Genomic DNA, 55517 nt, shown 5'->3' on the forward strand with positions numbered 1-55517 from the left:
CGAACGCCTCGTGCACGACGAACGCGCTCGCGCCGCTCGCTGCCGTGCTGGACGACCTCGCCGGGATCGAAGGCGGCTTCATGACGACGATCCATGCGTACACGCAGGAACAGAACCTGCAGGACGGCCCGCATCGCGACCCGCGACGCGCCCGCGCGGCAGCGCTCAACATCGCGCCGACCACGACCGGCGCCGCGAAGGCGATCGGCAAGGTGCTGCCACGCCTGGACGGACGCCTCGACGGATACTCGGTGCGTGTCCCCGTCCCGGTGGGATCCCTTGTCGAGCTGAACGTGACGGTGGAGCGCGATGTGACGGTCGATTCGGTGAACGAGGCGTACCGGGCGGCAGCAGAGGGCCGGTACGCGGGCATCCTCGAGCACTCCACCGATCCGCTCGTCTCCACGGACATCACCGGCAACCCGGCCTCGTCCATCTTCGACGTGGGGCTGACCATGGTGCGCGACCGTCACGTGAAGGTGGCGTCCTGGTACGACAACGAGTGGGGCTTCTCCAACCGCGTCATCGACACCCTAGGTCTTCTCGCCGCCTGAGGGCAAAAACCATCTCCATGAATGTATCCGGCCGTGAAGATGGTTGCCAGAAACCCTTGACACCCATCCGAGGGCAGGGCCAAGGTCGAAAGCGTGCCCGCAGCGTTGCGGCGCAGTGAGGAGTGAGCATGATTCCCGCATCATCCGAATCCGATGGACCGGACGCAGCCGCAGCCGCGCCCGGACTCCACGGCGGCACGTTCGTCCGCTCGGCTCGCGGTCGCGGAATGTCCAGACGTACCGTGCTTGCCGCGGGCGTGGGCGCAGTGGCCGGCGTCGCGCTCGCCGGAGCAGGCATCGCAGCGGGCGCTGCGCCGTCCATGGCGGCACCGCCGTGGTGGGCCAAGCTGACACCACGCCAGCAGGCCGGTCAGCGTGTGATCTTCTCGTATCCGGGCGCCACCCCGCCGCAGTCGCTGCTCGACGGCATCACCGCCGGTGAAGTGGGCGGAGTCATCTTCTTCGGGGAGAACATCCTCAGTCTCACGCAGATCGCGGATGTCGTCGCCCAGCTTCGTGCAGCTCAGGCCGCCTCGCCGATCAAGGAGCCCCTCCTCCTGATGACCGACCAGGAGGGTGGAGTCGTGCGCCGGCTTCGTGGGCAGGAGCCCGTTCTCTCCGAGAAGCAGATCGGCCTGCAGGCCGACCCGGATGCCGCGGCGACGGCGGCCGGCGCGGGTGCGGCCGCGGCACTCCGTGCCGTTGGCATGAACCTCAACCTGGCACCGGTGCTCGACGTGTTCCGTGTGCCAGGGAACTTCGATGACCAGTTCGGGCGGTCGTACAGCTCGGATCCGGTGCTCGCCGGGCGCCTGGGAGCCGAGATGGTGACAGCGCAGCAGGGCGCAGGCGTCGCCGCGACGGCCAAGCACTTCCCGGGACTCGGCGCGGCGACGGTTGATGAGAACACCGACCTCGGACCGGTCACGCTGACTCAGCCGTTGGCCGAGATCCGCGGCGTCGACGAGTCTGCGTTCACGCCGGCGATCGCCGCGGGAGTGCAACTCGTGATGACGTCGTGGGCGACCTATCCGGCGCTGGATGCCGTGTATCCGGCCGGCCTGTCGACCACGATCGTGCAGGGTGAACTGCGCGGCCGTCTCGGCTTCGACGGAGTCACCATCACGGATGCTCTCGAGGCCGGTGCGATCGATGCGTTCGGCGACACGGGCCAGCGATCGCTGCAAGCGGCGCAGGCCGGAATGGATCTGCTGCTCTGCTCCGCACGCGACATGCAGCAGGGCACGGATGCGCTCGACGCGATCACGTCGGCAGTGCAGCACAAGACCCTGAACCCTGGACACTTCAAGCAGTCCCTCGCCAGGGTCCAGTCGCTGCGTGCGGGACTCTTCTGATCCGCTCATCGTGATCGAGGCACGCTGACCCCCGAGACACGCGGCACCCGCTCGTGGTGCGGCCTGACTCGGGGGTCAGCTCCCCGCCGACGGGTCCAGTTGTCTGCGCGGGTGACCGGCCCCGCCGCGGGAAGCGTCCCGCGGAACCATCACCCCGCGATTCCGGCACCGGATGCCGCCGGCAACGTGGTCGCTCGACGTGCGGCGTCAGCATCTCTAAGGTGATCCCATGCCTTGGCTGTCCATCGTCTTTCTGATCCTTTTGCTGGTCGCGCTCATCGACGCGATCCGGCTCGATGACAGTCGCATCAAGTTCCTGCCCAAGGTGGCGTGGGTGCTGCTGATCATCTTCTTGCCGCTCATCGGCTCGGTGCTCTGGTTCGCGCTGGGCCGCTCATACGAGACGACGTCGCGTCCCATCCGGATGCCCCGCCGCACCAGCGCGGGGACCGCAGCCGGTCGCATGCCGATGGGAACGGCGAACGTGACGGTGCATCCCGTGCCGTCCCGCGACGGCCGGTCGACGGAGGAGCAGCTCGCGGATCTCGAGCGCGAGATCGAGGAGGACAAGCGCCGCCGGGCGGCGCTGGAGCAGCGCAAGCCGGGCGACGCCTCGAACTGATCGCGCCGACGGGTTCAGTCTGTCGCGCTCCCGCGGCGCGAGTCTGCCGAGGGTCCCGTGCTCCGACAGGGGCGCGAACTCACGTGACAGCTGCGCGGGGCCTCAGACAGCTGGCTATTCGGGCTCAACCGGCAGCTGGAGAGTCTGTTTCGACGAGCTCGAGCAGCGGCAGAGCGGACCTCAACGAGCGGATGCGGACCGGATCAGTCGGCGCCGAGGTCGAAGGCCGCGCCCTCGTTCGCGGCATCCAGTTCGACCTGCTCCGTGGTCTCCGGCTGGCCGGCAGCGATCTCTCCTGCGTCGCCGGTGTCCAGCTTGCCGACGAGCTGAGCTGTCGCCCCGCCGATCACGCCGGCTGCCGAGTACTGCTCGAGGCGGGCGCGCGAGTCGGCGATGTCGAGGTTGCGCATGGTCAGCTGGCCGATGCGGTCCTCGGGCTCGAACGCGGCATCCCCGACTCGCTCCATTGACAGCTTGTCGGGGTGGTAGCTGAGCGCCGGCCCCTGCGTGTCGAGGATCGAGTAGTCGTCGCCACGACGCAGTCGCAGCGTGACCTCACCGGTGACGGCGGATCCGACCCAGCGCTGGATGCTCTCCCGCAGCATGAGCGACTGCGGGTCGAACCAGCGGCCCTCGTACATGAGGCGTCCGAGCCGGCGACCCTCGTTGTGGTAGTTCGCAACGGTGTCCTCGTTGTGGATGGCGTTCAGCAGGCGCTCGTACGTGATATGCAGCAGCGCCATGGCCGGAGCCTCGTAGATGCCGCGGCTCTTCGCCTCGATGATGCGATTCTCGATCTGGTCGCTCATGCCAAGGCCGTGGCGTCCGCCGATCGCGTTCGCCTCGAGCACCAGTGCCACCGGGTCGTCGTACTCGACGCCGTTGATGGCGACGGGACGTCCCTGCTCGTAGCGCACCGTGACATCCTCGGATGCGATCTCGACGTCCTCGCGCCAGAACGGAACGCCCATGATGGGCTCGACGATGGTCATCGGGGTGTCGAGCTGCTCCAGCAGCTTCGCCTCGTGCGTTGCGCCCCAGATGTTCGCGTCAGTGGAATAAGCCTTCTCGACGGATGCCCGGTACGGCAGGTCGCGCGCCTGCAGCCACTCGCTCATCTCCTTGCGTCCGCCGAGCTCGGAGACGAAGTCGCGATCGAGCCACGGCTTGTAGATGCGCAGCCGCGGGTTGGCCATCAGGCCGTAGCGGTAGAACCGCTCGATGTCGTTGCCCTTGTACGTGGATCCGTCGCCCCAGATCTCCACGCCGTCCTCGAGCATGGCGCGCACGAGCAGTGTGCCCGTCACTGCGCGTCCGAGCGGTGTCGTGTTGAAGTACGTCTTGCCCCCGGAGCGGATGTGGAACGCACCGCACTGCAGCGCGACGAGTCCCTCTTCCACAAGCGGCAGCTTGCAGTCGACGAGCCGCGAGAGCTCGGCGCCGTACTGGCCTGCGCGGCCGGGGATGGCATCCACATCGGGCTCGTCCGGCTGGCCGAGATCGGCCGTGTACGTGCAGGGCACGGCGCCCTTCTCGCGCATCCACGCGACCGCAACGGAGGTGTCGAGGCCTCCGGAGAAGGCGATGCCGACACGTTCGCCGACGGGAAGGGATGCGAGCACTTTGGACATGCGTAAAAGCCTACGGGCGATTGAGGCTAGGGAAGAACGAGCTCGCTCGTCCTTCCCTAGCCGATTGAGTCCGTGAGGGCCGCAGGCCCGATACGGGCGATTGAGGGGTGCGAAGAACGAGCCTGCATGGTCCGCCTGGTTGTCGCGAGCCCATCCACTGCCGGGCTCCCGCACTTCCTCTAAGGAGTTGCGCGCCGCGAAGTCAGCTTCGCCTCCGCCGCCTCCAGCCGCGGTGCCGGGATGCCGAGGCGCCGCGCTTCGGTGAGGGTGTCACGGCAGACGGCGTGGGGCTCGCGCGCGTCGGGGTCGGCGTGTGCTCTCAATGAGCGGCTGAGTCCGGGGATGTGCGCGGTCGCCCAGGCGAGTGCGGTTGATGTCAGCGTTGCAGGCGCCCGGTAGAGCAGCAGTCCGCGACGGTGTCGTCGAAGGTCGATGCCGCGGGCCTCGAGAAGGGGGATGAGCTCGCGTGTGGTCAGCAGGGCTTCGCGGAGGCCAGCCCTGGATCCGACCAGCTTCGACAGGGTCCCGGCCAACAGCCCTTGGGAATGCATGCCCGCGTCTGCGATGAAGTGGAGCCAAAGCCAGCCGCGGAAGTCCGGCACTTCTCTGATCCGAAGTCCGGCATCGCGGAAGGCCTGACGCACGTCGTGCTCGCGCCGGCTGGGCGCCCCGTCGAGCGTTCCGAAGAGCACCGACGGAAGCAGCATTGCCGTGAGGGTGCCGCTGCCGTCGAAGCCGCCGCCGGCCTGCGGAAAGCCCCAGGCGAGCCGATCGGCGGGCAGGGGAGCAACCGCGTCGAGTGGCTCGGACCAGATGTTCCCGAAGACGAGCACCGTGGCACGGCCGAGGCGCGGGGCGAGGAACTGGGCGGCATCCGTCAGCTGGCTGTGGGCCACGCTCAGCAGGATGAGGTCGAAGTCGTGCCCGGGTTCCAGCTCTTCGCGATACCGCACGGGCCATGTCTCGACGACGGGCCGTTCGCGCAGTCCCTGTCGGCCGTCGACCAGATCGAGGCCCACCGTTGGTCCATAGCTCGCGGCGCGGCCGGGACGGACGTAGAACTCGACGTCATGGCCGGCTTGCTCGAGTGCCCACCCGTAGATGGTGGCGATCACGCCCCGGCCGAACATCAGAATCCGCATCTCGGGCGCCCTTTCGTTGCGGTGTACGAAACCGTATCGTACCCTAGTTCCATGTCACCTGATCCGCCTCGCTCTCGGATGTCTCCCGAGCGGCTCGCGGAGCTGTTCGCCGCAGTCCACGAGCTCCTGCTGGAAGTGGGTTACGAGCGGCTGACGTTGGACGGAGTCGCTGCCCGCGCACACGCGAGCAAGGCGACCCTGTATCGGCAGTGGGGCAGCAAATCCGGCCTCGTCATGGCGGCGCTGACCTTCGCGGGCGCCCAACACCGCCCTCTGCTCGGAGATGCAGGCGCCGCGTCGCTCGATGAGGCGTTCGCGCAGATGCCTGGAGCCGAGCTCGTCTCCGACGGGGACCTCAGGATGGGCTTCATGCTGCTCCAGGCGGCGTCGAGCGACCCGGAGTTCGCAACTGCCTTGCGCAACGACATCATCGCGCCGCGGGTAAGCGAGCTGGCTGAAATCTTCGAGGCTGCCGCCGACCGTGGTGAGATCGTCAGGGACTCGCCGCTGTTCCAGCGACTGGCGTATCTCGTCCTCACCGATCTCGCGTTCTTCCCCCTGCTCAACGGCCAGAGCGACGACCAGGCGGCCAGCGGGGACCTGTTCCGTCGGATCATCCGCCCGGCGCTCACTTTCACCGACTCCCGCGACGGAGACTGACCCTGCGGCACACTCGCGTTCACGCGCTCACAGCCCGCGTGGCCGCGCGATGCCACCTCATCCGGGGTGAGGAGCATGCGTCGGTGAAGACAATCGCCGGCACCTTACGTCGGCGAGGCTGACCGGAACCGAGGAGGACGAATCGGGCGCTACTCGACGTCGTTGAGGCGCTGGAACAGCAGGTGATCCTGCCACATACCGGCGATCTTCAGGTATCGCGGAGCCAGCCCATACCGTTCGAATCCCGCACGAACAAGGACCTTCTGCGACGCCGTGTTCGCTGCCAGGGTTTCTGCCTGGACGCGATGCAGTTCGAGTTCCTCGAACGCCCACTCGACCGCGGCCTGCACTGCCTGAGTTGCGAGGCCCTTGCCGGTCTGATGCTCCGAGAGCCAGTACCCCATGCTGCAGGACTGGAAGGCGCCCCGAACAATTCCGCTGAGGGTCAGCCGACCGGCGATCTCGCCCTCGTCGTCAAGCACCACAAGGGGCAGCGCCTCGCCATGCTGATGTCGCTCCAATGCTGCTGCGATGCCAGCGCGCTGACCGTCTACCGTGAAGTACTCGGCGGGTCGCACCGGATCCCATGGTGCGAGGAACTCGCGGTTGCGCGCGACCAGCCGTGACAATGCCACGTCGTCGGTCGGGTCGATGAGTCGAATGCGTGCCGCCACGCAGTCAAGGGTTCCACGGCAAGGTCAGGGAAGGGTGAATCCAACCGTCTGAAGCGCGCACAATCGGCTCCATCGCCTGGCAGGGGTCGCGCCGCAATGCTCTATATGGTTGCGATCATGACTGTCGACTCGCGGGATCTCACTTGGCGTCCGATGGCCGTGTCCGACGGTGCGGCGATGGCCGACCTCCTGAACGCGATCGATGTGGAGGACCACGTCTGGGGGCAGTACACCATAGAGGATGCGACCGAGGAGCTGGACTCACCGGTCGACGACCTCGGGACATCCACTCTGGCGGTGTTCGACGGCGCGACAATGCTCGGCTTCTCGGCGGTCCACTACAAGCCGATTGCCCAGACCGTCCACCGGGTGCAGGCAGCCGGCGCCGTCCGCCCCACCCATCGGCGCCAGGGACTCGGGACGAAGCTCATGCAGCACGGGCTGGCGACCGCCGAGGCGCTGCACGCGCTGCATCACCCCACGCTCCAGCTGGTCGTCGAATCCATCTATGGCGAGCATGTTCGCGGGGCAGTCGCCCTCTACCGTGCTGCAGGCATGACGGCGACGAAATGGAGCCGACACATGAGGCATCCGCTCGGCGCCGCCATTCCGCACGCTCCTCTGCCAGACGGCCTGCGAATCGAGGGCTACACACTCGAGACCGACGAGGAGTTCCGCGCGGTACGCAACGAGGCCGTCGAGCACGACTCGGGCGGGTCGCAGCTCAGCGCCGAGGAGTGGAAGGTGTGGGCCGTGAACGCGAGCTTCCGGCCCGAGCTGAGTTTTCTGCTCCGTGACGTCGAGACGGGAACCGCGGCCGGGATCCTCCTGGTCGTCTCATGGGACGCGGAGACGGCAGCGACCGGAATTCGTGACGCCTACTTCAGGGTCATCGCCACGCGGCCCGCATACGAGGAGAGCGGCGTCACCGAAGCCCTCATCTCACACACCCTTCGCGCCGCGCAGGACCGGGGCTACGGACGGGCCAGCCTTCGTGTCGATGCCGATGGTTCAGGCAAAGAGTTCAGAGCGTACGAGAGCGCCGGGTTCGTCACCAACGACACCCAAGTCCATTACTCCATCGAACTCTGACGCACTCCGGCGTCTCAACCGGACATCGGCGTTGGTCGCCTGAGCGATTTCCACACGGCAAGCCCATCCTCGGCAGCCGGATTGGCTCAGTGCGAATCGGTGCATCCCACCTAGGGTCGAACTCATGACGGATGCCGCTGCCCACCTCACAAGCACCAACGACCGAGCTCTCGCCCTCAAGGCGCTCTACGAAGCCCTGGAGATCGTCCGGGTGGTGAACGTGTGGGATGCCGTGAGCGCCCGCGTCGTCGCCGCACTTCCGCAGACCACGGCCATCGCCACGGCGGGCCACTCGATCGCCGCCAGCTTCGGATATGCCGACGGCACGATGCCCGTCGACCTCGCGCTCCAGGGGGCGCGCACGATCGCGGACGCCGTCGACCTTCCGGTGACGGCCGACCTCGACGACGGATACGACGAGCCGGGCGAGACGATCCGTCGCGCGATCGGATTCGGCATCGTCGGCGCCAATGTCGAGGACCGTCTGCGTCCGTTCGACGAGGCGGTGGCGCGTGTCCAGGCCATCACTCGGGCTGCGGAGGAAGAGGGTGTGGCGTTCCAGTTGAACGCGCGCACCGACGCGATGTTCCTCGGCGGCGAACGGTCGCTCGACGACCGGATCGCGGATGCCATCGCCCGCGGCCGCGCGTTCCTCGACGCGGGTGCAGCGCTGGTCTTCGTGCCGGGCGCGGTGACGGCGGACGTCGTCGAGCGCCTCGTCGAGGGCATCGGCTGGGGGAAGATCTCGGTGATCGGCCTGCCCGGCGCGCTGCCCGCATCCGCATACGAGAAGCTCGGCGTTGCCCGCATCTCATACGGACCGCTGCCGCAGCGCGCGGCACTGAAGGCACTGCAGGACCTCGCGGAGGATCTGTACGGCGAGGGCGTCATCCCGACGGATCTGCCCGCGCTCAACTGACGGCGGGCCTGTCGCCCGCGCCCGCACGCGCGTAGCCTGCCCGGAGGCGTCCGCACAACGACCGGGTGGAGACGATGCGCGCAACGAAGCTGACGGCGAACCTCTCGGTTCCCGACATCGAGACCGCGAAGTCCTTCTATACGGACTTCCTCGGACTGGGAACCGAGGAGTTCAACCTCGGATGGGTCGCGCGGCTCACGGATCCCGAGTCGGGAGCGCACGTCCAGCTCGTGACGCGCGACGCCGACGCACCTGTCGACTCCGTCATCTCCGTGCACACCCCTGACGTGGATGCCGCGTACGAGGAAGCACGCCGGCTCGGCTATGAGATCGTGCTGCCGCTGAAGACGGAGCCCTGGGGTGTTCGGAGGTTCTTCGTGCGCGCACCGGACGGCAACGTGGTCAACATCGTGCAGCACGCGGACTAGGGCATGTCTGACAATTCCCGAAACGTCGGACGCGTCCGGGTGCCCCGACTCGTGCGCGACGGCACACCGCGCCTCCGATCCCCGGCGCGGCTGGCGCGCGTGCGCGAGCCTCACCCGAGCGTGTCGATCTGCTTCTTCGTGATGTCGATCGAGGCCTGCAGGTAGTTCGCGAGGAACTCCAGCTGCTCGACGGTGTACGAGTCGTGCAGGTGCGCGAACGCCTCGCCGATCCCCTGGTACACGTTCGGGCCGGCGGCGAGCGTCTCGAGGTTCGCCGTGACGAGAACGCGGCGGCGGTCGGCGGCATCCGGTGCTCGCCGGGCCATGCCGTGCTTCTCGAGCCGGTCGATGACACCCGTCACGGCGCCCGAGGTGACGCCCAGCGCCTCCGCGAGCTGGCCGGCCGTCTTGCCGCCCTCGCGCATCAGAAGGTCGAGGGCCTTCATGTCCGTGACGCCCACACCGTATCCGGCAGCGGCCTTCTGCTGGAACAGGGCGGTCATCGTCGCGGATTGCGCGCCGAGGTCCGTCAGTCGGGCCATGAGCTCGCGGCGATCCGCATCGGACATACTGCTGCCTCTTCCATTTGTCTGAGATACTAAGTATCTTAGTTACTAAGAGATTATCGGATCACGAAAGGTCGCTCACATGTCCACCATGGAATCCTCCCCCGCCTCGGCATCAGACGGCGCGCGCGACGCCGCATCCCGCCGATCGACGGGCACCAGCCGGTCGGATGCCACGCCTCGCGCCACCCTCTCGGCTCACCTCGTCACCTCTGCCGACGGCACCCCGATCGAGTACTTCACCGTCGGAGCGGGACCGGCGATCGTCGTCGTGCACGGCGCGATGCAGTCGGCAGGGAGCCAGCGAGACCTCGCCGATGCCCTCTCGGACCAGTTCACGGTCCACCTCATCAACCGGCGAGGCCGAGGGCGCAGCGGACAGTACCCGGCGATCGATGCGTACGGAACGGCCACGGATGTCGCCGACGTCGAGGCCGTGCTCGCGGCGACCGGCGCCATCGGGATGCTCGGCATCAGCTCGGGCGCCGTGATCGCCGCAGAGGTGGGGAGGCGTCATCCGCAGCTCCGGGTGGCACTCTTCGAGCCGCCGTTCGTCGTGGACGGATCACTGGACATGGACGGATTCCTGCCGCGCTTCGACCGTGAGGTCGCGGCCGACGATGTGCCGTCGTTCATGATCACGGCCATGCTGGGTGCTCAGATGGGACCGGGTTTCCTGAGGCTCTTCCCGCGACGGATGCTCCGCTCCAGCACCGTGAAGATGCTCGCCGCGGATGATGCGAAGCCGGTCCACGAGGCCGGTGCGCGCCTCAGGGAGCTGGCGGCATCGCTTCCGTACGATTTCGCGATCATCCAGGAGCACGTGGACCGCATCGACGACTTCGCGGGCATGCGCAACCCTCTGCTGCTGATCTCCGGAACGAAGTCGTCGAAGTACCTGCGGCGATCGGTGGCAGAGCTCGAGCGTCGCAATCCGGCAGCCACGGTGCGGGTCCTGCCGGGAGCCGACCACTCCGCGACCCAGAACACGGCGGACCGCGGTCGCCCGACGGCCGTCGCGCCGCTGCTGCGCACGTTCTTCGTCGACCGCTGAGCGACCCGACCGCCGCTTGAGCGTTCCGACCGCCGGTTGAGTCAGCCGCCGCCGGTTGAGCCTCGCCCCGCCCTATGCTCGTTGCATGGCCAAGCTGGTGCTCACCCTGGTCGGTGACGACCGTGCCGGACTAGTACAGACCGTCGCCGAGGTGGTCGGTGCCCACGGCGGCAACTGGGAGACGAGCGAGCTCGCCGAGCTCGCCGGCACGTTCGCGGGCATCGTGCTCGTCTCCGTCCCCGACCGGTCGCTCGACGACCTGAAGGCCGCGCTGCAGAACCTCGACGGCCTGCTCACCGTTGCCGTGCACGGGAGTGCGGATTCCGCCGGCGAGCGATCCGGACGCCGGTTCACGTTCACCGTGCTCGGCAACGACCGGCCGGGAATCGTGCGGGATGTGACGAGCATCCTGAACCGTCACGGCCTCACCATCGACTTGTTCTCCAGCGAGACGCGCGAAGCGCCGATGGCGGGTGGCACGCTGTTCGAGGCGACCGTCACGGCGCGATCGAGCGACGAGGATGCCGTGCAGGCGGCCATCGAGGAGCTCGAACGGCTGGCAGGCGAGATCCAGGTCGACCTCAGCGTGGGCTGAGCCAGACCTCAGCCGGACTCGGTCCGGTACGGCGAGGCTCGCCTCGGGTCGGCTGCTGGCTCATCGCGCCGATCAGACCGTCGAGGCGGCGGCCGTGGCAGTCTTCAGCACCCGGCGTCCCACCACCGTGCACCACGCGCCGACGATGAGGAACACCGGACCGCCGATGATCCCGCACCAGAAGCTGTGAGCGGCGACCGATTCCGGGATGAGGGCGGCGACGATCGCCACCACGACGAGCACGGCGCCCGTGACGTGCAGCACGGTCTGCCTGAAGACCACGGCAAGCGCGAAGAAGTGCGCGCCGACGATGAGCAGGATGTACGGCGCCACGAGCCCCTCGAGACCGACGAGCGGCAGGATGATCCCGCCGGCCGCCGCGATGACGATCTCGCCCCAGAACACCACCAGATACACGCGGAATGCCTTGCTCTTGGGCTCGATCGCGGTGCCGGTGCGCCAATTGCGGATGGCGAGCGGAATGCACAGAGCGGCGAGCCCGAGCCCAAGGATCGAGAGGATCCCGAGCACGATGGACCAGACGAGCGACGGCGGCCCCTCCTGAGCCCATCCTGCCCAGGCCATCGTGGCGACACCGAAGATCGCACCGATCATGACGAGGTCGCGAGGATACCTGAGTGTCAGCACGCGCGTCAGCCTAGGGGAATCCTGTCTGTCTGCCCATGTCCCCGCGGAATCGCGAGACAGTGGCAGCGCCCGCACGTAAGCGCCGAGAATCGGAGGTCCGCCGTGACGCGCCCGGCGCCGACCAGCGATGTGCCGGATGGTCGCGCGGATCTCCGATTCCCAGGCGGTGTCAGAGGCCGACGGCGAACTCTGCCGCCGCGACAGGACGCACGTTGTGGGTTCTGCTGAAGAGGTTCTCTGGGTCGTAAACGCCCTTCACCGCCGCGAGCCGCTCGTATGTCTCTCGCGGATACACCGCGGCGACGTCCGCATCGGAGGCGCCGCTGAGGAAGTTCACGTAGGCGCCGTCGACATACGGGGCGAGCCGTTCCCACATCGCAGCGAAGGCGGGTTCCGCCGCGTCGATGACAGGCTCGGGGCCGGCCATCGTGGTGACGAACATCACCTCGGCGCCGCGGTGGGCGTACGCGGTGGCATCGCCCGACACCCTCGACACCGCCCCGGTGACGCTGCGGACGGAGATGGCGGGTGACCCGGGTGCCGATCCGACAGCGGCGAGCAGCTGCAGCACATCGCCCACCGAACCCTTCGAGACGAACCCGCTGCGCGTGAGGATGCGGAGGCCCGGCGGCAGCATCCCGCCGGCCACGAGCAGTTCCGTCGTGCCCTTGCGCTCGACGTCGTCGGAGATCACGGTGCCGAGGGCGCGGATCGGGTCGAGCGCCGTTGCCGCGAGTTCCTCGTCGTCGCCGTCGAATGCGACGTGCACCTGCACAGGGGCGTCCGGTCCGCCGGCGAACGGATTCGCGAAGTCGACGGTCGACGACAGTTCGTCAGGGGCGATGCGGAGATAGTCCGCCCAGCCCTGGAGTACGGCGGCCGCCTCGTTCGCGGGGAAGGAGACGGTGCCGTGGAAGACGTCCGTCGTGGCGTGCGCGGCGAACTCGAACGTCGTCACGACTCCGAAGTTGCCGCCGCCCCCGCGGAGTGCCCAGAACAGGTCGGGATGCTCGTCGGCGTCCGCTCGAACGACGTCGCCGCTCGCGGTGACCACCTCGGCAGCGACGAGATTGTCCAGAGCCAGACCATGCTTGCGCACCTTCCAGCCGATGCCGCCGCCCAGGGTGAGGCCGCCGACGCCGACGGTCGTTGTGTCGCCTGCCGAGATGGCGAGACCCAACGGTGCGAGAGCGGCGCCCACCTGTCCCCAGGTCGCGCCCCCTCCGATGCGCACGATGTGGCGTTCCGTCTCGAGGAGGGCGACATCCGCGAGCCTGCTCAGGTCGATGACGACCCCGCCGTCGTTGGTGCCGAATCCCGCGAAGCCGTGGCCACCGCCGCGCACGGAGAGGGGGAGTCCCGCTTCTGCGGCGAACGTCACTGCCGTCTGCACGTCGCGGACATCGGCGGGACGCGCGACGATCGCGGGGCTGCCGAATGCCATGACCGTTCGCCGGCCGAGCTCGTATTCGGGCGTGCCCGGTTCGACGAGCTCGCCCTTGAATCCACGACCACGGAGTTCGTGCGCTGAATGGATCGACATGTTCACGTCTCTTTCTCTCGTTGTGCGTGTGTCGACCATCAGACGATCCGGACCGCGGATGTGTGACAGGTCACGTCTGCGCATTGTCACGAAACGGACCTTCCAGGCGTCTCGTGCATGACACGATCGAGGCGAGCAGGCAGGAGCCGGCAATGGGCGAGCGCACAGAAGACACCGAGGATGCTCCGGGCACGGCGGCGGCGATGGACACGGCAGCTGCGGCAGACCGGACGGATTACGCGGGCATCGACGGTGCCGCGAAGACGACGCGGACGGGCGAAGCGACGCCCGCTCGGGGTGTGGATGCGGCGACTCGAGCATTCGTCATCCACCGCAATCTGCTGTTCACCGTCGCCTACGAGATGCTCGGTTCGGCCGCGGATGCCGAGGACGTGCTCCAGGAGACCTGGTTGCGCTGGTCCGGCGTCGACCTGGCCACCGTGCAGAACAGGCGTGCCTACCTCGTGCGGATCACGACGCGACAGGCGCTCGACCGGGTGCGCGCCCTCGCTCGCCGCAAGGAGACGTACGTCGGACCGTGGTTGCCCGAGCCGTTGCTGACAGCGCCCGATGTGGCTGACGACGTGGAGCTCGCCGAGAACGTCTCGATGGCGATGCTCGTCGTGCTCGAGACGCTCACGCCGACCGAGCGGGCGGTGTTCGTGCTGCGCGAGGTCTTCGCCCTCAGCCACGAGGAGATCGCGCAGGCCGTTGACAAGAGCGTTGCCACGGTTCGGCAGATCGCGCACCGGGCGCGCAACCATGTCGAAGCTCGGCGGCCGCGCGAGGTCGTCTCGCCCGCCGAGACCCGTGAGGCGTTGGACGCCTTCCGCCGCGCCTTCCAGACCGGCGAACTGCAGCAGCTGTTCGACATCCTCGCGCCCGATGTCGTGCTTCTCGGTGACGGTGGCGGTGTCGTGCAGGCGGCACTTGCACCGATCGTCGGCGTCGACGATGTCGTGGCACTCTTCAGCAGGGTCGACCGGGCGGCGCTCATCATGCCTGCTCAGATCAACGGCGGTCCTGCCCTCGTGCTCAAGCGCGACGGCCAGGTCGAATCCGTGCTGGCGTTCCGCATCGACAGCGGTCTGATCAGCGGTATCTACGCGGTGCGCAACCCGGAGAAGCTGTCGCGGGTCGAGAGCGCGAATGCGATGAGCCGGTGAGGGCCTGCCGGGAGCGACGCGCGAAGGTCGTGCCTGCACCCGGGCCGGTGCCCGTGCCGGTGTCGCGGGCTCACCGGATGTGCGCCACCCCCACGCGCAGCCGCCGCACCTGATACCGCCACGGCGCCAGCCGCGGCCGATCGAGCGCGAGGCCGGCATCGTCCGCGATCCACTCGACGACCTCGTCGGTCGTGCGTCTGTCGGATTCGACGTGTGTCGCGTAACGCTCCGTCGCCAACGCCGCGACGCACCGCGGGATCTGCCGCACGGCCCACGTCTCCCGGCGCAGTCCGGAGCGGATGAACGCGATCCGCGTGCTCAGCCGCTTCAGCAGTGTCTCCGGGCTGGCGATCAGCGCGTAGTGCCGCACATCGACACCTCGGTCGCGCAGCCCGCCGACGATCTCGTCGAAGTAGTCGTCGCGCACGATCGTCATCGGCACGAGCACCGGTCCGGTGTGGGCGGACTCGGCCTGCTGCAAGGTGTCGACGACGGACGAACGCCACTGCGGGAGGTCTTGGAAGTCGCATCGTGCCGCGGGAGGGAGCATCCGTTGGAAGGCGAAGCCGGGTAGTTCGGGATCGGCGACGTGCGCGTTCGACAGGCGACGCTGCAACTCGAACGCGGTGTGCGTCTTGCCGGCTCCGAACGCTCCGTTGATCCAGATCAGCATGGGGTGGAGCCTACGGCGCCCCGTTCACTCCGCGCCGCCCTTCGGCGCTTCGCTCCGCCGTACGAGCGGCAGGAAGAGCTCGTCGACGATCGACTCGAGCCGGGCGACCGGAACGGGCCCCAGGCCCATGAACAGATCGTTGCGCACCAGATCGAACGGCATCGCGAGCACGGCCGGCGGGATGCTGTCGAGGTCGATCTCGCCTCGGTCGTTGGCCTGCTGATACAGCATCCGGACCCGTGACTCTCGCTGTTCGCCGATGATGCGGTCGCGCGCTTGAAGCGGCGCGAGGCCGGAGTCTCCCAGCAACCCCGAGATGGCGGCGATCCCCGCGATTTCGAAGAAGTCCGCGCTGGTGCGGCCCATGCCCGTCAGCGCGGCGAGCAGATCTCCGCGCAGGGTGCCTGTGTCGGGCACGCCGACCGGATGCAGCCGCCGGTAATGCTCGAGTGCCGAGAGCACGAGCTGGTCCTTGTTGGGCCAGCGGCGGTACAGCACGGGCTCGCTCGTCTGTGCGCGCGCGGCGACCGACCCCATAGTCAGTCGTCCGTAGCCGACCTCGACCAGCTCGTTCCACGCGGCATCGAGCAGCGCGGACTGGAGCTCCTCACCGTGTCGGCGGCGACGGATCTTGGCGGAATCCTGGGAATCCATGTGTTCACCTTAGAAAGGCTTGCCTTTCTCAGCAAGCATCCGTACTGTCCTAAGACAGGAACAACTTTCTTAGTGATGTTCGATGCGAACACGGGATGTGGGTGATGTGATGACAGACACGACGGTGCTGATCGTCGGGGCCGGACCGACCGGGCTGACGCTGGCCTGCGAGCTTGCGGCTCGCGGGGTCCCGTTCCGGTTGGTCGAAACCGCATCGGACCCGCAGGCGGGATCGCGTGGGAAAGGCGTCCAGCCCCGCACGCTCGAGGTGTTCGACGACCTCGGCATCGTCGATCGCGTGCTCGCCAACGGTCGACTGGCGATGCCCGTCCGCTCGACCACGGCCGACGGTCAGGTCACACTGGGCGGTGCTGTGCCGGAGGATCTGCGCAATCGGCCGGACATTCCGTACCCGGCGAGCCTCATCACGCCCCAGTGGCGCGTCGAAGAGGCGCTCCGCCTCCGGCTCACCGAACTCGGCGGCGCGGTCGAGTTCGGAACCTCCCTCACGAGTTTCGACCAGACGGCGGATGCCGTCTCCGCAGTCCTCTCGAAGGGCGGCGCGAACGAGACTGTCACGACGCGCTGGCTGGTGGGTGCGGACGGCGGCCACAGTGTTGTCCGCAAGCAGGCCGGCATCGCCTTTGTCGGTGAGACGCTCGACGAGGTCCGCATGATCGTCGCCGACGTCGAGGTCGACGGCCTCGATCGCGACGCATGGCACATGTGGCGTAGCGGATTCGGTGTGAGCCTGTGCCCGCTGCCCTCCACCGAGGTCTTTCAATACCAGGCTGCCGTTGGCCCCGACGACAGCCCGGACCTCAGCCTGGAGAATCTTCAGTCGATCCTGAACGAGCGCAGCGGTCGCACCGACATCCGTCTGCACGAGCCGACCTGGTCCTCGCTCTGGCGCGCCAACGTCCGACTCGTCGAGCGCTATCGTCACGGTCGTGTGTTCCTCGCCGGCGACGCAGCGCACATCCACTCTCCCGCGGGCGGTCAGGGCATGAACACGGGCATCCAGGACGCCCACAACCTCGGCTGGAAGCTGGCCGCGGTCGAACTCGGCGCCGCGCCGACTCTGCTGGACAGCTACGAGGCGGAGCGCCGCCCGGTCGCCGCTGGCGTGCTCGCGCTCTCCAACGAGCGCCTCGCTCAGGCCATCGCGGAGAAGGGGATCCCCACGCAGCGCTCCATGAGCACCATGCAGCTCGACGTGAACTACCGCGGGGCCACGTCGGTGAGCGACGACCGCGACGACGATGCCACGCTGCGCGCGGGTGATCGGGCCCCGGATGCGACGGAACTCGCGACCACCGAGGGCGCACGCCGACTGTTCGAGCTGACGCGCGGTGGACACTTCACCGCGCTCGACTTCGGGCACGCGCCGGAACTCTCGTCCCCACACGTCGCGCTCAGAACGCTTCGGGTCGTCGATCGGCCGAGCCGCCCCGATGAGGTCGCCGACACGGCGGGTCACCTCGCCGCCGCCTATGCGGCCGGGCCGAAAACCCTCGTGCTCATCCGACCGGACGGCTATGTCGGCCTGATCTCCGACGCCGGCGACGCCACGGTTGCGAAGGACTACCTGGCCGCGATCTGATCCGTCGCCGCCCCATGGCGTGCGCTCGCGCGCAAGGGCAGCTCGTGCTCCCCGTGCTCACTCTCGTCGGTGTTGTGCTGATCAGCCGGCCGGGCGGCGGGATGACCATGGCCGGCCGGGCGCTGAGGGCGAGATCCTCGACATTGGCTCGTCGCCGGTTCCGGTGCGGTGGTGATCGCCCTTGCGGGCGCCGTGATGTCTCTGAGTCGCGTCTCGAGACAGCGGATGTGGAATACTCGACCACTCGATAAAGTTGAGCCATATAGACTCAACTTTGAACAGGCATCCGTTCGGCGTGAAATGGACGAGAACGACATCGTCCGAGGCGTGCGGATGCCGCGCCACCGTGGGGGAAGGACAGGGCACAGATGGCGAACATGCAGGGCGCACCCTCCAGCCAGGAGGAGCAGAAGAGCGCGCTCGAACAGTACGGGATCGACCTCACCGCGCTGGCCAAGGCGGGCAAGCTCGATCCGGTGATCGGCCGTGACTCCGAGATCCGCCGCGTCAGCCAGGTGCTGACCAGGCGCACCAAGAACAACCCGGTGCTCATCGGCGAGCCCGGCGTCGGTAAGACGGCCGTCGTCGAGGGGCTCGCGCAGCGCATCGTCGCCGGCGACGTGGCCGAGTCGCTGAAGAACAAGCGGCTCGTCTCGCTCGACATCTCAGCACTCGTGGCCGGCGCGATGTATCGCGGACAGTTCGAGGAGCGGCTGAAGAGCGTGCTGGGGGAGATCGACGAGTCGAACGGTGAGGTCATCACGTTCGTCGACGAGCTGCATCTGCTGATGGGCGCCGGCGGCGGCGAGGGATCGGTTGCGGCATCCAACATGCTCAAGCCGATGCTGGCCCGTGGCGAGCTGCGTTTGATCGGCGCCACCACACTCGACGAGTACCGCGAATACATCGAGAAGGATGCCGCGCTCGAGCGCCGCTTCCAGCAGGTGTACGTCGGCGAGCCGAGCGTCGAGGACACGATCGCGATCCTGCGCGGCCTCAAGGGTCGATACGAGGCCCACCACGGGGTGACCATTTCGGATGCCGCGCTGGTGGCAGCCGCATCCCTCTCCAATCGCTACATCACGGCGCGTCAACTGCCCGACAAGGCGATCGACCTGATCGACGAGGCGATGAGCCGGCTCAAGATGGAGATCGACTCGTCGCCGGTCGAGATCGACCAGCTGAAGCGCCAGGTCGACCGCATGAAGCTCGAGGAGCTCGCACTCAAGAAGGAGAAGGACGACGCGTCCAAGGAGCGTCTCGCCAAGCTGCGCGAAGAGCTCGTGGAGCGCGAGCGGGAGCTCGCCGAGCTCGAGGCGCGCTGGGAACGCGAGCGCATGGGACTCAACCGCGTCGGCGAGCTGAAGAAGAAGCTCGACGAGGCCGTCACCGAGCGCGATCGCGCGCTGCGCGAGGCGAACTACGCGAAGGCGTCCAAGCTCGAGTACGAGACCATCAAGCAGCTGCAGCGCGACCTCGACGAAGCCGAGAAGGCGGAAGATGCGCCGGATGAGCCGCGCATGGTGAACGAGCAGGTCACCGACGAAGACATCGCGGCCGTGATCGCGGCATGGACGGGCATCCCCGTCGGACGCCTCCTGCAGGGCGAGAGCGAGAAGCTGCTGAACCTCGAGAACGAGCTCGGCAAGCGACTCATCGGCCAGAAGCGTGCCGTACATGCGGTGGCGGATGCCGTCCGTCGTTCCCGCGCGGGCATCAGCGACCCGAACCGGCCGACCGGCTCGTTCCTGTTCCTCGGGCCGACCGGCGTCGGCAAGACGGAGCTGGCGAAGGCGCTCGCCGAGTTCCTGTTCGACGACGAACACGCCATGGTGCGCATCGACATGTCAGAGTACGGCGAGAAGCACACCGTGTCGCGACTGGTCGGTGCCCCTCCCGGCTACGTCGGTTACGAGCAGGGCGGACAGCTCACCGAGGCCGTGCGTCGTCGCCCGTACAGCGTGATCCTGCTCGACGAGGTGGAGAAGGCGCATCCGGAGGTGTTCGACATCCTGCTGCAGGTGCTCGACGACGGACGCCTCACCGACGGCCAGGGGCGCACCGTGGACTTCAGGAACACCATCCTGATCCTCACGTCGAACCTGGGATCGGCCATCCTGATCGACCCGACGCTGCCGTGGACCGAGAAGGAGGACCAGGTGCAGGCGCTCGTGCGCCAGGCGTTCAAGCCCGAGTTCGTCAACAGGCTCGACGACATCGTCGTGTTCTCCGCGCTCAGCGAGGAGGAGCTGGGCGAGATCGTCTCGCTCTACATCGACCGGCTGCAGGCGCGCCTGCACGAGCGTCGACTGGAGCTCGGCGTGACCCCGGATGCCCGTGCCTGGCTCGCCGAGCGCGGCTACGACCCCATCTATGGCGCGCGTCCGTTGCGCCGCCTGATGCAGCACGAGATCGACGACAGGCTGGCGACCGCGCTGCTGGATGGCAGCATCCGCGACGGCAGCACCGTGCGTGTCGACCTCGCCTCCGACGGAGATCACCTGGAGGTCACGCCGGTCGAGTAGCAGAGGGTGACGGTCGTGTCCGCCAGGGTGGACAGGACCGTCACGTGTTCACGCCGGCGGTCGTGCCCTCGTGCGGGAGAGCCATGTACGCTCCCGCGGCACCCTGTCGCGACACGCCGCGATCATCGTGCGACGCGCGCGTGCACCAGCCAGATCGCCGCAGGAACACACCGCGGACCCACGCGTCGAGGTCATCGAGATGCGACCTCGTCGGCCAGACTGCGACCTCGGCGGCCGCCAGTAACCCCGCGGCCGGGCAGCGACCCGTCGGCCGCTCAGCTCCGCGGGTGCGCCTTGAAGAACGCCCAGATGTCCGGAGCGCCGAATCCCTGGGAGGTGGCCCACGGAACCTCGTGAGCCATGCCGTCGATGGTGACGACCTCGACACTGCTGCCGTGGGCGCAGTCCGCGAGCGAGGTGTGGATGCCCCCGTTCTGCGTCACCGTCGGCGGCCCGCAGTCGTCGGCCGTGCGCCAGGGCGCATCAGACGCGGAGTCGAAGGACACATCGATGTCGGCCAGCCCGTGAACGTGCAAGACGGAGGCAGCGGCCGGATGCTTGCACGCACTCTCCAGATCGCCGGACATGGGCGCGATCGCGGCGAACAGATCCGTGTCGCAGCCCAGCCGGTACGCCATCATGGCGCCGTTGGAGAACCCGGTGACGTAGACCCGTTTCGGATCGATCTTCGTCCGCGCCTCGACCTCCTTCACGACGGAGCTGAGGTATGCGACGTCGTTCGTCTCGTTCAGCGCCGCGTCGCCGCAGCAGCCGCCGGCATCCCAGGATCCGTCGCCGACCCCGTCCGGATAGACGGCCACGAACCCATCGGTGTCGACCAGCGGATCGAAGCCGTATCCCATCGCGAGGGCGCCGTTGCCCGGAAACTCGTGCAGCACCAGCACCAGTGGCGCAGGCCCGGCGACATGGGCCGGCACGTGGACGGTCACCAGGCGGTCGGCCTTCATGGTGATGGTGTGGATCCCGGCCGTGAACGGTGTCGGCGTCGCGGCGGGAGCAGAGGCCGAACATCCGGCGAGGACGCCACCGAGGAGCAGAAGCATCAGAGCGGCTGCAACTGCCCGCAGCTTCGCACGCATCACTGAACCGCATTCAGGGGTGTTGGCATGGACACAAGGTACAGCTCCCGTGGACGGCGTCCCACCGGTTTCAACCGCTGGTGAGGCCCCGACCGGACTGCAGATATGGCGCCAAACGCGGGCTCGTGGAGCCATTTCCGCAGTTCGAACCTGGGTGGGTCAGCGAGCCACGGCCCCCCACGGGCAGGCCGCTGTCGGACGGGCGACAGGTGATCGCGGGGTGCCCAGCGCTCATCGTGCGCTGTTCCCGCTCACGCCGGGACGGGGATGCTCCGGTAGGGGGGCCTGGAGGTGCTCGAGGCACGGAAAGAGCAGGGGTCCGCAGGAGCGTGTCGCCGTCCGAGCTCTGCCTCGTGACGCGCGTCCGCGTCGCTACCGGGCGGACGTCGCTCGACTCGCGTCGCTACCGGGCGTGGACGTCGCCCGATTCGCGCCACTGCCGGGCGGCCAGCAACGTCTCCTGGATGAATGGCGCCTTGGCTGCCCGGTATCGCGGCCGATCGCGGTCGTCGACCGAGGCGAGCCGACGCTTCAGGGCGCCGTACTCCGCGGCGGCTTCCGGATGTGAACGCAGGTAGTCGCGGTAGATCAGCAGGTCTTCCCATCCCCAGGCGGGCTCGACGACGTGCAGATGGTGGCTTCGCCGCTCGATCGACGGAAAGCACAGCGAATACTTGCGTGCGTCGTCATCACCGGGTTCGGGCGCGAGCAGCCAGCCGACGTCATCCAGCCGGGCCAGCACGGGAGCGACGCTGTCGTGCGACCGCACGACGGCGAGCATGTCGACGATCGGTTTGGCCGGCAGGCCGGGGATCGAGGTGCTGCCGATGTGCTCGATTGGCCGTACCAGCACGTCGGCGAGCAGCGGCGTAAGGATTCGCTTCTGCTCGTCGAAGAGAGTCGGCCACGCAGGGTCGTAGTCCTCGATGTGAATGGGATCCAAGCGCACAGCCCATTGTCGACCCTTCGCTCATCGCCCACGGACGACGTGTGGCACCCGTGTGGGCCGTGCGTTCCTGCGGCACTCTGCCGCGACACGCCGCAGACAGCCTGAGACACGCGGATGTCGCGCCCGAAGCGCCGCAGGACGACACGCTCTCGTGCGCGAGGATGCTATGCGTCGATGTCATCGAGACGCGCGATGACCACTTCCAGCAGCCGGGCCAGCTCACCGCGCTCGGAGTCGCTGAGGTCCTTGAGCACGTCGGATTCGACCACGTTGGATCCGCGGATCGCCTGGCCGAAGAGATCCCATCCGCTGTCGGTGAGCTCCACGAACACGCGCGTGCGATTCGCCGTATCCGGTGCGCGCTCGACGAGTCCGCGGTCGGCGAGCTTGTCGAGGCGGTGCGTCATGGATGACGGCGCAACGCTGGTCAGATCCGCGAGCTGACTGGGGGTGAGCGGCTCGCCGGTCTTGGCGAGGGCGGCGATCACGGCCCATTCGCCGGACATCAGGTCGAGATCCGCCAGCTGTCTGGCGTACCACTGTTCGAGCTTCTTGCTCAGGCTGCCGACGGCCGTGATCACGCGCTGAACAGACTCCTCGCCGCCCGCTGCCACATAGGCGGCGACCGCCTGTCTGTGGAGCTCGGGCGCTGTGGGAGTTCGTCGGGCCATAGGGGAATTCTCGCACCCAGGTTTCGGTTGCTAATATTTCGATGTCGAATAGTTCTACGCCGAACACTTCGGTATAGAAGGAGTTCGGCGACGCGAGATCTCGGCGCGAAGCGCATCCAGCGCCATGAGCGGGCGAAGCGAGTCGAAGGGTTTTGGGGGTCCTTCGACTCGCTCCGCCTGCTCAGGGATCTCGCTCACCGGTTGAGCCCGCTGCGCCGCGGGTTGAGCTTGGGGCCTCGGCCGCCGGTTCCGGCGCGTCGCGTAGCGACGTGACGGCCGTACGCGCTGGGGAGCGAAACCAGCGACCACCGCTGGTTTCGACGGGCTCAACCAGCGGTGGGCGCTGGTTTCGACAGTGCTGCCGGCGGGTAGTCGCCGCAGCAGGTACCGGGCCGCAACAACGTCAGGCAACAACGTCAGGCAACAACGTCAGGCAACAACGTCAGGCAACAACGTCAGGGAGGTGTCATCATGCGCGCGAGACTGCTCGTGCTCGCATCCGCTATCGGCTCACTCGGCTGGGGAGCCGTGCTGCCCTATCAATACGCCTATGCGTCGGATACCCGCGGCTGGGGCGCCCTCGTCGCCGCCGGTGCCGCCTCCCTGTTCTCCGTCGGCGCGCTCGTGGCGGCGCCACTCGCCGGACGTCTTGCAGACCGTTTCAATCCGGTCTACGTCGTCGTGCTCTCGCAGTTGCTCGGCGCAGCGGCGGTGGGATCCCTCGCGTTCGTCGGGCAGCCGGGCCTCTTCCTGGCGGGGATGCTCGTGTTCGGCCTCGGCCTCTCCGCCGCCGTTCCCGCGAAGCAGGTGCTGGCCCTCCGCTGGTCGTCAGGGAGCGACCGCCGCAAGATCTTCGCGTACAAGTTCACGGGTGAATCCCTCGGCATGGCTGCCGGCGCGTTCCTGGCCGGGCTCGTCGTCGACCTGAACCGGGCCGACGGCCTCAACGTGGGATTCCTCATGGCTGCCGCAGGATTCGTGCTGTCGTCGGCGCTCATCGCTCTCGCTGGACGTCTGCCTGTGCGGCGGGACCCGGCCGCATCCGTCGGCTCTTCGCTCGTCGGCGTGATGGCGCGACGGGACGCCGCGTCGGGCACCGTCCCGAACGGCGGTGTCGGCCCAGACGTGGACGCCGTCCCGAACAGCGGTTTCGACGCAGGCCTGGATGCCGAGACCGGCGCCATCACGGTGATCGACCAGCCGGCATCCGGATCCCCGCGTCGCCGGGGCGCGCTGCGCGCCATCTTCGCCGAGCCCGCCATGCGCTGGACCGCCGTCATCACGATCGTGCTCGCGCTGGGCTTCTACGCCCAGTTCGAATCCGGCCTGCCCGCCTATGGGCTGACGGTGCTGCACGTGGACGCCTCGGCGATCGGGCTGGCGGCCGCGGTCAACTGCATCGTGATCGTCGTGCTGCAGGTCATCATGGTGCGCCTCACCGCGAAGAGGTCGGCGCCGACCCTGCTGATGGCCGTCGGCGGCATCTGGGTGGTGGGGTGGATCATCCTGTCGTCCGCGCAGTTCATGCCGGGCGTGGCATCCGCTCTGTTCGTCATGACGTTCGGCGTCTTCGCCGTCGGCGAGACGATCTACAGCCCCGTGCTGAACCCGCTGACCGCGTCGCTTGCGCCGAAGGGCATGGTCGGGCAGACCCTCGGTACGATCGCGGCGCTGCAGACCGCGTTCTCGGCCGCCGGCCCGCTCGTCGCGGGCGTGCTGCTCGGTGCCGGGCTGGCGGACGTGTTCCTCGGCATCCACATCGTGATCAGCGCCACCGCGGTCTTCGCGGCGTGGCGGATCGGACGGGCGCTCGCAGCCAAGGAATCCGGTGCATCGGTGGCGGATGCGGCGCCGGCCGATCGGGATGCGGCCCAGGTCGGCGGCCGCAGGCTGTCGCGCGCCGCTAGGCCGCCGCGAAGCGATGGGCGGGTGCGACGAGCAAGCGGCCGTCGTGCCCGGTCACGGTGAAGCCGACGCGCTCCAGAAACCCTCGGCAGTCGCTCGCGCCGGCGTCCGCGCGAAGCCAGATCGGGCATCCGTGCGTCTCGGCGATGTGCGCGAGCCGACGCATCGCGAGCGTGCCGATGCCTTGATCCCTGTGTTCGACGAGCACGCTGAGTTCGAGGAGTTGGATGCCGCTCTCACGCAGCACGGTGACCATGCGCCCGCAGAGCGTCTTGTCGTGCTCGATGGCGAGGTCGACGGCATCCGGGAACTCCGCATCGGTGCGGATCCGTTCGTCGACGTACTGCATGCTGGCGAGCGCTTCGCGTGCCGTGGCGTCGATCGCGAGCGCAGCGATCTCTGCTGCGTGCACCTGTCGGAAGAGCCGGAAGAGAGCGGGGCCGTCGACAGCGGTGATGGGCCGGTAATGGAGTTCGTGGGGCGGTATCACGGGCGCCGACCCGAAGACCGGAACGACGGACGGTGACCGGAGGCGTGACGCAGTTCACGGCGCGAGGTCGCGATGAAGAGCTGCGCATCCTGCACGCCGGACGCCTCGGGTGCCATCAGTCTGTAGACGCCCGCTGGGGGCGGGGTTGCGGCGGAGAACAGAACACCGAACCGGGTGCGCGCGTCGTCCGAGACGTTCACCAGCGATTCGACGGCGGCCAGCGTGAGGTCGTAGTGACCGTATTCGCTGACGGCGTCGAAGTGCCGCCCGACGGCATCCGCATATCTGTCTCTGGTCGGAGCGGATGCCTGTGCCACAGCAGGCAGGATCGTCGCCGCCATTGCCACTGCGGCATACTGCGGCGCCCCGGCCACAATGACCGTGCGCCGCGTCGCAGAGCGCGCGCCCCCTACGTCTCGTCGTCCCATGTCGTCGCTCCCCCAGCGTTGTTCGACAGAGTCTGGGTGACACCTTAGGACGCTGTCGGGGTCCAGTGGAAGAGGTGAACGGGACCTGGCCGCGAGTTTTTCGTGACATGTCGGCGTGTCGCCGAATCCCGGCTTCTGGGGCGGAGTACGGCCACGTCCCGTGGGTGCGCAGAAACGCCGGTTAGGGTTGAGGTGTGAGTTCTTTCGTCTTCGTTCAGCCCGCGGGGCGTCGGGAGGTCGTCGGCGGCAACGCCGGCGGCAGATAGCGACGGGCACTCGTGAGCGAGCGCGTTGATCTCGCTCGCTCGCCTGCGCGCGTGATCGTGGTGTCTCTCCACGAACGCTGTGACGGCGCCGCACCACATCCGGCGCCATGCCTCGAACGGAACAACCCGTGCCGGACCGGCCGGGCGGACAACGAAACGGAACCTCATTCATGCGACCCGTCACCGAACGGGAGATCCGCGCGTCCTTCGTGAACGCGAGTCTCCGCGAACGCAACAACCTGAACCTGCCGGCCGACTTCGACACGATCCCCTGGGAGAGCCTCGACTACGTGGGCTGGCGCGACCGCAAGTACGACGGCATCGCGTATCTGATCGTGCCCGTCGGTGACGGAGTGGTCGGCATCCTGCTGCGCAAGGCCGAGGCGCGCAGTCGCTTCAAGTCGCAGTGCGCGTGGTGCGAAGACGTCACCATTCCGCACGATGTCGTGTTTTACAGCGCCAAGCGTTCCGGCAAGGCCGGGCGCAATGGCGACACCGTCGGCACGCTCGTGTGCGAGGGCTTCCAGTGCTCGGGCAACGTGCGCCGGCGGGATCCGGCGCCGTACGCGGGCTTCGACGTGGAGGCGGCGAGGGATGCCCGCATCGCCACCCTGCGCGAGCACGCCGCTGCCTTCGCGTCCAAGGTGGTCGACGGGGACTGAGGACACACCTTCGCCGTGACTCGTCAGTGCTTCGGGCGCCGGGTGCGCGGCGCCGACGTCACGACGTGCAGCCAGACACCGGTGAGCGAGATCGAGTACACGCCCGAGCGATTCCTCTCGCCACGGGTTTCGTGCGCCGCTACGGCGAGGCCGCAGGACGCGAGGCGTCGCTGAGTCGCGGTGATGTCGGTCGTCCCGCGTTCCCCTGGTTATTTACATGGGTACGTAATTGCATTCCCGCCGCAGCAGCGGATCCACTGCACGATCGCGCTCGCCCCGGTGGGCGACGGCTCGCAGACAGAGCACGTCTTCACGTGTGCGTTCCCCGCAGGCATGTCCGATGAGGAGATCGCCTCCTGGGTGGCGGTCGGCATGCGCGAAGGCTGGGCGATGACGATCGAGCGTCTGATGGCCTGATCCCGGGGGTTGTCGCGCGGTCGGTGCCGGTCGACGATCGACGATCGTCTCCGCCCGAAACGTCAGAATGCGCGACCCCGGGCCAGCCGGTGTCGCGCACTCTATGACGTTTCCATGAGGACTGTGCGCGTCCATGGGGACTGCGCGCGTCCATGGGGACTGTGCGCCGTGGCGGGCGCGCGTCCGTTCCCTACGCGTTGACGATGAGCAGCTCGTCGAGCGGAAGGCGCACGCGCGGGGCGCGCTCGCGTTCGCGGGTGTTCTCGGGAAGGTCGTCGACGTCGCCGAGCACGCCGATGGCGGCGGCGCTGAGGATTTCGTAGTCCTCGCTCACGTCGAAAGCCTGGCGCAGCTCGTCGACGAGCACGCCACCCATCTGGTGCACGTGCAGACCGTCGTGGTGCGCCTGCACCGTGAGGTGCGCGAATGCCTGACCGAGGTCGTACTGCGCCCAGCGCATCGGCTGTCCCTCGTCGTTGACGCGACGGGTGAGGCCCACGACGAGGGCGCCCGCATTCACGGCCCAGAACTGGTTGAAGCCCATGAGGTTCGCCACGATCGTGTCGAACTCCGGCGTACCGCGCCGGGCGACGATGAAGCGCCAGGGCTGCGTGTTCGCCGCGGACGGCGACCAGCGCGCGGCCTCCAGAGCCGCGGTGAGCTTCGTCTCGTCGAGAGACGCACTCGCGTCGTAGGCGCGCGGGCTGAACCGTTCAGCGAGAACGGGGTGGATGGGGGTGCTCGTTTCGGCGGTGCGGTCGGACGCGAGCGTCAGAGACACGGGTACTCCTCGGTTGTGACGTGAGGGCGTCGCCGTGATGCGGATGGATGCCGTGTGCAGGCTTCGGATGCCGGAGAACCGGCATCCCGTGGTCGCGGTGCGTCCTCGGGTTGATGAACTCGGCCACGCTGCCAACCTCCATGCAAACACATGTTCCCCATGGTTTCTTCCCGTGCGTGTGCCGCGTCCCGCCGACGCCGCCCCGCGTTGGCCGGCCGACCCCACCAAGCCCGCCCGCCCCATCGTGTTCCCTGTCCCTTCGTGTCGCCCGACAGGTTGCCCCACCGCCCGCCCACCCCGCTCCGCTGTCCCTTGGCGTCGCCCGCCAGGTCCGCTCCGCTCCGCTGTCCCTTCGTGTCGCCACCGGGCGAGCGACCCGACACGAACGGACAGCGGAAGCAGACTGACGGGCGCGAGGTCCACCCGCCCCACCCGTTAACCCCACCGCACTCCGCTGTCCCTTCGCGTCGCCGCTGGCCGAGCGACCCGACACGAACGGACAGTGGAAGCACGAGGTGGGCGCCAGAGACAGCGCGTCAGGGCTCGGTGTGGCGGGAGATCTCGCGCTGGGCGCGGCGGACGTACGCCTCGAGGGCGGGAGGGTGCGGCATCCATTCGTCCTGCAGCTCGCCGCGATAGGCCGCTGCCGCCCGCACCAGCACGACGGCCTCGTCGTCGGGGAGGCGGCGCGCGATGCGTTCCGCCGCGACGTCCTTCGGAACGATCCGCCCGGTCTCGAGCGTGTGCTGCATCCGCGCCAGCGTGAGCAGCACGTTGCGCTCGTCGCCTCGCAGATTGTCGACGAGCTCCGGAAGAGAATCCACGATCGCCCGTTCGAGGTCCTTCGGCGGAATCGCAGGAATCAGGATGTCTGGGCTCGGCCCGACGACAGCGACCCCCGTATCGCGGGCGGCGGTCAGCACCACGGCGAGGTCCGGGTCGGCGTGCGGTCCGGCGAGCGTGCCGGCCTCGGCTTCGGCGCGCAACCACTCGCCATACTGCAGATGGGTGATGGGCGGACAGCGCCACGGATCGATGTCCCCGTGAACCACCACTGTCACTTCGGTGGGACGTGCCGGTCCCCGTCGCGCCCGGGATCCGGAGACGTCGAGCAGACGATCGACCAGTGTCGCTCGCGTCGCGTCGTCGAGCGCGGAGCGCACGATCACCAGGAGATCGAGGTCGCTGTCGGGTCGTAGCCCTCCGGAAGTGGCGGATCCGTGCACGATCGCGGCCAGCATCCGTTCGCCGAGCGCGCCGCTCGCGGCCGCCAACACGCGCGCGAAACCGGGATCGACGGAGTCGATCGCCGCACCGTCGACCTGCGCCGCGCCCATGGGGCGGTGCTCGCCCGTAGGACGGTGCTCGTGGGCAGAAGTCACGGCACTATTGTGCGCGCACCGTTCCGCTGTCCCCTCGTGTCGCGTCGCTCGGCCACCGAGTCGCGACCCTCGGCGCCCGCGTCGCGACCCTCTCGTCGCGTCGCAGCGTTCGGCTGTCCCTTCGTGTCGCCAAGGTGGGGCGCAGGCGACACGAGGGGACAGCGGAAGTGGGGTCGTGTCGCTGAGGTGGGGCGCGGGCGACGCTCAGGGACAGCGGAAGGGACAGCGGAAGGGACAGCGGAAGCCTGGATGGTGGCGTCGAGGGCGGTGACCCAGTGCCGGTGACGTCAGTGCGCGACCGGCGCCGGAGCATCCGCTCGGTCGTCGGCCTGCACCCGGCTGCCCCACACGGCGAAGAGCACGAAGCCGACAAACACGAACGTGGCGCCGCCGAGCACCGCAGCGGCGACGCCGCTGGTCTCTCCGCCGACGGCGCTCACCGAGACGAACACGGTGGTGAGGGCGGCGACGCCGATGGACCCGCCGAGCTGCTGCATGGTCTGCAGCACACTGGATGCCGCGCTCACGTGCTCCTCGGGCGCACGATCCATCGCCACGGCGGTGATCGGGGCGAAGGTCATGCCGGCGCCGAGTCCCATCACCACGAGCGGCCCGAGGATGCCCGTCACGAACGAGTCGTGCTCGCTGAGCCTGCTCAGCCAGAGCAGCCCGCCTGCGAGGAAGAAGAGCCCGGCAGCGCCGACGATCCACTCGCCGATGCGCGGCAGGAACCGCGGCACCAGCTGGCTCACCGTCACCATCGTCACGACGAACGGGAGCAGCCCGAGCCCGGTCTCCAGCGGCGTGAAGTGCAGCACCTGCTGCGTGAACAGCGTGATGAAGTAGAAGAACGCGAACATGCCGGCCGGCACCAGCAGCATCGCGACCAAAGGTGCGACGTTGCGTGGGCCGCGGAAGAGCCGCAGCGGAACGACGGGGCTGCGGTGCTTGCGCTCGATCAGCACGAGCGCCACGAGCGACGCGACGGCAACAGCGAACGCGATCAGGGCGACCGGGTTGGTCCATCCGGTACCGGCCGCCGTCGTGAATCCGAAGATGAGCGCGACCATGCCGAGCGTGGACGCCACGGCCCCGCCGAAGTCCAGCCGGGTCTGCTCCCGGTCCGTCTCGCGCAAGAAGAGGAGCGCGCCAGCGACGATCAGGATGCCGACCGGCACGTTCACGAACATCACCCACTCCCAGCCGAATCCGGTGGTGAGCACCCCGCCGAGGATCAGCCCGATCGCGCCTCCGCTTCCGGCCGCGAGCATGAACAGAGCCATCGCGCGGCTGCGCTGGCGGCCGGGCGTTGTGTTGGCCATCAGCAGCACGAGCGTGCTCGGGGCAGCGATCGCGGCGCCGATGCCCTGCACCACGCGGGCGATGACGAGCACCGCAGCTGACGGGGCGAGGCCTCCCGCGGCGGATGCCACGATGAAGACGACCGTGCCGATGATGAGCGCACGCTTGGCGCCGATCATCGATCCGACCTTGCCGCTGAGGAGCATGAGACCCGCGAACGCGAGCGCGTAGGCGGTCACGACCCAGGAGAGCCCGACCGGCGTGAATCCGAGGGATTTCTGGATGTCGGGCAGCGCGACGTTCACGATGCTCGCGTCGACCACGAGCATGAGCTGCGTCACGAACACGACGACCAGGCCGAGCATGCGGAAACGGTGGGGCGCGGCATCCGTCTCGGCGGACGGGACAGCGTGCGTGGCCGGGATCGTCTCGGCGGATGCCGTTGCCTCGAACGACGCGCTCGTCGTGCTCGAACCGGTCGCAAGGTCGGTCGTCGCGGTCGGGGAGGTGATCGAGGGGGTCTGGCGTGTGCTGGCCGCCGGACGCTCGGGCAGCCGGATGCCGTCGGTGGGTGGAAGGAGTGCGGTATCGGCCATGTCTGGCGCGTCCCCTGTTCTGCCGCGCGCTGGAGCTGAAAGCGAAGGCCATTTCTGGCCTTCGCCGCGACGCCAGCGCCGACCGCCGTCTCGGCGGTCGGTAGGTACTGGTGCAATCGCGGAAACGCGCCAGATTCGCGGCGTTGTGGCGTAAGGTGGGTATCCGGAGGAGCTCTCCTGTTAGTGATTACGACAATACGGAGACTGTCTCCGCTTTGTCAACGATGGTGCTGTTCGTCCCTGGCGAACAGCGAGAACCGTGGGACGTCCTGCACGGACATCCCCGAGAAGAAGGACTGATGGGAAGCGCGACCGCCACAGCGCAGCGGCCGATGAGGGCCGACGCGCAGCGCAACTACGACCGGATCGTGGAGGTCGCCTCCGACGCCTTCGCCGAACGCGGCGTGCTCACATCGCTCGACGACATCGCCTGTCGTGCCGGTGTCGGTCCCGGCACTCTGTACCGGCACTTCCCGACACGCGACGGACTCATCGCGGCGGCGCTGGGCGGCAGCCTCGACAGGCTGACCGAACTGTCCGTTCGGCTGCAGGCATCCGACGATCCGGGCGACGCCCTCGACGAATGGATGCTCGCGCTGGCGAACCACCTGCGCACGTACGACAACCTGCCGGAGTCGATCGCGGAGGCGTTCCGCACCGAGGACTCGCCGCTGCGCAACTCTTGCCAGCCGCTGACGGACACGATGGCGCGGCTCGTCACGCGGGCGAAGAAGGCGGGCGTGATCCGCCCCGACCTGAACTCCCGTGATCTGTTCGCTCTGGTGGCCTCCGTCGCATGGGCGTCGCAACGCCGCGGCGACACCGACGCCGATCTGAAGCGGATGCTCGCGCTCGCGACCGGCGGCATCCGCTAGCCCAGCACCCATCGTGCGCGGTCCGACGGTGCGCCAGCTGCTGCCGGCCAACCGACATGACAGATCGCGCTCTCCCGCCGGGAACATGCCGTTCTGGCCTGTTTCCGGGCGGATGTCCTGTTGTCAGCACTCGATGACGTTCACCGCGAGGCCCGCCTCGCTCGTCTCCTTGTACTTCGTGGACATGTCGATGCCCGTCTGGCGCATGGTCTCCACCACGGCGTCGAGCGACACGTAGTGTGCCCCGTCGCCGCGAAGCGCCAGCCGTGTGGCGGTCACGGCGGTCGATGCGGCGATCGCGTTGCGCTCGATGCACGGAATCTGCACGAGTCCGCCGACCGGATCGCACGTGAGCCCCAGATGGTGCTCCATCGCGATCTCCGCCGCGTTCTCGATCTGCCGATTCGTGCCGCCCATGACGGCAGTCAGGCCGCTCGCCGCCATCGCACACGCCGATCCGACCTCGGCCTGGCATCCGCCTTCGGCGCCGGAGATCGACGCGTTCGCTTTGAAGAGGCTGCCCATCGCGGTCGCCGTGAGCAGGTAACGACGGATCCCCCTGCGCCGGTTCGCCTCAACGACCGTGTCGTCATCGTCCGTTCCCGAAGCGCCGTCCGTTCCCGAGGCACCCAGCAATGCACTGCCGACGAGTTCGCCGTGCGGCGTCACCGCGTTCAGGGCTCCGAGCCCGGAATCCGCGAGGAATCGCCACCAATACATGCCGACCGCCGGCACAATACCCGCCGCGCCGTTCGTCGGAGCGGTGACGACCCGACCACCCGCCGCGTTCTGCTCGTTGATGGCGAGCGCGAAGGCGCCGAGCCATTCGCCCGGCAGCTCCCTGCGGCCCTCGCGCTCGGCTTCTTCGAGTTGCTCGCGGATCGCGGCGGCGCGCCGCTTCACTCCGAGCCGTCCGGGGAGCGCGCCACCGGTGCGCAGGCCGGTCTGCACGCAGTCGGCCATGGCATCCCAGATGGCGTCGAGTCCTGCAGCAACGTCCGCTTCGGACCGCAGTGATTCCTCATTGATGCGGGCCGCCTCGGCAATCGTGATCCCACGCTCGTCGCACAGTGCGAGGAGCTCGGCTGCATTGTCGAATGCGAGAGGGAAGGCATGGGCGGTCGGCGCCTGGGAGAGCGACGACTCGCCCTCGCGTCGGATGAACCCACCGCCGACCGAGTAGTACGTCTCCTCCGCGATGACCGCACCGGTCGCATCCCTCGCAGCGAGCGTCAGCGCGTTCGGATGACCGGGCAGCCGTGTGCGCGGCGCGAACACCACGTCGTCTTTGTCGAACGGCACCGCGTGGACGCCCGCCAGAGCGAGCGCCTGCCCGCTTGGCCAGCCCGACCAGGCGGCGCGCACGAGATCCGGATCGACGCTCTCCGGCTCGAAACCCTGCAGCCCGGCGACGACGGCGTCGGGCGTGCCATGCCCGAGACCCGTTGCGCCGAGCGAACCGTAGAGCGTGCACGAGACGCGAGTCACCGGGTCGAGGATGCCGCGCTCGTCCAACCTGAGCACGAAGTCGCGGGCCGCACGCATCGGTCCAACGGTGTGCGAACTCGACGGTCCGATCCCGATCGAGAACAGCTCCAGCGCTGACACGTAGACGCCCACGGATCCAGTGTGCGTCGGCGACCCGAGCGGCGCCTCGGGCACGGCGTGGCCGGTGTCCGAGATCCCGGACGTCGCGCGTCGAACCGGTGCTCCGGCAACGCAAGCGGCTGCCCGCACCACATGCCGCGGCGCTGCCTGGCCGGAAATGTACACCCCTGCCTGAGTGCGGGATCGTTCCGTATCGTTCATCGGATGAGCGAACTAGACCGGAACGGCGTCGGCCAGCGGAGCGGCACGGGGCTGCCGATGGGCGTGCGTGCGGCCTCCGAATGGGCGTGGCGGCTGCTCGTCATCGCAGCGCTCGCCGGGGTTGTGATCTACCTCGTCATCGTGTTCCAGGATGTCGTGGTCCCGTTGCTGATCGCACTGCTGGTGTGCGCACTGGTGCAGCCCAGCGTGGCGGCGCTGACCAGACGTCGTTGGCCGAAGTGGCTGGCGATCGTCGTGTGTCTGCTGGCGCTTGCCGTGATCGTGGGGGCGTTCGTTCTGCTGGTGGTCTGGCAGGTGCGGGCCGGCATCCCGCAACTTCAGAGGGAGGGGATGGCGGCCTACGAACGTGCCCGCGAGGTGCTGCGGCAGCCACCGTTCAGCGTGAGCGATCACGAGCTCGCGAACTACCTGAAGGATGCGACAGCCTTCCTTCAGAAGGATGCCTCGAGCATCCTGGGCGGGGCGCTCAAGGTGGGAGCGGCGACCGGTCACGTGCTCACCGGCGCGCTGATCGCGCTGTTCGCCACCATCTTCATGCTCATCGACGGTGTAGGCATCTGGCGCTGGATCGTGCGCCTCTTCCCCCGGAGCGCGCGCACGGGCCTCACCGCTGCCGGGACCGCCGGGTGGGGAACGTTGACCAGTTTCGTCCGGGTGCAGATCGTGGTCGCGCTGGTGAACGGCGTCGGCATCGGCCTTGTCGCGTTCTTCCTCGGGCTGCCTCTCGCTGCGCCGATCGCTGTGGTCGTGCTCATCGCCTCCTTCATCCCGGTGATCGGCGCGATCGTGTCGGGCATCGTCGCCGTCGCGATCGCCCTGGTGTTCGGAGGACCCTTTCAGGCGATCATCATGCTGGCCGGTGTGCTCGGCGTGCACCTTCTCGAGGCCCACGTGCTGCAGCCGCTGCTCGTCGGCGGCGCAGTGAAGGTGCATCCGCTGGCCGTCGTGGTGGGCGTTGCCGCCGGCACCGGGCTGGCGGGTGTGCCAGGTGCGCTCTTCGCCGTGCCGTTCTTGGCGGTGGCCAACTCGATGATCACGGCGATGTTGCACTCGCACGATCGTCCGGCCCCGGTGGACGAGCACGGGGACGTCGAAACCGCGCCGCACCACGAGAGCGACGTCACCCAGCCTCCGCCGGGCATCCATCCGCCCGAAGGTTGAGTGTCTCGGCAGACGCCGGGGCGGGTGACTGCCGCAGTCGCCTATGCCGCGAGCGCCGCAAGGATCGCGTCGACGAATCCGTCGACGTCGTCCTCCGTGGTGTCCCACGCGCACATCCAGCGCACTTCGCTGCCCGCGGCATCCCAGTCGTAGAAGCGGTACGCCTCGCGCACGCGGTCCGCGGCGGCCTTCGGCAGCGTGGCGAACACCCCGTTGGACTCGGTCGCCTGGGTGAAGCCGAGGCCGGGCGCGGATCCGGATGCCACGGCATCCTCGAGCCCCGACCGCAGCTTCGTCGCCATCGCGTTGGAATGCTGCGCGCTGCGCAGCCAGAGGTCGTCGGTGAGCAGCGCGATGAGCTGGGCCGAGATGAACCTCATCTTGGAGGCCAGCTGCATGTTGACCTTGCGCAGGTAGTGCAGGCCGTCGGAGGCATCCGGATTCAGCACCACGATCGCCTCGCCGAGCAGCAGGCCGTTCTTCGTGCCGCCGAAGCTGAGCAGGTCAACGCCCGCATCGGTCGTGAACGCGCGGAGCGGGACATCCAGGTGGGCGGCCGCGTTGGCGATGCGCGCGCCGTCCAGGTGCACGCACATGCCGAGCGAGTGCGCGTGCTCGGTGAGCACCTTCACCTCGTCGACCGTGTAGCACGTGCCCACCTCCGTGGTCTGCGTGATCGAGACGGCCAAGGGCTGCGCGCGGTGTTCGTCGCCCCAGCCCCAGGCCTGCTTGTCGAGCAGCTCGGGCGTGAGCTTGCCGTCGGGAGTGTCGACGGTGAGCACCTTGAGCCCGCCGACCTTCTCCGGCGCGCCGCCCTCATCCGTGTTGATGTGGGCGGTGGATGCCGACACCACCGCGCCCCACCGCGGAAGCATCGACTGCAGCGCCGTCACATTCGCCCCCGTGCCGTTGAACACCGGGAAGACCTGCACCCCGTCGCCGAACTGCTCGGCGAACACCTCGTGCAGGCGCTCGGTGTAGGCATCCTCGCCGTAGGAGATCTGGTGGCCGGTGTTCGCGGCGACGATGGCGTCGATGATCTCCGGGTGCGCTCCCGCGTAGTTGTCGGAGGCGAAAGCGCGGGATTCGGGGTCATGAAGGCGGTGAGTCATGGTCTCTCCATCTTCGTCGATGCACGGACGAGGCACGAGCCGCGCAAGCTGGTTCGCGATGCCTCATCCTGTCGCAGGGAGCGGATGCGCACCGCCCTCGCATCCAGCAGGAATCGAGAAGTGCCGCCGCGAGCCCGTTCCTATGGTCGAAGCATGAGCATTCACAGCATCACCATCGAAACGGATCCGGACGCCGTGGCGTCCGCACAGTCCTTCTACCGTGACGCCCTGGGCCTCGCGGATCGCGTCGGCGTGCGCGCAGCCACCCAGCCCAGCACGGGCTTCCGCGGATTCGCCCCTTCGCTCATCTTCATCCAGCCGGGGGATGTCGACGCGGCCGCCGAACGGGCATTGGCCGCGGGCGCCCAGGTCCTCAAGCCCGTCGAGAAGAGCCTCTGGGGTTACGGTGGCTCGCTTCTGGCCCCTGACGGCACCGCGTGGCAGATCGCCAGTGCGAACAAGACCGCCACGGGTCCGGCCACCGGGGAGATCGAGAAGCTGGTCCTGTTGCTCGGCGTCGACAGCGTCAAGGCCAGCAAGCGCTTCTACCAGGAGCAGGGTCTGAGCACGAAGAAGAACTTCCCCGCCTACGTCGAGTTCGACTCCGGTGCGGTCACGCTCGCCCTCTACAAGCGTGCCGCGCTCGCCAAGCAGGTCGGCATCGACCCGGCCGGAAGCGGAGCGCACCGCCTCGCGGTCATCGCCGACGGGACGTTCACCGACCCGGACGGCTACGCCTGGGTCGCCGCGGAGAGCACGGTTGCGGCCGGGTAGCCGACCATCGCGACGAAGCCCGGTGTTCCGCACGCACACGCGAGCCGCCCACCGGGCTTCGTCGGATCCTGTCAGTCTCTGTGGATCAGCTGGGGCAGCCCGCGTTCTTCTGGGCCGCGTACGCCGAGTTCAGGAACGCGGAGTTGCCGTAGCCGAACTTCTGGGCGCACAGCTTCTTCCAGGTGGCAGGGCCCACCCATCCGTCACTTGACAGACGGTTGGGTGCGGCCGACTGGAAGTCCTTGACCGCGTCCCGAGTCGCGTTGCCGTACGAGTTGTCGACCTTGAGACGATACGAGCCGTTGATCGACAGGTACAGGTTCAGGATCTTCTGGATGTCGCCGATGCACGTCGAATAGCCGCCGTACCCGTAGACGTTGTCCACGCACTTGGTCGATGCGCTCGCGGACGTCGCGGGAACGACGACCAGTGCGGATACCAGCGCGGCGCCACCGAGGAGCGAAAGAGTCTTTCTACCGATTTTCACGACCGCCACCATACTGAGAGCTTTCACATACGGACATGGGGAGTGCACCCCATGGCGCCCCGTCTCATGGCTCTGCTTGGATATGGGGTGCACCATCTCCCCTACCCCCTTTGTCCGCGCCTTTCGGGCGCAGAAGGAGATATCCCTGTGACGTATCCGCAGACCCCCGTCGCTGCGCCCCAGCAGCCCGCCGTCGCGCCTGCCAAGACCAACACGCTGGCGATCGTCTCGATCATCGTCGTGTGGTTCGTCTCGCTGCTCGGAGTGATCCTCGGGCACATCGCCCTCTCGCAGATCAAGCGCACCGGTGAGGGCGGACGCGGCATCGCGCTCGCTGCTGTCATCATCGGCTACGTCGCCATCGGTCTCGCGATCCTGCTCATCATCTTCGCGATCATCGTCGGTGCCGCGTCGGCGAGCGTCAGCACCTACAGCTACTGACGCTGTCACGAGGGCGCCCAGCTCGACCGGGCGCCCTCCATCCCTTCCCACCACCCATCAACATCACCCGGATCACGACGCGCGGCAGACGACTCGCAACCCGAACCCCGCAGTTCGCGACCCCCAGTTCACAATCCGAGAGGACCGCACCGATGTCGGATCCGCAGTACAACGCCCCGGCGCAGCAGTCCTACCCGGCGAACGGATACCAGCAGCCCGGATACGTGCAGCCGGTGTACGTCGTTGCGGCGCCTCCCACGAACGGTCTCGCCATCGGCGCCTTCGTCTCGGTGTGGTTCGTGAGCCTGGTGGGCATCATCCTCGGGCACATCGCACTGTCGCAGATCAAGCGCACCGGAGAACGCGGCCACGGCCTCGCGCTCGCGGCCGTCATCATCGGCTATGTGTCGCTCGGGCTGGTCGTGCTGTTCCTGTTGTTCTACGTGATCGTGCTCATCGGGATTCTCGGAACAGTGGCGGCGACCGCGGGCTCGTACTCCTGACGACCGATCAGACGCGCGTGGTGGCCGTGATCCCCTTGGTCGACTCGATCGTGTCGCCCATCTTCTTGTTCAGCGCCTCGTAGAACATCGAGAGCGGGAACTCATCGTCGAGAACGGCATCCGTGTAGCCCTTGGGTGCGCCGGCGAGCACGGCATCCGGCAGACCCCTCGCCCAGACGGATGCCGGGTTCGGCGCGAGCACGCTGCTGACGAGCTCGTAGGAGGCCAGCCAGTGCGCTGTCTTGGGGCGGTCGATCGAGCGCCAGTACAACTCGTTGATGGCATCCGAGAGGGCGATGACGGCGTCGCCGACGGCATCCCAGTCGATGGAGAGTCGGGTGTCTGTCCAGTCGAGCACGTGGTGCTGGTGCAGCCACGCGAACAGCAGCTGTCCGCCGAGGCCGTCGTAGTTTCGCACGCGGCTCCCCGTGATCGGGAACCGGAAGATGCGGTCGAAAAGGATGGCGTACCGCACGAGCTTCGCGTGCTCGAGGATGCTCGCCTGGTTCTCCGACAGCTCCTCGCGCGGCAGCGCGCCGAGGGTCTGCTCGAGCCGGTACGCCTCGCGATAGGCCGTGAGGTCGCAGCGCAGCTCCTCGAGCGAGTAGAGGAAGTACGGCATGCGCTGCTTGATCATGAACGGGTCGAACGGCAGGTCGCCGCGCATGTGGGTGCGGTCGTGGATGATGTCCCACATCACGAACGTCTGCTCGATCAGGCTCTGGTCATCGAGCAGCTTCGCCGCCTCCGCCGGCAGCTCGAGCTTCGTGATGTCGGATGCCGCCCGCACGACAACGCGGTAGCGCGCGGCCTCCCGGTCCTGGAAGATCGCACCCCACGTGAAGGTAGGCAGCTCACGCATCGCAACGGTCTCAGGGAAGAGCACGGCCGAATTGGTGTCGTACCCCGGCGTGAAGTCGACGAGCCGCAGCGAGACGAACAGCTTGTTGCCGTAGTCCGTGCGCTCCAGCTCGGCCACGAACTCGGGCCAGATCGTCTCGACGATCAGTGCCTCGACGTGGCGATCCGTCGATCCGTTCTGCGTGTACATCGGGAACACCACGAGGTGGCGCAGGCCGTCGACGCGGTGCCGCTGGGGCTGGAACGCCACGAGGGAGTCGTAGAAGTCCGGAACGCCGAACGCGTCATCCGTCCAGCGTCCGAGATCGCGCTGCAGCGTGGCGAGATAGTCGGCGTCGTGAGGGAAGAGGGGCGCCAGCTCGACGATGGACCGCACGATCGTGTCGACGTGAGCGCGGGCATCCGCGTGGCGGGAGGCATCCGGAATCGAGCCGTCCTTGACCTGGTCGGCCTGGATGCTCGTGGCCGCCGCCTTCAGCCGCAGCCACGCGGGGTCGGTCGCCACCGAGGCGAGACGTGCCGCCGCCGCGGCATCGAGTGTGGTCGCCGCGTGCTCCGCGGTGGAAAGGATCGTGGACACGGCTAACCCCCTTGAAAGTGAAATGGATTGCGTCTCTTTCGAGGGTAACGACGAGGTTCGGGGATGAGTTTGCCGAGTTGAGACGAACTGTTGCGTATCGAGACTGAAGTGCGCTCGTTCGTTGCGTCAGGCGTTCGTTGCGTCACGAGCGCGGCCGTGTCGGCAGAGACGCCGCGCGGGCGCGACGCCGGCGGCGCGACTGGGTGTCAGCCCGCACCTGCGGTGTCCGCCGCGTCACCGAGCGCGAGCGCCGCAGCGGGGTCGTCGAGATCGGTGAGGTCGACGTCGGCGCGTGCATGGCGGCCGACGGTCGGCGCCTCCCTTGGGATCTCCACGGCGTGCGACGCCGTCTCGAGGTCGTTGGATGTGGCTGACACGGTGCGCAAGAAGACGATGAGCCAGCTGAAGATGAGCACGGCAGCGATCATCTCGACCGCCGTGAGGTTGTAGTAGCCGACGGCGAAGAAGACCGCGGCGACGACGATCGCGAGCAGGAACACGATGCCGAGTGCGACGAACGTGCGTGGCAGTTCCGGAATGAACCAGCGCAGCCCGACCGTGATCACCAGGTAGGCGACCACCATGCCGCAGGCGACGGAATTGTGCACGACGAAGAACCTGTCGACCGGGAAGATCCCGACGCACGCGAGCAGCAGGCCGAGCGCGACGAGCAACCATCGCACGACCTCCACCCCGACCCTGCGCGGGATGCGCACGAGGGCCGCCGTCGCGTACCGCGCGATCGTGGTCACGAGCAGGCCGGCGACGATGAGCGTGAGGTTGAACGCGAACGACGAGACGTCGTTGGTCATGCCCAGCGCGCTCAGGTTCTTCTGCCACCAATGCGGATCCGATGCCGTGATCATGCTGGCGACAGCCCCCAGCACGAGGAACACGGCGAGCACGCCGGCCAGTCGCATCCCGTTCATGCCCCATGCCGAGAGGAACACGAAGTAGCCGCTGATGGCGGCCGCCCCACCCGCGAGCACCGCGGCCGGCAAGGCGTAGACGACTGCGCCCTTGAAGCTCAGCTCCATGACCTGGCCGAGCACGAGCCAGAGCAGCAGGCAGATCACCGTGTGCGCGATCGTGAGCGCCACGAGATCGATGAGCACGCCCACGATCGTGTGCTGTTGCAGCCGCCCGCGGACGACCAGAAGCCAGGTGACGACGAACACGACCACGGCCGTGACGGCACTGGCGATCGACGCGAACTGGCCGAGCGAGCCCGGCCCGGTGATGGGCTGCTCCGACGTGCCGAACACGAAAAGCGCTGCGACCGCGACGATGACGAAGGCCGTCGCGCCGACTCCGAGGGCGACGGACTCACGACTCGTCGCGGCGCCCCGCGCGCTCTCGCGCACGCTGTCGACACGTTCACGCAGGCTCATGCGCGTGAGCGTAACCGCGCATCCGGCCAGGGCGCTTCACCCGGTCCGCGCTATATCGGTGGTTGAGCCCGGGGCGCTATCGCTGATTTCGCTCCCCAGCGCGCACGGTCGTCACGTCGCTACGCGACGCGCCGGAACCGGCGGCCCAGCTCTGCCAGCGGTCTCACGGAACCAGCGGGTACTCCACGTACGCGAAGCGGGTGCCGTCCGGCGACCAGCTGGCGACGTTCATGGTGCCCTGTCCGCCGTGCAGTGCGACCAGGTCCGTCGGCTCGCCGCCGTCCGGGTCGATGCGCCGCAGCAGCACCTCTTCGTCAGCCGGATGCCCGAGCACGCCGGCCGGGTAGCTCACATACACGAGATCCCGGCCCCCAGGCGCAACGTGCGGGAACCAGTTCACCCGCTCGTCGAACGTCAGCTGACGGATGTCGGATCCGTCCGGCCGGCAGCGGAAGAGTTGCGCGTGCCCCGGGCGATCCGATGCGCGCTCCGAGTTGAAGTAGATCCACTCGCCGGACGGATCGAACTCCGCGCCATCGTGCGGCTTGTCGGAGAAGGTGAGCTGCGTGTCGTCCGCTCCGTCGATCCCGATGGTGAACACGTTCGTGAGCGCTGGCGTGCCGGGACCGGGATTCGGGCCGAGCGGCTCGAGGCCGATGTACGACAGGGTGCGGCCGTCGGGTGAGATGCCGTGCAGGTAGTGGTTGAACGGCCGATCGTGGTCGTGGGTGACCCGCCGCGTGGTGCCGTCGGCCAGGGACACCTCGTGGATGTGCTTGTCCTCGGCCGAGATGTAGAGGCGACGGCCGTCGGGCGACATGACGTGGTCGTTGTTCGAGCTGTCGATGTCTCCGGTGGGCACCAGGATCGGGGAGGTCCCGTCCGGGAGGCCCTCGACCGGCAGCCGGTACATGAGGCCGTCCTGATTGACCACCAGCCATTCGTCGTCGCCCCAGTGTGGCGACACCGCCCAGTTCGGTGCTTCGAAGACGGCCGTGTCGCTCTCGTAGACGACGGTGCGGTCGCCGGACGCGATGTCGAAGACGACGAGCCTGCTGACCTGGCCGGGTGCGAGGGAGCGCCAGCTGCGGAATGCCATCGTGTCTGCTTCCTTGTCGGTGTCGGAGAGGATCGGGCGGCGTTGGGCGATGCCGGCCTCGTGTTCCATTGTGGTCGGTCTGTCGCCACCGGTTGAGGTGCTGGTTTCGACGGGCTCAAGCAGCGGTGGAGGGCCCAGGCCGGTGCCTGCGAGGATGGAGGGGTGACGACGATGCGGACGATCGGCAGATGGGTGCCCCTCGCGGTCCCGGTCATCGCGGCGATCACCCTGGTGATCGCGTGGGGATCGAAGCCGGGGGTGGGGCTCGCGATAGTGTTCGCGGTCATCCTGATCGCGGTCATCCTGGTGGCGGTGCACCATGCGGAGGTGATCGCGCACCGGGTCGGCGAGCCGTTCGGATCCCTGATTCTGGCCGTGGCCGTCACCATCATCGAGGTCGGCCTGATCGTCACGCTGTCCGCCGGCGGGGACGAGCACGCCGCGACGCTCGCCCGCGACACGGTGTTCTCGGCGTTCATGATCACGACCACCGGGCTGATCGGGCTCTCCATCCTGATCGGGGCGTTCAAGTTCGGCACGGTGCGGTTCAACTCGGAGGGATCCGGCGCCGCGCTCGCGACGGTCTCGACGCTCGCGGTGTTGTGCCTGGTGCTGCCGGACTTCACCGAGGCATCCGGTCCGCGGTTCTCGCCCACTCAACTGACGTTCGCCGCGATCGCGTCACTGGCGCTCTACGTGCTCTTCGTCATCACGCAGACCATCTCGCATCGCGGATTCTTCCTGCCCGTCTCCGACACCGCGGCGCAGCCCGGCCAGAAGCACGGCCTCGCCGCGAGTGCTGAGCTCTACGAGAGCACGAACACCGACGGCGACGCCGACGACGACTCCGACCACGAGAAGCCGCCGTCGCTCCGCGCCACGCTGATCAGCCTCGTGCTGCTGCTCATCTCGCTCGTCGCCGTTGTGGGGCTGGCGAAACTCGAATCGCCGTCGATCGAGGGCGGCGTCGTCGCGCTGGGGCTGCCGGAGTCCGTGGTCGGCGTGATCATCGCGCTCGTCATCCTGCTGCCGGAGAGCATCTCGGCCGTGCGGGCCGCGCAGCGCAACCACATCCAGACGAGCCTCAACCTCGGGCTCGGATCCGCGATGGCGAGCATCGGGCTCACCATCCCCGCCGTTGCGGTGGCCTCGATCTGGATGCCTCAGCAGCTGGTCCTCGGCCTCGGCAACACCCAGATCGTGCTGCTCGCGCTCTCCATCCTGGTGACGATCCTCACCGTCGTCCCTGGGCGCGCCACGAAGCTGCAGGGCGGTGTGCACCTCGTGATCTTCGCCGCGTTCCTGTTCTTGTCCGTCTCGCCGTAGAGCCGGGTCGGACGCAGACGGCCCGCGGTCCGTCCCGCCGGGTCCACCCTCTCGGAGACGCTCGACCCACTGCGAAAAGGCTCGACGACCCCTTGCGAAAAGGCCTGACGAGCCTTGATTTTGCTGAGTTCGCAAGTCCTGATCGGTTTGCGAAATCGGGGACAGTCTGATTTGCGGTCCGAAATCCGCGGAATTCCGCGGCGGATCCGCTCCCAGAGGCCTCGGAGCCTCTGTGCACAGCCTGTTCAGAGCGGATGGGTAACGTTTCGCCAGTCGTCGCGCTGCGACCTCGCCCGCACCTACCCGGGCGGCGGCCGCGGCACGATGAACGCCCCGACCCGACGGACTGCTGTGTGGCAGCCGCGGGGTGTCCTGCCGGCGTGGTCCTACGCCGTTGCTCCGCTGTGCCCGAACGCGGCGGAGCGGTCGAGCATGACTCCGGGGTGCCCAACCCGCCCGGATGGACGCGACCCTTGTGTGTCGCGTGGCATCCGTTTCCTGGTGGAGCGTGCGCGCAAGACCGGGTGGACGACGCGGGGCAGACCCGAGCATTGGAACCCCTTGACCTTCTCCGACCGTATTTCTCCCGGCACCATCAGAAACTCCTTCCAGAACCTCACCGCCAAGGCGGTCAAGAACAAGCGAGGCCTGACCGTCGCTGCAGCCGCCGTCGTCGCGGTCTCCGCGGTCGTGACCCCCGTGGTCGTCTCGAACGCTTACGCCGAGCCCGCCAAGCAGGCTGCAGCCCTCTCCGAGGTGGTCAAGGGATCGCCCATCGCCCCGATGTCGGCGCAGCACACGGCTGCGCAGGACTCGTTCGACGCCCTGGCCGTCGCCCAGATCACCGAGCAGCAGGTGCAGGGTCGGGCGGATCTCGGCAAGCTCGACACCGCGATCGCCGCGCTGAGGGACAACTACTCGTCCGATTCCGCCACGCTGCGCAAGCTCACCACTGCGGCGAATACAGCGGTGACCGCCGCGAACAAGGCCGCCGCTGAGCACGATGCTGCTGTCGCTGCCGCGCAGAAGGCGGCCGAGGAGGCTGCTGCCAAGGCCGCGGCAGAGGCCGCCGCCGCCGCTGCGGCACTCGCGCAGGTCAACACACCCGACGGCGCCCGCTCCTACGCGCAGTCCACCATGGCCTCCAGCTATGGCTGGGGCAGCGACCAGTTCTCCTGCCTGAACAGCCTGTGGAACCGTGAGTCCGGCTGGAACTACCAGGCCTACAACTCCAGCGGTGCCACGGGTATCCCGCAGGCCCTCCCCGGCTCGAAGATGGCCAGCATCGGAACCGACTGGGCCACCAACGCGGCGACCCAGATCAAGTGGGGTCTCGGCTATATCGCCGCCTCCTACGGAACGCCGTGCGGTGCCTGGTCGCACTCGCAGTCGTACAACTGGTATTGATTTCGCGCGCATCGCGCTGACCCGTACGAAGACGCGCTCGTCCCTCCCGGGACGGGCGCGTCTTCTGCGCCGAGGGTGCCCGTCCCTCCTCCCGAGGGTGCCCGTCCCTCCTCCCGAAAGTGCCCGTTTCTCCGCGCGAGGGTGCCCGTTCCTACCCCCGAAAGTGCCCGTTTCTCTTCTCGAGGGTGCCTGTTCCTCCTCGAGGGTGCCTGTTCCTCCTCGCGGGTGCCTGTTCCTCCTCGCGGGTGCCTGTTCCTTCGCGCGGGGTGCCCGTTCCTCCGCGCGAGAGAGCCTGTTCTCTTCACGTCGGAGGCACTCTCGGGGGTAGGAATGGGCACCCTCGGGGGTAGGAACGGGCACTTTCGGGGGTAGGAATGGGCACTTTCGGGGGTAGGAACGGGCACTTTCGGGGGTAGGAACGGGCACTTTCGGGGGTAGGAACGGCTCGATCAGTGGCAAGGGTGCGAAGGGGCCTGGTGCGCGGTTGACTGTTGGCGTGGCATCCGACGCGGTGAGTGGGCAGGAGCAGAGCGCGGCGGAAGCCGTGATGGCGGCGCTCGATGCGCTTGCGGATCCCGAGGACGCAGTCTTCCTGCAGAGGTTCTTCAAGACCGGACCCGGCGAATACGGCGAGGGCGACGTCTTCATCGGCGTGCGCGTTCCCGACGTGCGGGCCGTGGTGAAGCGATCCGGCGCACTGTCACTCGAGGCGATCGGCGAGCTGTTGCAGAGCCCTGTGCACGAGCATCGGCTCGCGGGACTCGTCGCGCTGAACGCACTGTTCGCGCGGGCATCGGCGCCCCGAACCCGCGATGACGACGAGCGTGAACGTCTCGCCGCTTTCTACCTCGTCGCCGTGCGCGCCGGACGCGTGAACAACTGGGATCTCGTCGACGGATCCGCCGAGTTCGTGCTCGGCGAGTACCTGTACGACCGGCCGCGGTTCATCCTGTTCGAGCTGGCTCGCGGCGACTCGGCAGATCCGGGCGACCTGTGGTGGCGCCGCGTCGCGTTGCTGTCGACGTTCGCGTTCATCAAACGCGGGGATGCCTCGACGACGCTCGAACTGGCATCCTTCGTTCTCGATGTGGACGACAGGCGCGACCTCACGCAGAAGGCGACAGGATGGATGCTCCGCGAGGTCGGCAAGCGCGTCGACCGCGCCCTGCTCATCGGCTTCCTCGACGCGAACGCCGAGCGGATGCCCGCCACCATGCTGTCCTACTCGACGGAGCATCTCGACGCGGATGCGCGCGCGGCGTACCGTGCGCGGCGGAGTCGGGCGCGGTGACGCACTCTCGGGAGTACATTCGCGCACTTTCGGGAGTACATTCGCGCACTTTCGGGAGTACATTCGCGCACTTTCGGGAGTAGGTTCGCGCACTTTCGGGAGTACATTCGCGCACTTTCGGGAGTACATTCGCGCACTTTCGTGGGTACGTTCGCGCACCTTCGGGACCGGGGTTGTGCACGGAAGCCGTGCACTTTCGCCGGAGGCGGCACGGGGCGCGGCCGTCAGTCGACGGGCTCGCCTCGTAGCTCGATGGCGATCTGCGAGGCGTCGATGTTGGCGAGCGCGTTCGCCAGCGCATCCGCGTCGAAGGTGCCGTTGTCGCGGGCGTCCAGCAGCGCGGATCGCTGTGCTTCGAGCACCGCCAGCCGATACGCCTTCTCGGCCAGGAACTGTTCCTGAGTGGGTTCGGTCTCGAGTCGGGCGGGCTCGGGGATGCCCTCCGCGCTGGTGCGCATCAGTTCCATGAGCTGCGTGCGCTCTTCCGTGTTCTGCTCCTCCAGCGCCTTCTGATCGACCTTCGGTGCGAGCCAGCGCACCACGGATCCGATCGTTCCGCCCTGGACGAGGAGCGACAGCGCAGCGACAACGAACGCGATGAGCACGAGCACGGACCGCTGAGGCGTGTCGGTCGGAAGGGACTGGGCCGCAGCGACCGTCACCGCCCCGCGCATGCCGGCCCAGACGATCACGATGCCCTCGCGCCAGCCGAGATGCTGCCGCCGGAAGTAGTCGATGTCGGCCAGACTGCGGGTGATGCGCGACGCGAATCGCTGCAGGTTCCGCTCCGTGCCGTTGCGACCCGGGCGGGCATCCATCGCAGCGGCGGTCTCGTCTCGACCCTGCGGCGACTCGATCCTCTCCTGCATGGTGCGCAGTCGTGCCTCGAGCTGTTCGTTGCGTCCGCGGCTGCGAGACAGCGAGCCCAGCAGCGGTGCGACGTACGCGGCACGCACGACGAGGGCGAGCACGAGTGCACCCGCCGCGATAAGCACGGCGACACCAACGCCGGCGTGATCCTTCTGCACGCTCTCGAGGATCGACTTGAGCTGCACGCCCATCGTGAGGAAGACGATCCCCTCCAGGAGCAGCTCCACGGTGTGCCAGTTCTGCGTGTCCGAGAGTCGATTCTGCGGTGAAAGGTCCCTTGGCGCGCGGATGCCCGTGATGAGGCCGGCGACCACGGCTGCGACCAGTCCGGATCCGCCGAGCAGCGTCGCCGGGACGGCGGCGACGAACGGCACGGTGAACGAGATGACGGTGTTGACCGTCGGATCCGTGACATGCCTGCGCACGAGCAGATTGACCCGTCCGACGACGATTCCCAGGATCACCGCGACGATCACCGAGTACAGGAAGGATCCGGTCGTGCCCCAGAACGAGAAGGATGCGGCGACCGCGACGATCGCCGTTCGCAACAGGGTGAGGGCCGTCGCATCGTTGAGCAGGCTCTCGCCGTCGAGGATGGCCACCACGCGCTTCGAGACCGGCGTGCGTTTGATGATCGAGGTGGCCACGGCATCCGTCGGGCTCACGATCGCACCGAGGGCGACGCCCCACGCGAAACCCAGCCCGGGCAGCACGAGCATGAAGAAGAGGCCGAGCACGAGCGAGCTGACGATGACCAGCACCACCGACAGGCCGCCGATCGCGCCGAACTCGCGACGGAAGTTCATCGCCGGCATCGAAACGGCCGACGAATACAGCAACGGTGGAAGGAGACCTTCGAGGATCCACTCCGGCTCGATGGGCGCCGCTCCGATCACCGGTACGAAGCTCGCGGCGATGCCGATCACGACGAGGATCAGCGGCGAGGCGACGCCGAGTCGCGGTCCGAGCAGCGTCGAGGCCGCGATCACGATGAACGCGATGACAATCACGACGAGCAGTTCGGTCACCTGCACAGCCTGACAGCTGGCACGGTGCGTTACGCCGCATTTCCGCCGGTGTCGGGAGGTGTCCCGAGGTTTCCGGGGGGCTCGATCCCCGCCGGGATCGGTGTTTGCATCGGACCGGCCAGCAGCCGGATCTCGGTCTGGCCCCACGACATCCGAAGGGGACAACCATGGCACGCATCCACTCGAGCATCACCGATCTCATCGGCGACACCCCGCTCATCGAGCTCGGCCGGTATGCGGAACGGCGGGAGCTCACCGCCCGGCTTCTGGCCAAGGTGGAGTACTTCAATCCGGCGGGCAGCGTGAAGGATCGAGCCGCGTGGGCGATCATCCGCGAGGCGGAAGCGTCGGGAGCGCTTCAGCCAGGCGGCCGCATCGTCGACATCACGAGCGGCAACACGGGCATCGCGCTCGCCGCCATCGCCGCGCGGCGCGGTTACCGCACCACGTTCTACCTCGGCGACAACATCAGCCCGGACAAGGTCGCGCTGCTACGCGCCTACGGTGCCGAGCTGGAGGTGGTGCCGAACAGCTTCCTCGCCGATCCTGCCAACCTCCCCGTGCTCGTCGAACGCGTCGAAGCGGAGAATCCGGATGCGTTCTTCGCGAATCAGCTGGGCAACCCCGCGAATCCGCAGGCTCACTTCGACACCACGGGTCCGGAGATCTGGGCGGACACGGATGGCGAGGTGGACATCCTGGTCGGCGGCATCGGCACAGGCGGCACGGTGTCGGGCGCCGGGCGTTTCCTGAAGGGCAAGAAGCCTGCCGTGCGGGTGGTCGTCGCCGAGCCCGGACTCGGATCCCTTCCCACACCGGAGAACCTCTACCCGGCGGAGATCGACGGCGTGCACAAGGTGACCGAGGTGGAGTCGGACTTCCTGCCGGAGAACTTCGATGCGAGCGTTCCCGACGAGATCGTGGCGCTCGAGACCCAGCAGGCACGGGAGGCCGCCAGAGCGCTCGCCCGCGAAGAGGGGTTGCTCGTCGGCACGTCGAGCGGAGCCGCGCTCTGGGTGGCGACCGAGCTGGCCAGGCGGCCGGAGAACGCGGGAGCGACGATCGTCGTGGTGTTCCCCGACACGGGCGAGCGGTACCTGTCCGCCGGCACGTTCGGCACGCTGGACGACGCGGAGACCCTGAACGTGGAGACCGTGCCGGCCTGATGCCGACCGCTCGGGCACGACGGGCCGCGACACACTTCGTCGTCGAACGACTCCGTTCGACGCGTGATGTCGCGGTTCGTCGCACGTGCCGCGCATCCGCGACGGGGCTGTTAGGAACACAGCATGACTTCGTACTTCGACACCGACGACAAGCAGTACACCCGGCTCTACAAGTCCGAGACGCCGGACATCCTGGCCGCGTTCAACGACTTCAACTCGGCGGTGTTCGCGTCGGAGGGGCGGGAGATCCCGCTCAAGTACCGGGAGCTCATCGCCGTCGCCGTCGCGATCACCACCCAGTGCGCGTACTGCATCGACGGGCACAGCGCGGGCGCCGTGCGCGCGGGCGCGACGCGTGCTGAACTTGCCGAGACCGCGTGGGTGGCTGCCGCATTGAAGGCGGGTGGCGCGTTCGCGCACGGCCGTCTCGCGTTGAAGCTCACCGATCCGCAGTTCGACGATGCCGGAGCGGATGCCGAGACGGATGCAGCACCCATCGCCTCGACCGCTCCGGCGGCGCAGCCCGGCGGTGCGCCCCACGTGCACACCGTGGCGCAACCGGCCGGCTGAGCGCCTCGGCGGTCCGGAGCTCAAGGAGCTCGGCTAGCGGACATCCAGGTGCGGCACGTGACCATCGACGAGCAATGAGTGAGAGGGCGAGGCATGAGCATCGAGCAGACGATCGGTACGGCATCCGATCCCGACGTCACCGCCACACCGTCGGGCACCCGCTGGGCGTACGTGGTGCAGAGCGATCCGCTCGCCCGGCCGATGATCGACGACCTCACCAACGAATACGACACCCGCTACGGGTTTCTGGGCGGCGAGCCGGCGTCGGTGGAGCTCGCCCGGTATCCGGATGCCGCGTTCGCACCCCCGTATGGAACCTTCCTGCTGCTGATCGCTGATGGCCAGGAGCACGCAGGCGGCACGGGCGGCACCGACGCTGACGGCGCCACTCGTGCGATCGCGGGCGGTGCCTTCAAACGCCTCGACGACGAGACGGCCGAGTTCAAGCGCATCTGGACGCATCCGGATCACCGCCGCAGGGGCCTCAGCCGCCTGGTGCTCGCGGAGCTGGAGGCCGAGGCCGTTCGCCGCGGATACCGCCGCATCTACCTGACGACCGGACCCCGTCAGCCCGAGGCGCAGCGGCTCTACCTGACCACCGGATACACCCCGCTGTACGACCTGGCGAAGCCGGCCGACGAGGTGGGCCAGCACGCCTTCCGGAAGGATCTGCCGACGCGCGACTGACCGGGAACCAGTAGAGCTCGGTGGTGAGAACAGCAGATGTCGACGAGAACGGCAGACATTCCGCTGTTCTCGCCGCGAAGGTCCGATTCCTGCTGTCTCGAGAACGGGTGACCGCGCTCACGTGAGGATGACGGGCCCGTCGGCCGTGACGGCGATCGTGTGCTCCGTGTGGGCGGCGCGGCTGCCGTCGGCGGAGCGGACGGTCCACCCGTCGGGATCCATCCGGATGCGCGCCGTCGTCTTCGCCCACCACGGTTCCAGCGCGAACACCATGCCCGGCCGGATGCGGTAGCCGCGACCCGCGCGTCCGTCGTTGCAGATGAACGGATCCTCGTGCATCGTGCGCCCGACGCCGTGGCCGCCGAACTCGTGGTTGACCGGGTATCCGTAGTCCGCTGCGACCTGACCGATGGCGGCGGAGACATCGCCGATCCGATTCCCGGGTTGGGATGCCGCGATGCCGGCCGCGAGCGCCTCCTGCGTCGAGCGGATGAGGCGTTGGTCGGCCGGATCCGCTCGTCCGACGATGACGGTGACCGCGGCATCCGCCACCCAACCGTCGAGGGATGCCGCGAAGTCGAGGCTCAGCACATCGCCGTCGCGCAGCGCGTAGTCGTGGGGAAGGCCGTGCTGTGCAGCGTCGTTCACGGACAGGCAGATCACGTTGCGGAACGGACCGTTGCCGAACGACGGCGCGTAGTCCCAGTAGCACGAGATGGCGCCCCGGTCGGCGATGGCCTTGCGTGCGCCCTCCTCGAGCTCCAACAGGTTGACGCCCACAGCGGCCTGCGCGGAAAGGGTGACCAGCGTGTCGTGAACGAAACGGCCTGCGGCACGCAGCTGCTCGATCTCGGCTGGGGTGTGGAGCTCGATCATGGCGGTATAATAATACCGCCCGCTTCTCTTCGGATCGGAGACCCTTCAGATGATGGTTCGCGCACCGCTCACCCCCGAGCAGCTGGCTGCAGGCCGCAGGCTCGGGGAGACGCTTCGGCGTGCGCGCGGGCCGCGATCGCTCAACGACGTGGCAGCGGAAGCCGGAGTCTCACCCGAGACCCTGCGCAAGATCGAGACTGGTCGGCTGCCCAGCCCGGCGTTCGGCGTCGTCGCGGTGCTGGCATCCGCTCTCGGGCTCTCGCTCGACGAGCTCGCCGCGGAGTGGGCGGGTCCGACGGGTGTGGCGCGGAGCGCGTAGCGACGCGTCAGTGTGCGGCGTCGTCGAGCACGCTGTCGATCCACGCGTGCCGGTCGAGCCGCGCGACCTGCTCGCGAGCGAACCACGCGGTCTCGATCAGTTCCGCACCCTCCAACGTGAACCCGGCGCTCGGGATCCCGCACTCGAACGCAACCGTGACGTAGGCGACGTGATCGCCGTTCGGAAGGGTCGTCTCGAGGAGCGGTCCGCCGTATGCGCCGACGATCCCGACGATGGTCGGGACAACGCCGAGTTCCTCGCCGACCTCACGGATGACGGATTGCTGCGGCGTCTCGCCCGGCTCGACACCGCCGCCGATGAGGCTCCAGCGCGCGGGTCATGCGCCAACGGCTCCGCTCGCGGTGCTGGCATCCGCTCTCCGGCTCTCGCTCGACGAGCTCGCAGCCGAATGAGCGGGGCCGACGGGCGCCGCGTAGAGCGCGTAGCGGGACGTGATGATATCATCTTCGTGATATCGGAGGTGGTCACGGTGGAGCAGATCCTGATCCGCAATCTTCCCGCAGGAACCAAGGCGGCGCTTCGAGCACGTGCCGAGCGGCGTCACCGGTCCGTCGAAGCGGAGGCACGCGATCTTTTGACCGAAGCGCTCCAGGAAGACCCTGTGACGATCGTCGATCTGTTGAGCACCGACGAAGGTGGCGACTTCGAATTCGAGCCTGAGCGTCTGGGCCTGACCGCACGCGCTGCGGAACTGTGAGGTATCTCTTGGACACCAATGTGGTGTCTGCGCTGCGCGTACGAGGGCGCAACCCACAGGTCGAGACGTGGGCCGCTTCAGTGCCGCTGTTCGACCAGTTCATCTCGGCCACGACCGTCGCTGAGATCGAGCGCGGGATCATCGCTAAGGAACGAGACGATTCCCGTCAGGGAGCGATTCTGCGTGGCTGGTTCGATGATCACGTCTTGCCCGCCTTCGAGGGCCGCGTGATGCCATTCGACCTCCAAGCCGCGCGGATACTCGCGGCATACCGCATCCCTGAACACGCTCAATTCGACGACGCTCTGATCGCCGCCGTCGCTCAGTCCGCGCAGCTGACCGTCGTCACGCGGAACACGAGGCACTTCGCGCCCCTGGGCGTGGATTACCTCGATCCATGGGATCAGCAGTCAGCACAGGCACGCTAAGCAGCCAGCACTGCCGGGGCTTCTCGGCAAGGATTCCCCCAGACGACTCGCAATGGACGAGAGCGCGTTCCGACGCGGATCTCGACGGCGCCGTCGATGCCGCGGATCTGCTACGGTCGGGCTCCACTCGCCGTGAAGGGAAGGGCCGTCGTGGTTCGAATCGCACACCTCAGTGACACCCACATCGATGGAAGCCGCGACCACACGCACAGGCTCGAGCGGGTGGTCGCCGAAGTGATCGCGCTCGGGGACATCGACTTGGTGCTGGTCACCGGGGACATCGCCGATCACGGCTCACCGGCCGAGTACGACCAGTTCTTCGGTGTCTGCGCGGACCTGCCGCTGGCCGTGGTGCCCGGCAATCACGACGCCAGAGCAGCGCTGACCACACACGTTCGAGCAGACGCCGACGGATTCCTGAACACGGTCGTCGACCTCGACGGGCTGACCGTGATCGGGCTGGACAGCCTGATCCCGGGTGAGGTCGCAGGGGAACTGTCCGAGAGCACGATCGCATTCGCCCGCCGTGCGCTCGATGCCGCCTCAGGGCTGGCCGTCATCGCCCTCCACCACCCACCGGTCCCGATCGGGGAGCGTTTCATGGACGAGAACGGCCTCCGGAACCCGGAAGCCCTCGCCGACCTCGTCGGCAACGACGAGAAGGTCGTCGGAGTCCTGACCGGACACGTGCACGCCGCACTCGCCACGACCTTCGCGGGCCGGCCGCTGCTCGGCGCACCAGGAGTGTCCACGACTCTTCGCCCCGGCAGGACGCCGGATCCGTTCGACGACACCGCGACGCCCGGGCTGGCGATCCACACCATCCGGTCGGACGGCACCATCAGCACCGTTTTCGACTTCCTCAGCCCGGAGCCGCAGTCCGAACCGGCCTGACGGCCCGCGTGGGCTGACCGCCGAGGACACAGTCAGGAGCTGTGTCGCGGCGCGCCGCTGGTGCGGACACGTCAGACCGCGATGGTGACCACTGACGCCACGAGAAGCACCCCGAGCGTGATCAGCGGCGGGATGTGCCAGTGGACTTCGACCTTCTGCGCCGCCGCCGTGGCCTGCGCCGCCTGACGCTGGGCCAGCTGCCATCCGCGACGGACTGCCGCCGATGCGGCATCGGATCGGGACCGCTCCGCCTGGTCCGGATCGACCAGGGCGGACATCGCGAACGTGCCATCATCCGGCAGCGAAAGATGAAGCAGGATCTGCTCGTTCGCCTCCAGCGCGGGAAACTTCGACGCCTGCATGGCACCGGGTGCGGCCCACGCACGGAACCGACGCTGCGCGGTCCGCACCTGAAGCGAATAGCTGGGCTGCACATCCGTGATGGCAGTCCACGGGATCCGGATGTCGCGAGCCGGGTTCTTCAAGACGACAGCGTCCCGCTCCACGACGACCGCCGGGGTCACGAACAGCATCCATGCCGCGAGAGCGATGAATCCGACGACGGGTATCGCGCGGAGCGCCGCCGACCAGTCGTGGATCATGAGCTGCGCCACGAGGTTCAGTGCACACAGGACCCAGGCGGCGATCGCGATCCAGATCGCCGACCGCGGACGCAGCACCGCCCGATTCTTCTCCGCAGTCGCTGCCACGTCCTCAGTGAACCGCATTGCTGTTCGGTGAGCCAGCACCCGAGCCGCGGGCCACCGCCCGCGCGGACAGATTCGCTCGGAGGTAGATTCGGGCCGGTGAGCAGAGTCGTGATGATGTGCGGTCCCGCAGGATCCGGCAAATCCACCGTCGCGCGGCAGCTCGAGGCCGACGGCATGACCCGTCTCTCGTTCGACCAGGAGGCGTGGCGGCGCGGGATACGAGTCATGCCGCTTCCCGCCGATGTCCATGCGGAGATCGAGCGCGAGCTGCGAGATCGCCTGCTGGTGCTCGCAGCCGCCGGTGTCGACGTCGTGCTGGACTTCTCGTTCTGGTCGAGGCGGGCCCGCGACGACTACCGCGAACTGCTGCGCCCGACCGGCATCGTGCCGGAGACGATCTACCTCGCGACCCCGCGATCCGTCGCGCTTCAGCGGGTGCGCGAGCGCAACCACGACCATCCGGACGACTACGCGCTCTCACCGTCCCTCGCGGCCGAGTACTACGACCACTTCGAACCGCCGACCGCGGACGAGGGTCCGCTGGTCGTCCTCGGCGCGGAGGGTCGCTAGCCGAGTGCTCGGCGCAGTGCCGCTCCGGCGACCGCCGCGCCGCAGATGTGGGTTCCGGGTCGACGTGCCGTCGCGGTCGTGTCGTCGCGCCCACAACCCCCGCGGCCCCAACCGACGGCCGCCCGAGAGCGGCCTACCCGAGCGTCTCCGCAGCGTTCGATGCCTCGTCGACGTCACCACCGGCATCCGCTCCGCTGCGCCGCGTCAGTGGCTCGCGCAGGCCGAGGTTCTCGCGCAGCGTGTCGCCGGGGTACTCGGTCCAGTAGATGCCGCGCTCCTGCAGTTCGGGCACGAGCTTGTTCACGATGTCGTCCAGGCCGCCGGGGACGAGCCACGGCGTGATGTTGAATCCGTCGACGACGCCGGCGTCCGCGAAGCGTTCGAGCTCGTCGGCGATCTGCGAGGCGGTGCCGGCGAATCCGCGGCGGGTGCTGACGTTGATCACCAGCTCGCGGATGCTCCACCCGTGCTCCCGAGACAGCTCGCGCCA

58 protein-coding genes (2 of these 58 cut by a window edge) are annotated in these 55517 nt (G+C 68.1%); 31 read left to right on the top strand and 27 right to left on the bottom strand.

Annotation, left to right across the window (positions count from 1 at the left end; translation table 11 throughout):
* From gap to ACX9R5_RS04180, 3 genes are all read left to right on the top strand, one after another.
* On the top strand, positions 1-554 hold the 3' portion of the coding sequence (gene gap / locus ACX9R5_RS04170) for a type I glyceraldehyde-3-phosphate dehydrogenase (RefSeq protein ID WP_459407733.1). Its footprint begins 448 nt before the window's first position; 554 of the gene's 1002 nt are visible here — the last part of the coding sequence; its start codon lies off the left edge, out of view; the stop codon is at positions 552-554.
* Between the two features lie 128 nt (positions 555-682).
* On the top strand, positions 683-1909 hold the full coding sequence (locus tag ACX9R5_RS04175; protein ID WP_459407734.1) for a glycoside hydrolase family 3 N-terminal domain-containing protein: 1227 nt from the start codon (positions 683-685) through the stop codon (positions 1907-1909).
* A 229-nt stretch (positions 1910-2138) separates the two neighbouring features.
* Positions 2139-2531 (top strand): PLD nuclease N-terminal domain-containing protein, encoded by a 393-nt coding sequence (locus ACX9R5_RS04180; protein ID WP_459407735.1) that lies wholly within the window; start codon positions 2139-2141, stop codon positions 2529-2531.
* Positions 2532-2734: 203 nt separating this feature from the next.
* On the opposite strand, the gene argG is transcribed toward ACX9R5_RS04180, so the two are convergent.
* Positions 2735-4162 carry an argininosuccinate synthase gene (argG, locus tag ACX9R5_RS04185; protein ID WP_459407736.1) on the bottom strand — a complete coding sequence of 476 codons (1428 nt, stop codon included), beginning with the start codon at positions 4160-4162 and terminating at the stop codon, positions 2735-2737.
* A 179-nt stretch (positions 4163-4341) separates the two neighbouring features.
* The gene (locus ACX9R5_RS04190; protein WP_459407737.1) at positions 4342-5304 is read right to left on the bottom strand and encodes a ketopantoate reductase family protein; all 963 of its coding nucleotides are present in this window, start codon (positions 5302-5304) and stop codon (positions 4342-4344) included.
* 51 nt (positions 5305-5355) lie between these two features.
* Here ACX9R5_RS04190 and ACX9R5_RS04195 point away from each other — a divergent pair, with 51 nt between their 5' ends.
* Complete coding sequence (locus ACX9R5_RS04195) at positions 5356-5964, top strand: TetR/AcrR family transcriptional regulator (protein WP_459407738.1); 609 nt, start codon at positions 5356-5358, stop codon at positions 5962-5964.
* A 149-nt stretch (positions 5965-6113) separates the two neighbouring features.
* Here the strand turns inward: ACX9R5_RS04195 and ACX9R5_RS04200 are convergent, their stop codons facing one another.
* The gene (locus tag ACX9R5_RS04200) at positions 6114-6638 is read right to left on the bottom strand and encodes a GNAT family N-acetyltransferase (RefSeq protein WP_459407739.1); all 525 of its coding nucleotides are present in this window, start codon (positions 6636-6638) and stop codon (positions 6114-6116) included.
* A gap of 117 nt (positions 6639-6755) precedes the next feature.
* Between ACX9R5_RS04200 and ACX9R5_RS04205 the strand changes: the two genes are divergently transcribed.
* From ACX9R5_RS04205 to ACX9R5_RS04215, 3 genes are all read left to right on the top strand, one after another.
* Positions 6756-7730 carry a GNAT family N-acetyltransferase gene (locus ACX9R5_RS04205; protein WP_459407740.1) on the top strand — a complete coding sequence of 325 codons (975 nt, stop codon included), beginning with the start codon at positions 6756-6758 and terminating at the stop codon, positions 7728-7730.
* 124 nt (positions 7731-7854) lie between these two features.
* Positions 7855-8649 (top strand): isocitrate lyase/PEP mutase family protein, encoded by a 795-nt coding sequence (locus ACX9R5_RS04210; protein WP_459407741.1) that lies wholly within the window; start codon positions 7855-7857, stop codon positions 8647-8649.
* A 74-nt stretch (positions 8650-8723) separates the two neighbouring features.
* Positions 8724-9077, top strand: coding sequence for a VOC family protein (locus ACX9R5_RS04215; protein WP_459407742.1), 354 nt, complete (start codon positions 8724-8726; stop codon positions 9075-9077).
* 110 nt (positions 9078-9187) lie between these two features.
* On the opposite strand, the gene ACX9R5_RS04220 is transcribed toward ACX9R5_RS04215, so the two are convergent.
* Positions 9188-9646, bottom strand: coding sequence for a MarR family winged helix-turn-helix transcriptional regulator (locus ACX9R5_RS04220; RefSeq protein WP_459407743.1), 459 nt, complete (start codon positions 9644-9646; stop codon positions 9188-9190).
* Between the two features lie 79 nt (positions 9647-9725).
* Here ACX9R5_RS04220 and ACX9R5_RS04225 point away from each other — a divergent pair, with 79 nt between their 5' ends.
* Both ACX9R5_RS04225 and ACX9R5_RS04230 read left to right on the top strand, forming a co-directional pair.
* On the top strand, positions 9726-10697 hold the full coding sequence (locus ACX9R5_RS04225; RefSeq protein WP_459407744.1) for an alpha/beta fold hydrolase: 972 nt from the start codon (positions 9726-9728) through the stop codon (positions 10695-10697).
* An 85-nt stretch (positions 10698-10782) separates the two neighbouring features.
* Entirely contained in the window at positions 10783-11292 is a 510-nt protein-coding gene (locus ACX9R5_RS04230; protein ID WP_459407745.1) for a glycine cleavage system transcriptional repressor, read from the top strand.
* A gap of 72 nt (positions 11293-11364) precedes the next feature.
* Here the strand turns inward: ACX9R5_RS04230 and ACX9R5_RS04235 are convergent, their stop codons facing one another.
* Positions 11365-11940: a hypothetical protein gene (locus ACX9R5_RS04235; RefSeq protein WP_459407746.1), complete on the bottom strand. Its 576-nt coding sequence runs from the start codon at positions 11938-11940 to the stop codon at positions 11365-11367.
* Between the two features lie 169 nt (positions 11941-12109).
* Entirely contained in the window at positions 12110-13483 is a 1374-nt protein-coding gene (locus tag ACX9R5_RS04240) for an FAD-binding oxidoreductase (protein ID WP_459407747.1), read from the bottom strand.
* Positions 13484-13635: 152 nt separating this feature from the next.
* On the opposite strand from ACX9R5_RS04240, the gene ACX9R5_RS04245 reads away from it, so the two are divergent.
* The gene (locus tag ACX9R5_RS04245; protein WP_459407748.1) at positions 13636-14649 is read left to right on the top strand and encodes an RNA polymerase sigma-70 factor; all 1014 of its coding nucleotides are present in this window, start codon (positions 13636-13638) and stop codon (positions 14647-14649) included.
* A 70-nt stretch (positions 14650-14719) separates the two neighbouring features.
* On the opposite strand, the gene ACX9R5_RS04250 is transcribed toward ACX9R5_RS04245, so the two are convergent.
* Entirely contained in the window at positions 14720-15322 is a 603-nt protein-coding gene (locus ACX9R5_RS04250; RefSeq protein ID WP_459407749.1) for an AAA family ATPase, read from the bottom strand.
* 24 nt (positions 15323-15346) lie between these two features.
* Positions 15347-15976: a TetR/AcrR family transcriptional regulator gene (locus ACX9R5_RS04255; protein WP_459407750.1), complete on the bottom strand. Its 630-nt coding sequence runs from the start codon at positions 15974-15976 to the stop codon at positions 15347-15349.
* A gap of 109 nt (positions 15977-16085) precedes the next feature.
* On the opposite strand from ACX9R5_RS04255, the gene ACX9R5_RS04260 reads away from it, so the two are divergent.
* Positions 16086-17579 (top strand): FAD-dependent oxidoreductase, encoded by a 1494-nt coding sequence (locus ACX9R5_RS04260; protein WP_459407751.1) that lies wholly within the window; start codon positions 16086-16088, stop codon positions 17577-17579.
* 368 nt (positions 17580-17947) lie between these two features.
* Positions 17948-20104: an ATP-dependent Clp protease ATP-binding subunit gene (locus ACX9R5_RS04265; protein WP_459407752.1), complete on the top strand. Its 2157-nt coding sequence runs from the start codon at positions 17948-17950 to the stop codon at positions 20102-20104.
* A 275-nt stretch (positions 20105-20379) separates the two neighbouring features.
* On the opposite strand, the gene ACX9R5_RS04270 is transcribed toward ACX9R5_RS04265, so the two are convergent.
* The 3 genes from ACX9R5_RS04270 to ACX9R5_RS04280 form a co-directional block, all read right to left on the bottom strand.
* A complete protein-coding gene (locus tag ACX9R5_RS04270) occupies positions 20380-21168 on the bottom strand; it encodes a CE1 family esterase (protein ID WP_459407753.1) in 789 nt (262 codons plus the stop codon).
* Between the two features lie 439 nt (positions 21169-21607).
* Positions 21608-22147, bottom strand: coding sequence for a GrpB family protein (locus tag ACX9R5_RS04275; RefSeq protein WP_459407754.1), 540 nt, complete (start codon positions 22145-22147; stop codon positions 21608-21610).
* Positions 22148-22317: 170 nt separating this feature from the next.
* Positions 22318-22824 carry a MarR family winged helix-turn-helix transcriptional regulator gene (locus tag ACX9R5_RS04280; protein WP_459407755.1) on the bottom strand — a complete coding sequence of 169 codons (507 nt, stop codon included), beginning with the start codon at positions 22822-22824 and terminating at the stop codon, positions 22318-22320.
* Positions 22825-23295: 471 nt separating this feature from the next.
* Here ACX9R5_RS04280 and ACX9R5_RS04285 point away from each other — a divergent pair, with 471 nt between their 5' ends.
* The gene (locus ACX9R5_RS04285; RefSeq protein WP_459407756.1) at positions 23296-24792 is read left to right on the top strand and encodes an MFS transporter; all 1497 of its coding nucleotides are present in this window, start codon (positions 23296-23298) and stop codon (positions 24790-24792) included.
* Here ACX9R5_RS04285 and ACX9R5_RS04290 read toward each other — a convergent pair.
* Positions 24728-25219 carry a GNAT family N-acetyltransferase gene (locus ACX9R5_RS04290; RefSeq protein WP_459407757.1) on the bottom strand — a complete coding sequence of 164 codons (492 nt, stop codon included), beginning with the start codon at positions 25217-25219 and terminating at the stop codon, positions 24728-24730. The two genes, ACX9R5_RS04285 and ACX9R5_RS04290, sit on opposite strands and share 65 nt — an antisense overlap.
* Positions 25216-25566, bottom strand: a complete 351-nt coding sequence (locus ACX9R5_RS04295) for a DUF6916 family protein (RefSeq protein WP_459407758.1) — start codon at positions 25564-25566, stop codon at positions 25216-25218. The genes ACX9R5_RS04290 and ACX9R5_RS04295 overlap by 4 nt, the downstream gene beginning before the upstream one ends.
* Positions 25567-26083: 517 nt before the next feature.
* Between ACX9R5_RS04295 and ACX9R5_RS04300 the strand changes: the two genes are divergently transcribed.
* A complete protein-coding gene (locus ACX9R5_RS04300; RefSeq protein WP_459407759.1) occupies positions 26084-26575 on the top strand; it encodes an FBP domain-containing protein in 492 nt (163 codons plus the stop codon).
* 183 nt (positions 26576-26758) lie between these two features.
* A complete protein-coding gene (locus tag ACX9R5_RS04305) occupies positions 26759-26992 on the top strand; it encodes a hypothetical protein (RefSeq protein ID WP_459407760.1) in 234 nt (77 codons plus the stop codon).
* A 190-nt stretch (positions 26993-27182) separates the two neighbouring features.
* Here the strand turns inward: ACX9R5_RS04305 and ACX9R5_RS04310 are convergent, their stop codons facing one another.
* From ACX9R5_RS04310 to ACX9R5_RS04320, 3 genes are all read right to left on the bottom strand, one after another.
* Positions 27183-27773 (bottom strand): nitroreductase family protein, encoded by a 591-nt coding sequence (locus tag ACX9R5_RS04310; RefSeq protein WP_459407761.1) that lies wholly within the window; start codon positions 27771-27773, stop codon positions 27183-27185.
* Positions 27774-28309: 536 nt separating this feature from the next.
* A complete protein-coding gene (locus ACX9R5_RS04315) occupies positions 28310-29155 on the bottom strand; it encodes an aminoglycoside adenylyltransferase family protein (RefSeq protein ID WP_459407762.1) in 846 nt (281 codons plus the stop codon).
* Between the two features lie 287 nt (positions 29156-29442).
* A complete protein-coding gene (locus ACX9R5_RS04320) occupies positions 29443-31053 on the bottom strand; it encodes an MFS transporter (protein ID WP_459407763.1) in 1611 nt (536 codons plus the stop codon).
* Positions 31054-31352: 299 nt separating this feature from the next.
* Between ACX9R5_RS04320 and ACX9R5_RS04325 the strand changes: the two genes are divergently transcribed.
* Positions 31353-31928, top strand: coding sequence for a TetR/AcrR family transcriptional regulator (locus ACX9R5_RS04325; RefSeq protein ID WP_459407764.1), 576 nt, complete (start codon positions 31353-31355; stop codon positions 31926-31928).
* 123 nt (positions 31929-32051) lie between these two features.
* On the opposite strand, the gene ACX9R5_RS04330 is transcribed toward ACX9R5_RS04325, so the two are convergent.
* Complete coding sequence (locus tag ACX9R5_RS04330; RefSeq protein WP_459407765.1) at positions 32052-33548, bottom strand: L-serine ammonia-lyase, iron-sulfur-dependent, subunit alpha; 1497 nt, start codon at positions 33546-33548, stop codon at positions 32052-32054.
* Between the two features lie 192 nt (positions 33549-33740).
* Here ACX9R5_RS04330 and ACX9R5_RS04335 point away from each other — a divergent pair, with 192 nt between their 5' ends.
* Positions 33741-34919 carry an AI-2E family transporter gene (locus tag ACX9R5_RS04335; protein WP_459407766.1) on the top strand — a complete coding sequence of 393 codons (1179 nt, stop codon included), beginning with the start codon at positions 33741-33743 and terminating at the stop codon, positions 34917-34919.
* A gap of 41 nt (positions 34920-34960) precedes the next feature.
* On the opposite strand, the gene ACX9R5_RS04340 is transcribed toward ACX9R5_RS04335, so the two are convergent.
* Positions 34961-36031: a threonine aldolase family protein gene (locus tag ACX9R5_RS04340; RefSeq protein ID WP_459407767.1), complete on the bottom strand. Its 1071-nt coding sequence runs from the start codon at positions 36029-36031 to the stop codon at positions 34961-34963.
* A 153-nt stretch (positions 36032-36184) separates the two neighbouring features.
* Between ACX9R5_RS04340 and ACX9R5_RS04345 the strand changes: the two genes are divergently transcribed.
* Complete coding sequence (locus ACX9R5_RS04345; RefSeq protein WP_459407768.1) at positions 36185-36805, top strand: VOC family protein; 621 nt, start codon at positions 36185-36187, stop codon at positions 36803-36805.
* 85 nt (positions 36806-36890) lie between these two features.
* Here the strand turns inward: ACX9R5_RS04345 and ACX9R5_RS04350 are convergent, their stop codons facing one another.
* Positions 36891-37292 (bottom strand): peptidoglycan-binding domain-containing protein, encoded by a 402-nt coding sequence (locus tag ACX9R5_RS04350; protein WP_459407769.1) that lies wholly within the window; start codon positions 37290-37292, stop codon positions 36891-36893.
* Between the two features lie 147 nt (positions 37293-37439).
* Here ACX9R5_RS04350 and ACX9R5_RS04355 point away from each other — a divergent pair, with 147 nt between their 5' ends.
* Both ACX9R5_RS04355 and ACX9R5_RS04360 read left to right on the top strand, forming a co-directional pair.
* Positions 37440-37733 (top strand): DUF4190 domain-containing protein, encoded by a 294-nt coding sequence (locus tag ACX9R5_RS04355; protein WP_459407770.1) that lies wholly within the window; start codon positions 37440-37442, stop codon positions 37731-37733.
* A 152-nt stretch (positions 37734-37885) separates the two neighbouring features.
* Complete coding sequence (locus ACX9R5_RS04360; RefSeq protein WP_459407771.1) at positions 37886-38236, top strand: DUF4190 domain-containing protein; 351 nt, start codon at positions 37886-37888, stop codon at positions 38234-38236.
* Between the two features lie 7 nt (positions 38237-38243).
* Here ACX9R5_RS04360 and ACX9R5_RS04365 read toward each other — a convergent pair whose 3' ends face one another.
* From ACX9R5_RS04365 to ACX9R5_RS04375, 3 genes are all read right to left on the bottom strand, one after another.
* Positions 38244-39668, bottom strand: a complete 1425-nt coding sequence (locus ACX9R5_RS04365; protein WP_459409037.1) for a DUF6421 family protein — start codon at positions 39666-39668, stop codon at positions 38244-38246.
* Positions 39669-39883: 215 nt separating this feature from the next.
* Entirely contained in the window at positions 39884-41068 is a 1185-nt protein-coding gene (locus tag ACX9R5_RS04370) for a DUF998 domain-containing protein (protein ID WP_459407772.1), read from the bottom strand.
* A gap of 163 nt (positions 41069-41231) precedes the next feature.
* Positions 41232-42236, bottom strand: coding sequence for a TolB family protein (locus ACX9R5_RS04375; RefSeq protein WP_459407773.1), 1005 nt, complete (start codon positions 42234-42236; stop codon positions 41232-41234).
* Positions 42237-42338: 102 nt separating this feature from the next.
* On the opposite strand from ACX9R5_RS04375, the gene ACX9R5_RS04380 reads away from it, so the two are divergent.
* The 3 genes from ACX9R5_RS04380 to ACX9R5_RS04390 all read left to right on the top strand — a co-directional run bounded on the left by ACX9R5_RS04380 (position 42339) and on the right by ACX9R5_RS04390 (position 46191).
* Positions 42339-43493, top strand: a complete 1155-nt coding sequence (locus tag ACX9R5_RS04380) for a calcium:cation antiporter (RefSeq protein ID WP_459409038.1) — start codon at positions 42339-42341, stop codon at positions 43491-43493.
* 561 nt (positions 43494-44054) lie between these two features.
* Entirely contained in the window at positions 44055-44900 is an 846-nt protein-coding gene (locus ACX9R5_RS04385) for an aggregation-promoting factor C-terminal-like domain-containing protein (protein WP_459407774.1), read from the top strand.
* A gap of 496 nt (positions 44901-45396) precedes the next feature.
* Positions 45397-46191, top strand: coding sequence for a DNA alkylation repair protein (locus tag ACX9R5_RS04390; protein ID WP_459407775.1), 795 nt, complete (start codon positions 45397-45399; stop codon positions 46189-46191).
* 224 nt (positions 46192-46415) lie between these two features.
* Here the strand turns inward: ACX9R5_RS04390 and ACX9R5_RS04395 are convergent, their stop codons facing one another.
* On the bottom strand, positions 46416-48089 hold the full coding sequence (locus tag ACX9R5_RS04395) for a cation:proton antiporter (RefSeq protein WP_459407776.1): 1674 nt from the start codon (positions 48087-48089) through the stop codon (positions 46416-46418).
* A gap of 167 nt (positions 48090-48256) precedes the next feature.
* On the opposite strand from ACX9R5_RS04395, the gene ACX9R5_RS04400 reads away from it, so the two are divergent.
* The 3 genes from ACX9R5_RS04400 to ACX9R5_RS04410 all read left to right on the top strand — a co-directional run bounded on the left by ACX9R5_RS04400 (position 48257) and on the right by ACX9R5_RS04410 (position 50512).
* Positions 48257-49255, top strand: coding sequence for a PLP-dependent cysteine synthase family protein (locus tag ACX9R5_RS04400; protein WP_459407777.1), 999 nt, complete (start codon positions 48257-48259; stop codon positions 49253-49255).
* 123 nt (positions 49256-49378) lie between these two features.
* On the top strand, positions 49379-49825 hold the full coding sequence (locus tag ACX9R5_RS04405; protein WP_459407778.1) for a carboxymuconolactone decarboxylase family protein: 447 nt from the start codon (positions 49379-49381) through the stop codon (positions 49823-49825).
* 93 nt (positions 49826-49918) lie between these two features.
* A complete protein-coding gene (locus ACX9R5_RS04410) occupies positions 49919-50512 on the top strand; it encodes a GNAT family N-acetyltransferase (RefSeq protein WP_459407779.1) in 594 nt (197 codons plus the stop codon).
* Between the two features lie 117 nt (positions 50513-50629).
* On the opposite strand, the gene map is transcribed toward ACX9R5_RS04410, so the two are convergent.
* A complete protein-coding gene (gene map / locus ACX9R5_RS04415) occupies positions 50630-51388 on the bottom strand; it encodes a type I methionyl aminopeptidase (protein ID WP_459407780.1) in 759 nt (252 codons plus the stop codon).
* A gap of 52 nt (positions 51389-51440) precedes the next feature.
* Between map and ACX9R5_RS04420 the strand changes: the two genes are divergently transcribed.
* Positions 51441-51707, top strand: coding sequence for a helix-turn-helix domain-containing protein (locus ACX9R5_RS04420; protein ID WP_459407781.1), 267 nt, complete (start codon positions 51441-51443; stop codon positions 51705-51707).
* 7 nt (positions 51708-51714) lie between these two features.
* On the opposite strand, the gene ACX9R5_RS04425 is transcribed toward ACX9R5_RS04420, so the two are convergent.
* On the bottom strand, positions 51715-52026 hold the full coding sequence (locus ACX9R5_RS04425; RefSeq protein ID WP_459409039.1) for an NUDIX domain-containing protein: 312 nt from the start codon (positions 52024-52026) through the stop codon (positions 51715-51717).
* 90 nt (positions 52027-52116) lie between these two features.
* Here ACX9R5_RS04425 and ACX9R5_RS04430 point away from each other — a divergent pair, with 90 nt between their 5' ends.
* The 3 genes from ACX9R5_RS04430 to ACX9R5_RS04440 all read left to right on the top strand — a co-directional run bounded on the left by ACX9R5_RS04430 (position 52117) and on the right by ACX9R5_RS04440 (position 53747).
* Positions 52117-52425: a FitA-like ribbon-helix-helix domain-containing protein gene (locus tag ACX9R5_RS04430; RefSeq protein WP_459407782.1), complete on the top strand. Its 309-nt coding sequence runs from the start codon at positions 52117-52119 to the stop codon at positions 52423-52425.
* A complete protein-coding gene (locus ACX9R5_RS04435; protein WP_459407783.1) occupies positions 52422-52853 on the top strand; it encodes a PIN domain-containing protein in 432 nt (143 codons plus the stop codon). Before ACX9R5_RS04430 ends, ACX9R5_RS04435 begins: the two co-directional genes overlap by 4 nt.
* 150 nt (positions 52854-53003) lie before the next feature.
* Positions 53004-53747, top strand: coding sequence for a metallophosphoesterase (locus tag ACX9R5_RS04440; protein WP_459407784.1), 744 nt, complete (start codon positions 53004-53006; stop codon positions 53745-53747).
* 71 nt (positions 53748-53818) lie between these two features.
* Here ACX9R5_RS04440 and ACX9R5_RS04445 read toward each other — a convergent pair whose 3' ends face one another.
* On the bottom strand, positions 53819-54457 hold the full coding sequence (locus tag ACX9R5_RS04445) for a PH domain-containing protein (RefSeq protein ID WP_459407785.1): 639 nt from the start codon (positions 54455-54457) through the stop codon (positions 53819-53821).
* A 96-nt stretch (positions 54458-54553) separates the two neighbouring features.
* On the opposite strand from ACX9R5_RS04445, the gene ACX9R5_RS04450 reads away from it, so the two are divergent.
* A complete protein-coding gene (locus ACX9R5_RS04450) occupies positions 54554-55027 on the top strand; it encodes an AAA family ATPase (RefSeq protein ID WP_459407786.1) in 474 nt (157 codons plus the stop codon).
* 133 nt (positions 55028-55160) lie between these two features.
* On the opposite strand, the gene ACX9R5_RS04455 is transcribed toward ACX9R5_RS04450, so the two are convergent.
* Positions 55161-55517 carry the final stretch of an NtaA/DmoA family FMN-dependent monooxygenase gene (locus ACX9R5_RS04455; RefSeq protein ID WP_459407787.1) on the bottom strand. It continues 1035 nt past the right edge of the window, so only the last 357 of its 1392 coding nucleotides appear in the window; its start codon lies off the right edge, out of view; the stop codon is at positions 55161-55163.

This window comes from Rathayibacter sp. CAU 1779 (genome assembly GCF_054551755.1).

Coding starts and splice junctions, on each gene's coding strand:
- ACX9R5_RS04285 (WP_459407756.1), top strand. CDS start 23,296: ATGCGCGCGAGACTGCTCGTGCTCGCATCCGCTATCGGCTCACTCGGC.
- ACX9R5_RS04190 (WP_459407737.1), bottom strand. CDS start 5,304: ATGCGGATTCTGATGTTCGGCCGGGGCGTGATCGCCACCATCTACGGG.
- ACX9R5_RS04265 (WP_459407752.1), top strand. CDS start 17,948: ATGGCGAACATGCAGGGCGCACCCTCCAGCCAGGAGGAGCAGAAGAGC.
- argG (WP_459407736.1), bottom strand. CDS start 4,162: ATGTCCAAAGTGCTCGCATCCCTTCCCGTCGGCGAACGTGTCGGCATC.
- ACX9R5_RS04335 (WP_459407766.1), top strand. CDS start 33,741: ATGAGCGAACTAGACCGGAACGGCGTCGGCCAGCGGAGCGGCACGGGG.
- ACX9R5_RS04405 (WP_459407778.1), top strand. CDS start 49,379: ATGACTTCGTACTTCGACACCGACGACAAGCAGTACACCCGGCTCTAC.
- ACX9R5_RS04340 (WP_459407767.1), bottom strand. CDS start 36,031: ATGACTCACCGCCTTCATGACCCCGAATCCCGCGCTTTCGCCTCCGAC.
- ACX9R5_RS04375 (WP_459407773.1), bottom strand. CDS start 42,236: ATGGAACACGAGGCCGGCATCGCCCAACGCCGCCCGATCCTCTCCGAC.
- ACX9R5_RS04195 (WP_459407738.1), top strand. CDS start 5,356: ATGTCACCTGATCCGCCTCGCTCTCGGATGTCTCCCGAGCGGCTCGCG.
- ACX9R5_RS04380 (WP_459409038.1), top strand. CDS start 42,339: ATGCGGACGATCGGCAGATGGGTGCCCCTCGCGGTCCCGGTCATCGCG.
- ACX9R5_RS04245 (WP_459407748.1), top strand. CDS start 13,636: ATGGGCGAGCGCACAGAAGACACCGAGGATGCTCCGGGCACGGCGGCG.
- ACX9R5_RS04280 (WP_459407755.1), bottom strand. CDS start 22,824: ATGGCCCGACGAACTCCCACAGCGCCCGAGCTCCACAGACAGGCGGTC.
- map (WP_459407780.1), bottom strand. CDS start 51,388: ATGATCGAGCTCCACACCCCAGCCGAGATCGAGCAGCTGCGTGCCGCA.
- ACX9R5_RS04180 (WP_459407735.1), top strand. CDS start 2,139: ATGCCTTGGCTGTCCATCGTCTTTCTGATCCTTTTGCTGGTCGCGCTC.
- ACX9R5_RS04325 (WP_459407764.1), top strand. CDS start 31,353: ATGGGAAGCGCGACCGCCACAGCGCAGCGGCCGATGAGGGCCGACGCG.
- ACX9R5_RS04400 (WP_459407777.1), top strand. CDS start 48,257: ATGGCACGCATCCACTCGAGCATCACCGATCTCATCGGCGACACCCCG.
- ACX9R5_RS04320 (WP_459407763.1), bottom strand. CDS start 31,053: ATGGCCGATACCGCACTCCTTCCACCCACCGACGGCATCCGGCTGCCC.
- ACX9R5_RS04175 (WP_459407734.1), top strand. CDS start 683: ATGATTCCCGCATCATCCGAATCCGATGGACCGGACGCAGCCGCAGCC.
- ACX9R5_RS04345 (WP_459407768.1), top strand. CDS start 36,185: ATGAGCATTCACAGCATCACCATCGAAACGGATCCGGACGCCGTGGCG.
- ACX9R5_RS04210 (WP_459407741.1), top strand. CDS start 7,855: ATGACGGATGCCGCTGCCCACCTCACAAGCACCAACGACCGAGCTCTC.
- ACX9R5_RS04205 (WP_459407740.1), top strand. CDS start 6,756: ATGACTGTCGACTCGCGGGATCTCACTTGGCGTCCGATGGCCGTGTCC.
- ACX9R5_RS04215 (WP_459407742.1), top strand. CDS start 8,724: ATGCGCGCAACGAAGCTGACGGCGAACCTCTCGGTTCCCGACATCGAG.
- ACX9R5_RS04260 (WP_459407751.1), top strand. CDS start 16,086: ATGACAGACACGACGGTGCTGATCGTCGGGGCCGGACCGACCGGGCTG.
- ACX9R5_RS04430 (WP_459407782.1), top strand. CDS start 52,117: ATGAGCGGGGCCGACGGGCGCCGCGTAGAGCGCGTAGCGGGACGTGAT.
- ACX9R5_RS04220 (WP_459407743.1), bottom strand. CDS start 9,646: ATGTCCGATGCGGATCGCCGCGAGCTCATGGCCCGACTGACGGACCTC.
- ACX9R5_RS04420 (WP_459407781.1), top strand. CDS start 51,441: ATGGTTCGCGCACCGCTCACCCCCGAGCAGCTGGCTGCAGGCCGCAGG.
- ACX9R5_RS04300 (WP_459407759.1), top strand. CDS start 26,084: ATGCGACCCGTCACCGAACGGGAGATCCGCGCGTCCTTCGTGAACGCG.
- ACX9R5_RS04255 (WP_459407750.1), bottom strand. CDS start 15,976: ATGGATTCCCAGGATTCCGCCAAGATCCGTCGCCGCCGACACGGTGAG.
- ACX9R5_RS04370 (WP_459407772.1), bottom strand. CDS start 41,068: ATGAGCCTGCGTGAACGTGTCGACAGCGTGCGCGAGAGCGCGCGGGGC.
- ACX9R5_RS04360 (WP_459407771.1), top strand. CDS start 37,886: ATGTCGGATCCGCAGTACAACGCCCCGGCGCAGCAGTCCTACCCGGCG.
- ACX9R5_RS04240 (WP_459407747.1), bottom strand. CDS start 13,483: ATGTCGATCCATTCAGCGCACGAACTCCGTGGTCGTGGATTCAAGGGC.
- ACX9R5_RS04270 (WP_459407753.1), bottom strand. CDS start 21,168: ATGCTTCTGCTCCTCGGTGGCGTCCTCGCCGGATGTTCGGCCTCTGCT.
- ACX9R5_RS04250 (WP_459407749.1), bottom strand. CDS start 15,322: ATGCTGATCTGGATCAACGGAGCGTTCGGAGCCGGCAAGACGCACACC.
- ACX9R5_RS04410 (WP_459407779.1), top strand. CDS start 49,919: ATGAGCATCGAGCAGACGATCGGTACGGCATCCGATCCCGACGTCACC.
- ACX9R5_RS04305 (WP_459407760.1), top strand. CDS start 26,759: ATGTCGGTCGTCCCGCGTTCCCCTGGTTATTTACATGGGTACGTAATT.
- ACX9R5_RS04230 (WP_459407745.1), top strand. CDS start 10,783: ATGGCCAAGCTGGTGCTCACCCTGGTCGGTGACGACCGTGCCGGACTA.
- ACX9R5_RS04225 (WP_459407744.1), top strand. CDS start 9,726: ATGTCCACCATGGAATCCTCCCCCGCCTCGGCATCAGACGGCGCGCGC.